Consider the following 57,671-nt stretch of genomic DNA (forward strand, 5'->3'; position numbering starts at 1 on the left):
GCTAAAGCCCTTACATTATACTTTGCTGCGATCAGATATAGGCCTGCTGCTTCCATCTCAGCCCCTAGCACCTTGTATTGGATCAATTTTTCCCGATCGATCTCATCATTATAAAAACGATCCTCTGAGATGATATTACCGACCTTAACTGCGATCTGCTCTTTTTTAGCTGCAGCATATGCATGATCGAGCAAACTAAAATCAGCTGTAGGCGCATAATAAAGACCACTGCCAAAAGTATTTTGAATGATGGCCGAATCAGTCGTTGCCGATTGCGCTAAGATGACATCTCTAACTTTTATTTCGGGTGCCATTCCACCGCATGTGCCGACACGGATCAAGATCTCACACTCGTAGTAATTGATCAACTCTTCGGCATATATCAAAGTTGAGGGGATCCCCATCCCTGTTCCTTGGACCGAGATCTTTACGCCTTTATAAGTTCCTGTATAACCCAATGCATTACGAACTGTATTGTAACAGATCGGATCTTCTAAAAACGTTTCGGCAATATGTTTGGCCCGTAAAGGATCACCTGGTAGCAAAACGATCTTAGCAATATCACCTTTCTTGGCTTCAATATGTTCACTCATCTTAATTCCTCCGTAAATCGGCTAAAAAACTCTTACCGTCCGTTTTATTTGGTAGCGCAAAATTATCTAAGATCGTTGCACCTAGATCAGCATAAGTATCGCGGATCCCTAACGAACTACCCTTAGAAAAACTTGGTGAGTAAGCTAATAAAGGCACATACTCACGGGTATGATCGGTCCCTTTAAATCCAGGATCGTTACCATGATCAGCTGTGATCAGCAATAGATCGTCAGCTTGTAAATTCTCCAGTAGCTCACCCAAACGTTCATCAAATGCTGCCAACGCTTTACCATAGCCTTCACGATCACGGCGATGACCATACATCGCATCAAAATCGACCAAGTTCGTAAAACACAGACCTGTAAAATCTGTTTTAGCAACTTCGATCGTCTTAGTCATCCCGTCATCATTACTTTCAGTGTGGATCCCCGTATCGATCCCTTTACCTGAAAAAATGTCGTTCGTTTTCCCAACTCCGATAACTTCAAAGCCAGCTTGACCCAACATATCCAGGACTGTATCTTTTGGAGGGACTAACGTAAAGTCATGGCGGTCAGACGTTCGTTTAAATTCGTTTTTATCTTTGCCAACATAAGGACGCGCAATAATACGCCCGATGTGATATTCATCGATCGTTATTTCTCTAACATATTTACAGATCCGATATAACTCATCGAGTGGGATGATCGCTGTATTAGCTGCGATCTGTAAGACCGAATCACCTGAGGTATACACGATCAAGGCCCCAGTTTCTAACTGTTCCTCACCGTATTTAGCGATCACTTCAGTCCCCGAGATCGGACGATTGACGATCACTTTACGTCCACTAAATCCTTCGATCGCCTTGATCAAGGGTTCGGGGAATCCGTTAGGGAAAAAGCCCAGTGGTTCAGTAACTGGCAAGCCCATCATTTCCCAGTGACCGTCCATACTATCTTTTCCAGCCGAGATCTCTTGCATCTTACCATAGTAAGCTAGTGGGGTTTCAACTGGTAAAACACCTGTTAATGGCGAATCAGCCCGAATATTGCCCAAACCTAAAGCCGTTAAATTAGGTAATTTTAATTCACCATTCCAATAAGAAGTGATGTGGCCTAGAGTATCAGAGCCTTCATCATCAAATTTAGCCGCATCTTTAGCAGCACCGATCCCTACTGAGTCGATCACTAATGTAAATACACGTTTAAATCGCATTCCATTCACACCCTAACTATTAACGATCTTGATCCCTGCACTTGCACCTAAACGTGAAGCTCCAGCCTCGATCAAGGCTAAAGCTTCTTCTTTGGAATGGATACCGCCAGAAGCTTTAACACCGATGTCTAGTCCAACAGTCTTTCGCATCAATTCAATATCAGCTACTGTTGCGCCACCAGTCGAAAAACCAGTGGATGTTTTAACGTAGTCAGCTCCAGCTTCTTTTGACAATTCACAAGCTTTGATCTTTTCTTCATCGGTCAATAAGCAAGTTTCAATGATCACTTTGACCAATTTATTTTCTGCATGACACGCATCAACTACTGCTTTGATGTCTGCTTTGACCGCATCGTAATGTTTAGCCTTTAGCTCGCCGATATTTAACACCATATCAAGCTCATCGGCTCCATCAGCGATCGCTTCTTTAGCTTCACTGACTTTGATACTGGTCTTATTAGCGCCCAAAGGAAAACCGATCACTGTACAGACTTCAACGTCACTATCAGCTAAACCCTGAGCTACTTTTTTGACCCAATATGGATTGATACAGACTGACGCAAAGCCATATTCTAACGCTTCAGAAATTATCTTTTCTACTTGTTCTTCGGTTGCATTTGGTGCCAAGATCGTGTGATCGATATATTTTGCTAGATCCATAACTAATTCCTCCAAAAATATAAATTTTATATTATGAATACGCTTACAATATAACATTTAACTAATACCCTTGTAAAATAAACAGCTTAATTTTTAGGAAAAATTACTGAATATTTTATTTTTAAAAAAACGAACTAACTAATGAGATAAAACCACCAATGAGTAAGATCGCTAGGACAAACATCATTTCAACCAAACGCTCTAAAAAGCGGAAAAACCAACCAACAGATCAGGACGTTGTTATCTATCGATGGTCTTTTAACCAGTCATAGATAATGCTTGATACTAGATTGACTAGAATAGCCAAAATCAAGTTAAAAAATGCAGGTAGCACTACATCTCACCGCTGTCACATTGACAATTACTATTTTTTCGTTTATTCTTTATGCGTAGATATCACGAAGCTTCACTGTCTCATTGCAAGATGGCTTCTTGCGAACCAGTTTTACCTTCTGCCCTATTTGTCAGAAGGTAATTTTTTTATGTAAAATGTCCTGCTAAGAAGCTAATATTTTCAATATAGTCCAAAAACTGATGACATTAAAAGCTGATTACATATAGTAAGGGATGGTATATTGAAAAAAATTTATATTAAGCTAGGAGTTTCGAGCTTATCTCTCCTACTACTTGCTGGATGCACTAATAATTCTAACAACAAATCAAGTGCAAGTAGTCACAAAGCTAAATCTGAACGATTAGCAAAAGAGGCTTCTAAAGAGAAAGCTATAAGTAAGCGTAAAGCCTCCGAAAGTAAGATGAAAGCCGAGAGCAAATCAAGGTCTAAAGCCGAAAATGAAACTAAAAGGGCTTCACAACAATCTCAAATTGCCTCGCAGCAAGTAACATATTCTAGTTCTCAACAGAACTATTCTCAAGCTTCCAATAGTACTCCTCAGCAAGCTAAATCACAAAGCCAGTTAAATCAAGAAAATGGGTACGATCCTCAAGGCAACCAAGTTATGCCCGGTCAAGACCATGCTCCTGGCACTGATGTATATGGAAATCCTGATCCTTGGGTGCAAGATCAAATTGAATGGGCTAAGCAAAATGGCTATCTTAATCAGGATGGAACGCCAACTGAAAAAGGAAAACAAGCAGATGCAGAAGCTAATGCTAATGCCGATCCTAATGACACTGGTGACCCAAACAATTAATTCAAACAGAACTAAAAAGATATAATGTCTGCTTAGAGTTACAACTACGGTCGATGTTTATGCATATCTGATCGACGAATATGAAGAAAAATGATATAACGATCACCTCAAAATTGGATGATCTTGCGGGGTGATCATCACCCTCCCATTACCCTTTTCTTACTACAACTTACTGTTTTTAACGATTTCTCCCAAATAACAAAAAAGGCAAAACGCTGATATAACAACGTTTTGCCTTTTTTATACGGTAATTAACTTCATTTGATATGATCCGGGTGAGATTCGAACTCACGACCTACGGTTTAGAAGACCGTTGCTCTATCCAACTGAGCTACCAGACCATCGCAACGAAATTAATTATACCGTTTTTTTATAACTAAAGTCAATCATTTTCAGATAAAATTTATAAATCTTTATCTTGTGATCTTATTCATTTTTTAGTGCCTTGACTAAGCGATCTAAGAAGTTTCCTTCATCAGCAACTTCATCACCAGAAGCTTCTGCAAAAGCCTTCAAAGCGATCTTTTGTTGTTTATTTAAGCTCTTTGGTGTTTGAACTTTCACTGTGACACGCTCATCACCATTGCCTGTGCCATGCAATCTCGGTGCACCTTTACCACGTAAACGGAATGTTGTTCCCGTTTGCGTTCCAGCTGGGATCTTCAACTTAACATCCCCGTGGACAGTCTTAACTGGGATCTCAGCCCCTAAAGTAGCTTGCACAAAGGTGATCGGTTGCTCTAAATAGATCTCAGAGCCATCACGCTTGAAAGTATCACTTGGCGCAACATTAAAGACGATAAATAGATCGCCGTATGGTCCACCATTTACCCCAGCTTCACCTTGGCCTTGTAAGCGCATTTGATTGCCATCTTCGACCCCTGCTGGTACTTTGACTTCAACTGCATGTTTCTTGCGGATATGGCCGGAACCATGACATGTAGTACACTTTTCTTTGATCTCTTTTCCGGTACCACCACAGACATCACATTCTTGTTGAGTCATGATACGACCAAGTGGCGTTTGGCGCTCAACTTGGACAAAGCCACGGCCACCACAGTGTGAACAGGTCACAGGTGAAGTTCCTGGTTTAGCACCGGTACCGTTACATGTGTCACAATCTTCTTCACGAGTATATTCAATTTCAGTCGTCTTGCCAAAAATTGCTTCTTCAAAGGTCAAGTTCATCTCATATTGCAGATCACGGCCTTGACGTGGTGCTGTTCGTGAACGGCTAGTACCGCCACCACCAAAGAATGAACTGAAAATATCGTCAAATCCACCGAAGCCACCTTCAAAACCGCCACCAAAGCCTTGACCAGCACCGCCAAAGCCTTGAGCTCCAGTCGAGCCAAACTGATCAAATTGAGCCTTTTTCTGTGGGTCACTTAAAATCTCATAAGCATCGTTTACCTCTTTGAACTTTTCTTCTGCCCCAGCTTCATGGTTCAAGTCAGGGTGATACTTCTTCGATAGTTTACGATAAGCGCGCTTGATCTCATCAGCAGATGCATCTTTGGAAATACCTAAGACATCATAAGGATTCTTTTCCATGTTTCTCCTCCAAATAATTGGTTATTTGCCGTGCAATTACACTTAAATTTAGATTAACATAACTGCTTAAAAATAAAAAGCCAAAGTCCACAAAGGGCCTTTGACTTTTCATTTAGCCATTGTAACGATTATTTATCGTCAGGATCGACTTCTTTAAAGTCGCCATCTACTGTGTTATCATCAGCTGCGTTGTTGTCGCTAGCAGATGCACCATCAGCTTGAGCTTGGCCTTGAGCTTGTTGTGCTTGTTGGTAAAGTTTGACTGACATGTCTTGGATGATCTTTGTCAAATCATCTTTCTTAGCTTTCATGTCTTCAACGTTGTTTTCTTCTTGAGCTTTCTTCAATGCATCACGTGCATCTTCAGCTTTCTTCACTTCGTCATCAGACACTTTGCCCTTGATCTCTTCTAACGTCTTATCTGTTTGGAAGAGCAATTGATCTACTTCGTTACGTAGATCAACTTCTTCTTTACGCTTCTTGTCAGCTTCTTCGTTTTCCTTAGCTTCCTTGACCATACGATCGATCTCTTCATCGGATAGACCAGATGAACTCTTGATCGTGATCTTTTGTTCTTTGTTAGTGCCGAGATCCTTAGCAGACACATTTACGATACCGTTCTTGTCGATATCAAATGTAACTTGGATTTGAGGAACACCACGTGGAGCTGCTGGAATATCCGTCAATTGGAAACGACCTAAAGTCTTGTTGTCAGCTGCCATTGGACGTTCACCTTGTAAAACGTGAATATCAACGGCTGGTTGGTTATCAGCGGCAGTTGAGAAGACTTGTGACTTAGATGTTGGGATCGTTGTATTGCGATCGATCAATTTTGTAAAGACGCCACCCATTGTTTCGATACCAAGTGATAATGGTGTAACATCAAGTAAAACAACGTCTTTAACATCACCTGTGATGACCCCACCTTGGATAGCTGCCCCTAAAGCAACAGCTTCATCAGGGTTGACAGATTCGTTTGGTGTATGGCCAGTTTCAGCTTTAACAGCTTCTTTAACTGCAGGGATACGTGTTGAACCACCAACTAAGATAACTTCATCGATGTCAGCATTTGTTAAACCAGCATCTTGTAAAGCATTACGTACAGGGATCTTAGTTCTTTCGATCAAGTCATGTGTCAATTCATTGAACTTAGCACGTGTTAAAGTTGTTTCTAAGTGCAATGGACCTGCTTCACCTGCTGTGATAAATGGCAAGGAGATCTGTGCAGAAGTTACACCAGAAAGGTCTTTCTTAGCTTTTTCAGCAGCATCTTTGAGACGTTGCATTGCCATCTTATCAGTTGAAAGATCGATACCATGTTCTTTCTTGAATTCTGCAACTAACCAATCGATGATCTTGTTATCAAAGTCATCCCCACCAAGGTTTGTATCACCGTTTGTGGAAAGTACTTGGAAGACACCATCGCCAAGTTCAAGGATGGAAACGTCAAATGTACCACCACCAAGGTCAAAGACTAAAACTTTTTCATCTTTGTCTTGCTTGTCCAAACCGTAAGCTAAAGCAGCTGCGGTTGGTTCGTTGACGATACGTTCAACTTTCAAACCAGCGATCTTACCAGCATCTTTAGTAGCTTGACGTTGTGAGTCATTGAAGTAAGCTGGAACTGTGATAACAGCTTGAGTAACTTCTTCACCTAAGTAGCTTTCAGCATATTCTTTGATGTATTGCAAGATCATTGCTGAAATTTCTTGTGGTGTGTATTCTTTACCTTCAATATCTACTGTATAACCTGCTTCACCCATGTGACGTTTGATCGAGCTGATCGTATTTGGGTTAGTGATTGCTTGACGTTTAGCCACTTCACCGACTTGAGTTTCACCGTTTTTAAATGAAACAACAGATGGAGTTGTCCGGTTACCTTCTGGATTTGTAATAATTTTTGCTTCTTTACCTTCAAGAACAGCAACTGCTGAGTTAGTTGTCCCAAGGTCAATACCAATGATTTTTGACATTAAAAATTCACCCTTTTACAAAATTATTGTGCGACAACGACCATTGCTGGACGTAAGACGCGATCTTTTAACATATAGCCCTCTTGTAAGACTTGGACGATCGTTTCAGGCGTTTGCCCTTCTTCGACCGGTACTGACTTGACCGCTTGATGTTTCGTCGGATCAAATTCTTCACCTAACGAAGCGATCCTCGTCACGTCATTACTTTGCAAGGCCTTATCGAGATCTCTTGCAACGATCTCGATCCCTTGCTTGAGCTGTTTAGAACCAACATCTTCAACTTCTGTTTGCAAGGCACGTGTCAAGTTATCAACAACTGGTAAAATATCACGTGCTAGATCTTGTCCTTCATAACGAAGAAGTTGTTCTTGTTCTTTTTTTAAACGCTTAGTCATATTCGCCATTTCCGCTTCTGAACGGTAGTAGCGATCTTCTAATTCATCATATTTTTTTTGCAGTTCAGCTAACTGATCAGTCAAAGCTGTGACTTCATCGACAGCTTCTTCTTTCTTTGGATCATCCACTGAATCATTCTTTACTTCAGTTTCATCCGGTGCTGTTTGCTCTGCTGCAGCATTTTTGATCTCTTCTTCTGCCACATCAACACCCCTTTTCTTATAAAATTAATTTAAAACTTTTGATAATAATCGTTTATCCTCTTAGTTAGTTCATCACGGAAAACCGTGATCAGACCAATCATCTTTGAATATGGCATATTTGTTGGACCTAGGATCGCGATCGTCCCCTGTCCATGGTTGCCGTCATCAAAAGTAGCAGAGATCAAGCTATAATTTTGTAGCAAAGTGCTTGGTAGTTCATCACCTAACTTGACGGAGATCCCATCTTTAGATGAGTCCACCAAACTGCCGATCCCTTGAGTATGATCAACTAGAGAATATAGCGACTTTATCTGTTCAAGTGAGGCATCTTTGGAAAAATCCAAAAGATTCATCTTCCCCCCTACATAAACCTGTTCCTTAGCTACACGGTTCAAGATATTACCAAAAACATCAATGAAACCAGCCGGTTGATGTAAGTAACGGTTCAAAAGGGGCAAACATTCATTAAGCCTGACGATCACCTGTCTCAGTGGTAGACCAACGACTTTATCATTGATCAGACGGATAACAGCTTCGAGTTCACTGCCACTTATCCCACTTGGCATCGTAAAAGTCTGACTCTCAACGGTACCGTCACTTGTTACCAAAATCACCATTACCTGTTGATTGCCAAGCTCTACAAGTCTAAAACCTTCTAAGCGTAGATCTTTAGCTTCAGGTTTGAGCGAAATGGCAGTATAACTTGTCAAATCGGATAAGATCTTAGCTGAAGTAGCTAGGATCTCATCGATCTTCTGAAATTCATTTCCAAAAGAGTTGCGAATATCATGCAAAGCATCACGATCAAGCTCGCTAGGTTTCATCAAATTATCGACATAATATCGATACCCCTTAAGTGAAGGGATCCGCCCCGAACTTGAATGCTCCTTTGCAATATATCCTTGCTGTTCGAGAACCGCCATCTCATTGCGAATGGTCGCTGAACTCACATGGACCGGTAATTGTTGTTGTAAAGTCTTCGATCCGATCGGCTGACCCGCTTCTGTATAGTTGCGGATCACGGCTTCAAGGATCAATAACTGTCGCTCACTCAACACTACGATCACCTCTTTTAGCACTTAACACTATGGAGTGCTAAGTCAATTATTAATATACACAACTCTTAGCAATCTGTCAAGCAGAGTGCTAATTTTCATTTTGAACATTGAGTAATGCTTCAGAATGCCGTTTATCATCCTCTAATTGTACGACTAATTCAGCGATACTATTAAATTTCACCATCGGACGCAGATAATTTTTCCAATAGACCGTTACTTTTTTGCCATAGACCATCGCCGAAAAATCAAAGAGATTTACTTCTAATGTCTTAGCTAGATCAGCACCAAAAGTTTCATTATGACCGATCGAAGCCATCCCTTGATATCGTTTGCCATCCAATTCTACTTCAACAGCATAGACTCCCACTGCTGGCAATTGTTTAGCAAGACTCGTTTCGATGTTCAAAGTTGGAAAACCTATCTGGCGCCCGCGTTCAAAACCATGCACCACCGTCCCAGTCGTTTGGTAATCATAGCCTAAATAGTGGGCTGCAAGTCCGACTTTGCCACTCGCCAAAGCTTCCCTAATCCCAGTCGAACCAACTTTTTCATCTTCTTTTAGTAACTCGACAGTCTGGATCTCGAATCTATTTTTAGCATATTTAGGTAGATTTTTCATATTAGCGACCGTATGGGGACCATAAGTGTAATCACTGCCGGCTGTGATCCCTACCGCATTTAACCCCACGACATATTTATCGATAAATTCTTGAGGTTTTAAATAAGCAAGTTTTTCGTCAAATTTGACCACATAAGCAATATCTGCGCCAAATTTTTCAAATAGCGCTAATTTTTCGGTGATCGTCGTCAAATATTGGATCGTTTGTGGATCACGTTGCTGGAAAATAGCGCTGGGATGCCGATCAAAAGTCATCACTGCTAGCTTAGCACCCATTTTTTGAGCTTGCTGTTTAGCTGCTTTGATCACAGCTTGATGTCCGCGATGGACCCCATCAAAAAAGCCTAGTGCTAAGACGATCTTTCCCGGATAGATCTCACTTTTAGCATACGGTTCAGCTAATTCAATAACTTTCATCTCTGTTACCCTCTTTAAGTTAGATCAAGCATTTGTTCTGAACGAAAAACACCTTTTTTATCATCATAATAATAAAGCGCCCGTGCTTTATCGCCATACATCAACAAGATCTTCGTTGTCCTATCTTTAAAAATATTTGCTGGTAAAAAGCCCCCATTTTGGACCTTTTGCCACTGTTGTTCAGTCAAAATGACCTTAGGATAGCTTCGAAAAGCATATTCAAGTGGATAAAGGTAGTTTTCCAATTCTTCTGGCGTGGCATTAGCCAGCTGTTCGAGGGTCACACTCTGCTCTAGCTCAAAGCCCCCACTTTGCAAACGTGTCAGATCTGACATTACAGCTGGCACACCTAAGATTTCACCTAGATCTAACGCTAGCGTCCTTACATAAGTTCCTTTACCGCAGCCAACTTCAAAATAAAGCGTTTGTTGTTGTTTAGTTGCATCATAGGTGCTTGGCTTAGTCTGCTTAAAATAAGCGACTGTGATCTTTCTTTTAGGGCGTTCAACACTTTGCCCAGCACGTGCGTATTCGTAAAGTCGTTTACCGTTGACCTTGACTGCAGAATACATCGGTGGGATCTGAACTATCTCCCCCGTCAACTGTGCCATTGCTTGGTCGATCTGCTCCTGACTAAATGGTCGTTCGATAGCTTTTTTAGCAACAATTTCACCATCAAGATCTTCAGTTTCCGTTGAAAAACCTAAGATGATCTCACCTTTATAAACTTTTCCTGACGCCATCAAGTAATTAACTGCCTTGGTCGCTCTACCGATACAGATCGGTAAGACACCATCGACATTAGGATCAAGCGTACCACTATGACCAACTTTACGCGTTTTAAAAATTTTCCGGCATTTAAAAACTGCATCGTGGCTCGTCATACCACGATCTTTATTCAAAGGAAGGATCCCGTCCATCTTTTACCTCTCTTTTCTAAAAAAAGAAGCTAGAAAAATTTTTCCAGCTTCTTTTTATCTACACATAATTTTTAAATCATGATCGATCAATAAGGATTACTTTCTTGCTGGTGTAGCTTACTTAAAAGCTCATCGATATGATCACCGTAACGCACTGATTCATCCCGTTCAAATTTAATTTCAGGCGTTACATAAATACGCAAGCGTTGACCCAATTCACGTCTGATCAAACCTGTTGCTTTATCTAAACCGATCTGTGTTTTTTCAGCGTCAGAAGCCAAATTAGATAATGTACTGTAGTAGATCGTTGCATGTTGCAAGTCACCTGTCACTTCTACGCCCGTGATCGTCACGCCTTGTACTCGAGGATCACGCACACGCTTAGTCAAAATATCATTGACTTCCCTTTGGATCTCTTGTGATAACCGACCCACACGATAATGTTGTGCCATTCAAATTCCTCCTCAAATCAAATATTAGTCTTGTGGAACTTCTTCCATCACGTAAGCTTCGATACGATCGCCTACTTTGATATCATTGTATTTTTCGATCATCAGACCACATTCGTAGCCTTGTTTTACTTGCTTAACGTCATCTTTGAAACGTTTAAGTGAAGCAAGTTGACCTTCATAGATCACGATACCATCGCGGATAACACGGACACCACTATCACGTTGGATATAGCCATCTGTGACATAGCCCCCACCGATCGTACCTAACTTAGATACTTTATAAGTTTCACGAATTTCAACTTCACCGATGACTTTTTCTTCAAAGACTGGTTCTAACATACCCTTCATCGCAGTTTCAACTTCATCGATCGCCTTATAGATAACGTTGTGTAAACGAATATCGACCTTATCACTTTCAGCTTGGATCTTAGCTTGTGGCGTTGGACGTACGTTGAAACCGATGATGATAGCATTTGAAGCTTCGGCCAAAGTAACGTCAGATTCGTTGATCGCACCAACTGCTTGGTGGATGATGTTTACGCGAACACCTTCAACATCGATCTTCTTAAAGCTTTGTGCTAAAGCTTCAGCTGAACCTTGCACGTCGGCTTTGATGATCAGATCAACTTCCTTTAGATCGCCTTCTTTTAAGGTATCAAACAAGTTATCTAAGGTCACATGTGTCGTTTGGTTACGTTCCTTGATCAAGGCACGTTTAGCACGTTCTTCACCAGCTGCCCGTGCTGTTTTTTCGTCATCAAATGTGATGAAACGATCACCAGAATCAGGAACATCGTTTAAACCAGTGATCTCAACTGGAGTCGCTGGAGTTGCTTTCTTGATCGAACGACCACGAGCATCAGTCATCGTCCGCACACGACCAAAGGTATTACCCACAACGATTGGATCACCAACATGTAAGGTACCATGTTGTACAAGTAATGAGGCCACAGAACCCTTACCTTTATCTAAACGAGCTTCAATAACAGAACCTGCACCGTGTTGTTTAGCATTGGCTTTTAATTCGAGCATTTCAGCTTCAAGTAAGATCATATCGAGTAATTCTTCTAAGTTCTTATTGAATTTAGCTGAGATCTCAACGAAGATCGTATCGCCACCCCAACTTTCAGGGATCAATTCATACTCGGATAATTGTTCCATGACATGGTTTGGATTAGCACCTGGCTTATCGATCTTATTGACCGCAACGATGATCGGCACATTAGCAGCCTTAGCGTGGTTGATAGCTTCGATCGTTTGTGGCATTACACCGTCATCAGCTGCAACAACTAAGACAGTGATATCAGTGATGTCTGCCCCACGAGCCCGCATGTTGGTAAAGGCCGCGTGTCCTGGGGTATCCAAGAATGTGATCGTCTTGCCTGAGTGACGCACTTGGTAAGCACCGATATGTTGGGTGATACCACCAGCTTCGCCTGCTGTAACATTGGTATGCCGTAATTTATCCAATAACGTTGTCTTACCGTGGTCAACGTGACCCATGATCGTTACAACTGGTGGGCGTGAAGTTAAATTATCTTGATTATTTTGTTCTTCTTCAAAGAATTTATCGATGTCAGCTACGTCAACTTCAACTTTTTCTTCTGCCTTGATACCGTAATCAGCTGCTAAGATCTCGATCGTATCTTTATCAAGGGATTGGTTTTGGTTGACCATAACACCCATCATAAATAATTTCTTGATGATCTCAGCTGGTTCACGGTGGATCTTTTTAGCAATATCTGCTACGTTCATGCCGACCGTATAGACCAAAACTTCTGGTAATGGCTTGTTTTTACGTGGAGGAACTGCTGGTTTATTGTTCTTTTGATTGAACTTCTTATTTTTGTTTTTCTTGTTCTTTTTATTGAACTTATGATTGTTATTATTCCCGCCAAAGCGATTGTTTGAAAACTTGTTTTTCTTTTGACTGTTGTTGTTTTGGCTATTGCCTTGGGAATTATTACCGCGATGTTTTGTATTATTCGCGTTGTTATTATTGTTGTTGTTTTTTTCCATACGCTTCCCTGAATGCCTTTCATTATTTCTTTGTGCGGATGCTTGGTTTTGATGCTTAGAATGGTTATTATTCCGCGCATTTTGGGAGTTTTTGTTTACAGCAACATTTTGTTTTTTCTCGCTGTTTTCTTTTTTAGGAGTCGCCTGCTGTTGTGAACTAGATTTAACTGGTTTAACAAATGAAGCTTTTACTTTAGCTTCAGCAGCTTGGTCTAAAGATGACATGTGGTTACCAACTTTAAAACCATTTTTCTTTGCAACTTCAATTACTTCTTTGTTGCTAACGTTTAATTCCTTAGCCAGTTCATAAATCCTTTTTTTACTCATGACTTCACTCTCCTTATTTTCAAGAATACACACCTACTCGATCCCTGACCGAATAAGCTTTGTACCCTTCGATCAAGAAAAAAGAAGCTGGCGTATCTTCTTCCCAAAACCAGGATCGGTAACTGCGATCAATGAACGCTTGGCGCCGATCGCAGCACTTAATTCCTGTTTTGTAAATTCTGTTGTTAATGCTACATCATAACTCTTGCACTTATCAGTGAATTTCTTTTGGGTGCTTTGCCCGCAATCGTTTGCCATCAGCACGACTTTAGCTTTTCCGGAACGAATCGCTGCTAAGACCAGGTCTTGGCCTGTAGTCAACTTGCCAGCTTTCCGAGCTAATCCCAATAAGTTTAGAGCTTTTTGTTGTTGTATCTTATTTTCCATTGCCAAATAACTCTGCTCGTGCAACTTGGTGATCGACATATGCTACTAGCTCATCATAAAAAGCAGGTTCGATCTTAACACCAAAAACTTTATCAAAAGTCTTTTGTTCCCGAGCTTTCTTTGCGGTAGCTACATCTAAATGAATATATGCACCCCGGCCAGCTTTTTTACCAGTTGGATCGAGACTTACTTCATTTTCTTTGTTTTTCACGACGCGTACAAGTTCTTTTTTAGGTTTCATTTCACCAGTAACGATATCTTTGCGCATTGGGATCTTGCGTTGTGCCATGTTTGTGCCCCCTATTCTTCAGTTGTTTCAACTGAAACTTCTGCTTTATCAGCTAGCTCAGCATTTGCTTCTAAAGCAGCCATATCGGATTCGGATTTGATATCGATCTTGTATCCAGTCAAATGCGCTGCTAAACGAGCATTTTGCCCCCGTTTACCGATCGCAAGTGAAAGTTGATCATCTGGCACGATCACCGTGCAGACACGTTCATTTTCAGGATCAAAGCGAACTTCAACGATATTAGCTGGGTTCAAAGCGTTTGAGATATACTTAGCTGGATCTTCACTCCATTCAATGATATCCATCTTTTCACCATTCAATTCATTGACGATCGCTTGAACACGTTCACCGCGTGGGCCCACACATGTTCCGATCGGATCAACGCCTTCTTCTGCTGAGTAAACAGCCACTTTAGCACGATCACCGGCTTCACGTGCGATCGATTTGATCTCAACTGTACCGTCAAAAATTTCAGGTACTTCGTTTTCAAATAGACGTTTCAATAGATCTGGGTGAGAACGACTAACGTAAACTTGTGGTCCACGATTCTTGCGCCGTTTCTTCCCATCTTTATTTTCAACTTCTGGTTCATTGTTGTTAGCTGATGGATCCACAACTTTGTAGATGTAGACTTTGATCCGATCATGTGATTTGTAAACTTCACCTGGCACTTGATCTTTTTTAGATAAAACAGCTTCAACATTGCCTAAATTGACATAGATATAACGGCTATCATGGCGTTCAACTTCACCAGAAACGATCTCATTTTCATACTTGCTGTATTGATCATAGATCATTTGGCGTTCTTCTTCACGCACACGTTGCATGATCACTTGCTTAGCTGTTTGAGCTGCGATCCGTCCAAAATCACGTGGTGTCACTTCAAAGCGGATCGTATCACCAACTTCATAAGCCTTGTTGATCTCTAATACATCTTCTAAGCTAACTTCCAAGCGTGAGTCAAAGACATTGTTGACAACTTCTTTGACGGAATAGACTTTGATGTCACCTTTACGCTTGTCAAATTCAACTTCTACGTTTTGGGCTTTATCGTAATTTCGCTTGTAAGCTGAAACTAAAGCCTGTTCCAACGCATCGATCACAACTTCTTTTTTGATTCCTTTTTCTGTTTCAAGCGCATCTAATGCGTTAAGTAATTCCTTACTCATGGTTTGATTCTCCTTGTAAAAATAATCTTTTAAAATTTAATTGCGAGCCGCGCCTTAGCAATTTGCTTGCGTGGGATCGTGATTGTTTTTTTACGGGTCTTATCCATATATTCAAGTGTCAACTCATCTTTGGATAATGCTGTCATTGTTCCTTCATATACTTTCTTACCATCGAGCTGTTGGTAAAGTGAAACATTGATATATGAGTTCAAAGCACGCTCATAATCTTTTTCTTTTTTCAATGGTCGTTCTGCCCCTGGCGAAGAAACTTCCAAATAATAAGCTTGTGGAATTGGATCTGGATCACAATTATCCAACTTTTCACTAAGTTGGTCGCTAACAAGGGCACATTCTTCGATGTTGATGCCCCCTTCTTTATCGATAAAGACACGCAAATACCAACTTTTTCCTTCTTTGACAAATTCGATATCAACTAATTCAAAGTGATGATCATCCAAGATCGGTGTAACTAGCTTCGTTACTGTTTCTACAACACTCACGCATTAGCCCCCTCTAAAATAACTTGCAACTCTATTGTAACGCATTTTTTATTCCAATAAAAAGAGTGAGCATCTCTGCTCACTCTCACGAGTTATCAAAATACAAAAGTAATTATAACATTTAAACCTTGGAATTTCAAGATTACATTATTTTTCCATATTTACTTTGCTAAAACTAGTGATAAAAAGATCTATTTAGAATAGATTTTCAAATAAACTCAATTGATTTTCGTCTGGCAAAGTATCAAGTACGTGGTTTTCTGACAAAAAATCGATGATCGTCGCCGAAACTTTACCACGTTTAGCAAGATCTTCTTTGGACAAGAAATCTTGTTCCTCACGTGCCGCCACGATCTGTTTAGCAACGTTCAGGCCTAACCCTGGTACTGCCGTAAATGGTGCGATCAACGTATTATCTTCGATCAACCAATCGCTGGCATCCGATTTATTGAGATCGACCATTTTGAATTCAAAGCCACGTTCCAACATTTCATTAGCTAATTCAAGCACCGTCAAAAGATTTTTCTCCTTAGCGGTTGCATCATTGCCCTTGTCATTGATCTCTTTCATTGCAGCTTTGACGGATTCTTTACCGTGAGCCATCGAAACTAGATCAAAGTCATCAGCCCGGACTGAGAAATAAGCAGCATAGTATACCAATGGATAATACACCTTGAAATAGGCGATCCGCAAAGCCATCAACACATAAGCAGCAGCGTGGGCTTTCGGGAACATGTATTTGATCTTCAAGCATGCACCGATATACCATTCCGGCACTTCAGATTCACGCATCGCTGCCTGCCACTCATCTGGGACCCCGCGTCCCTTACGTACGTGTTCCATGATCTTAAAGGCCAAGTCAGACTCAACCCCCATATGGATCAAGTCCATCATGATATCGTCACGACATCCAATAACTTCTGGCATCGTAACGGTCCCGTTTTGGATCAATTCTTCCGCGTTACCTAACCACACATCAGTCCCGTGAGAAAGACCAGAGATCTTGACTAGTTCGGCAAACGTTTTGGGGTGCGTTTCTTCTAACATACCGCGAACAAAACGCGTCCCAAATTCTGGGATCCCTAAAGTCCCGGTCTTAGACTGGATCTGCTCTGGAGTAACACCTAAAATATCAGTTCCTGAAAATAGCTTCATCACACCCGGATCATCGGTCGGGATCGTCTTTGGTTCGATCCCTGAAAGATCTTGCAACATTCTGATCATCGTCGGATCATCATGCCCTAAACAGTCGAGTTTTAAGATATTATCATGGATCGAGTGGAAATCAAAGTGAGTTGTTTTCCAAGCTGCAGTCAGATCGTCAGCCGGATACTGGATCGGAGTAAAATCATAGATATCAAGATAGTCCGGTACGACCAAGATCCCAGCCGGGTGTTGCCCGGTCGTTCGCTTAACACCTGTGGCACCCTTGGCCAATCGATCGACTTCAGCGCCTCGTAAATTCTGCTCAGTATCACGTTCGTAAGCTTTGACATACCCATAGGCCGTTTTATCAGCCACTGTACCGATCGTACCAGCCCGAAACACATTGTTCTCACCAAACAAAACTTTCGTGTAATTATGAGCTACTGGTTGATAGTCACCCGAGAAGTTCAGATCGATATCGGGAACTTTATTCCCCTTGAAACCAAGGAACGTTTCAAACGGGATCTCTTGGCCATCTTTGACCAATTCTGTTCCGCATTCTGGACATTCTTTATCCGGTAAGTCATAGCCAGAACCATATTCACCTTTTTCATAAAAATGCGACCACTTACACTTAGGACAGCGATAATGTGGTGGTAAGGGGTTGACCTCAGTGATACCTGTCAGAGTGGCGACCAAACTGGAGCCCACCGAACCACGAGACCCTACTAAATAGCCATCTTTATTGGATTTAGCCACCAGCTTTTGTGAGATCAAATAGATAACTGAGAAACCATTTCCGATAACGGATTTCAATTCTTTATCAACGCGTTTTTGCACGATATCTGGTAACGGATCGCCATACCATTCATGGGCTTTGTTCAATGTCAAATTCTTGATATCATCTTCAGCCCCTGGCATTTTAGGCGTATACAACTTATCCTTGACCGGCGTGATCTCATCACACATATCGACGATCTTATTTGGATCAGTCACGACGACTTTTTCCGCCTTTTCTTCACCTAAAAAGACAAAATCTTCTAACATTTCATCCGTCGTTCGGAAATGGGCATCTGGTAGATCACGTAGCTTATTAAGGGGGTTAGCCCCACCTTGTGAATGGATCAAGATCTTACGGTAGATCGCATCTTCTTTATTCATAAAATGCACATCCCCCGTAGCTGCGATCGGGATCTTGAGCTCTTCAGCTAGTTGCACCATATTAGCAATGATCTCTTCTAAATTTTTATTATTTTTGACCAATTCTTGTTCGATCAAAGGTGCGTATAATGCTTTAGGTTGAACTTCTAAATAATCATAATATTTTGCCTTTTCTTTAGCCTGTTCGTAACCTTTTTGCATCATCGCAGTAAAAACTTCTCCATCAGCACAAGCCGAACCTACGATCAAGCCTTCACGATATTTATCTAAGACTGAACGCGGTACCCGTGGAACACGGTAGAAATACTTGACCATTGACTCTGAAGCAACTTTAAAGAGATTTTTGAGACCCTCTTGTGTTTTAGCCAAGATCACCGCATGGAACGGATGTTGATGTTTATAAATATCATCATCTTTTTGCGTATTAAATTGATCATGGTATTCGATCTGCAACTTCTCTTCAGCATCTTTTAGCATTGCATAATAGATATAGCCTGTTGCTTCCGCATCATAGATCGCCCGGTGATGGTGTTCCAAATTAACATTCAATTTTTTAGCTAAGGTATTCAAACGAAAACCTTTCATTTCTGGATACAATAAGCGCGCCATTGGCAATGTATCTAACCAAGGTTCACTGATCAAAGGTAACCCATGCCGAGCATAACCCGTATTCATAAAGTCAACGTCAAAGGTCGCGTTATGCCCGACAATGATACTGCCCTTACAAAATTCTTGGAACATCTCAAAAACTTCTTTTTCAGACTTTGAGCCCCGGACCATATCATCGGTGATCGAAGTCAATTTGATCGTCGTTTGTGAAAGGGGATGACCTGGATCGATAAATTGTTCAAAACGCTCGATCACTTCGCCATCTTTCATCTTGACTGCCGCCAATTCGATGACCTTATCATAACGAGCCGATAACCCGGTCGTTTCCGTATCGAAAACAACATATGTCGCATCTTTTAATTTCACATGTTGTTCATTATAGGCGATCGGTTGCCCATCATCGACAACATTAGCTTCGACCCCGTATAAGATCTTGACATTATTCTTTAAGCCCGCACTATGCGCCTCAGGGAAAGCTTGGAGCGTACTATGATCAGTGATCGCGATCGCTTTTTGCCCCCAAGCAGCTGCTTGCTTGACATAGTCACTGATGCTGTTTGTCGCATCCATCATACTCATATTGGAATGAACATGCAATTCAGCGCGCTTATGATCTTCGGGTGCGGTATCTTTGCGTCCCTCATGTGCTACTTCAACGATATCATAGGCATTCATCGCTAAATCACGCATATAGGTGTCTTCTTGAACGCTCCCGCGAACTTTGACCCACTTACCGACAGCTAGTGCATCAAACATCGCTTCATCTTCTTCATTACGCGAAAACTTCTTGATCACCATTGATGAAGAATAATCGGTGACCTTGATGATGAGCAATTTGCGCTCAGAACGTAGAGTACGGACCTCTTTATCGAAAATATAACCTTGAACGACCACCGAACGTTCTTCTTCCGTGATCGTTGCCATCTGTCTGATCTCAGCATCATCAGCGATCTTCTTGCCAAGTTGGACTGGTCCGTCGACAGTGACCGTTTCTTTTTCTTTAGCTTTTTGTTGCCGTTTTTCATTTTGCTTTTGGATCGCCTCGACCGCTTGTTGGGCTAATTGCGCATCAGATCTAGCTTTTTGTTCTTTGTATTCATCGATCTTAGCCTGCGATTTTGATTCATCGATCAGCGTATTGATCGTAAATTTAGGAAACCCATATTGTTGATATGTCCGTTCGATCGGTCCTAAAGCCTGTGTCGTCAAAAAGTTTTTGATGATCTCATTTTCAGCTAACAACATGACCCGGTTATCGTCTAAATACGGTACCTTACCTTGACACAATTCTTGGATCAAAGGCGAATTGACCCCACACGTTGACACCACATAGGCCCAATAATCACCTAGATCACGCTCATTTAACGTCGCCTCTTGGACTTTCAAGTTCAAAGTCGTTTGCGCAATCGGTTCAAAAGCGTTAGCAAGGGCGTGGTTAAAACGCAAAAATGTTGTAAAGGGCAACACTTGCTTTAAACTGATCACAAATTCCCAGCGCTTTGAAGCTGTATGGACTTCAACTTTATCGATCGCAGCTCCAGCAAAGAGTTCTTGTTCCTCTGGTAAATGTTGCCACTTGATCTGTTCAAGTAAGCGCAAAAACAATTCCTGTTTATTTGGTTCCAAATTCTGACCCCTCTCTATCAGAAATAAAAGGACTGGTGAAGTCACTTTCGCCAGTCCAATTATCTATATCTAGCCAAAAATGCCTTGATCTTCTTTGAGTAAGATCTTGATCGAATTTAACAATTCATCTGTCTTAACTTCAAGTGTTTCGCCTGTACGACGTAATTTGATCTCAACGATTCCTTCATCGGCTTTTTTACCAACTGTGATCCGCGCAGGTAGACCGATAAGATCAGCATCGGCAAATTTTACCCCTGGACGTTCTTTACGATCATCAACTAAAACTTTGTAGCCAGCATCTTCTAGCATTGTTGTGATCTCAGTTGCTAGTTTAACTTGTTCTTCTTTCTTCACATTGACCGGTACCACATGAATGTCAAATGGTGCGATCGAACGTGGCCAAATGATCCCATTTTCATCGCTATTTTGCTCTACGATCGCAGATAGCAAACGAGATACCCCGATACCATAGCTACCCATGATGATCGGTACTTCACGCCCATTTTCATCTAAAACTGTCGCACCTAAGCTTTCAGAATAACGTGTACCTAATTTGAAAATGTGACCGATCTCGATCCCACGTGTAAACTTAAGGACACCCTCACCATCTGGCGAAAGGTCACCTTCTTTGACAGTCCGAAGATCGACAAAATCATCTACACGGTAATCGCGTTCGATATTAGCGTTCATGTAGTGGTAACCATTTTCGTTAGCCCCTACATTAGCATTGACCATACCTTCAACATCAAGGTCAGCTACGATCTTAACGTCTTTGGCGACACCAACTGGTCCTAAAGAGCCAAAATCTGCACCCAAAAGCTCACGCGCTTGGGCATCTTCAGCCGGGTCTAAGAAGTCACAATCCAAATAATTTTTCAATTTGACTTCATTGAGCTCGTCATTACCACGCATCAAAACGATGACTGGTTCTTCATCGGCCATAAAGACTAAAGTTTTGATCATGCTCTCAGGCTCAACTTCTAAGAAAGCTGAAACTTCGTCGATCGTCTTGGCATCTGGTGTGGCTACTTTTGTCAATTCCTTTGGCGTTTCGTGGGATTTCTTGTTGATCCGCAAGTTCTTTGCCATTTCAAGGTTAGCAGCGTAATCACTTGAGTCGGAATAAACGACTGTATCTTCCCCGATCGGTGCGATCGCCATAAATTCTTTGGAATCCTTACCACCCATTGCACCAGCATCAGCAATGATCCCTCTAAAATCAAGGCCGACACGTTCAAAGATCTGTTGGTAAGCTTTATCCATATCACGGTAAGTTTGATCTAAACTTTCCATATCTGTGTGGAATGAGTAATCATCCAACATCAAAAATTCACGTCCACGCAAAAGTCCAAACCGCGGACGACTTTCATCCCGGTACTTCATTTGGATCTGATACAACGTCAACGGCAATTTTTTGTATGTCTTGATCGCATCTTTGATGATCTTAGTAAATGTCTCTTCGTGTGTTGGTCCTAAGATAAAATCACGTTCATGGCGATCCTTTAATTTAAATAAATTAGCTCCGTATGTCTTGTAACGGCCAGATTCTTCCCAAAGTTCAGCTGGTAAAACTCCTGGCACGAGCATTTCAACGGCATCGATCTTATCCATCTCATCACGGATGATCGTTTCGATATTATTTAAGGCCCGATAAGCCAATGGTAAATAAGCATAGACCCCGGCTGTCACTTGTTTGATATAACCAGCCCGTAACATTAACTGGTGACTGAGTGCTTCAGCATCGCTTGGCACTTCTTTTAATGTTGGAATCAACATTTTTGATTGTTTCATTCTTGCTCAGACCCCTTTTATATTTAATTAGCGGAAGAAATAGCGTTGAATATCATTCCACGTAACTAGAAGCATCAAGATCATCAAAAATCCAAAACCGATCATTGTGATAATGATCTCTTTTTCTGGATCAAGTGGTTTTCTTCTGATCGCTTCGATAATATTTAATAACAACTTGCCCCCATCCAAAGCAGGAATCGGTAACAAGTTGATGATCCCTAAGTTAACTGACAACAGTGCTGTTAGTGTCACAACACTGATCAGGCCGTTTTCTTTAGCCTGTGATGTGAGTGAAAACATTGCTACCGGACCACCTAGATCATTTAGACTAAAGCCGTGTAACATTGACGCTAGGGCATTTCCTAGCTGTTTTATCACATACCAAGTTTGGGTAAACCCATAAGTCAGCTTGGCTTTGATAGAACGATCCATTTTTCCCTTAGCAATTATACCAATCTGGGCGACCTTTTGTCCATTTACGTTTTTTTGGACTGGTGTGACCTTGATGTTTTGCTTTTTGTCAGCTCGCTTGACTGTTAAAACAAGCTCTTTACCGTCAGCTGTTCTGATATGTTGGGCTACATCGTCCCAAGTCGGTGTTTTATCACCATTGATCGCAATGATCGTATCATTTGCTTTTAAACCAGCTTTTTGAGCAACTGAATCAGTTTGAACTTGAGCTATCGTATTAGTGGTTACAGGGACTCCTCCTTGTAAGAAGGCAACTAAGCCAAAAGCTACGATCGCTAACAAGAAATTATTCAATGGCCCCGCAAAATTGGTCAGCATCCGATCGACTAACGAAGCCGACTGAAAACGCACATCACGTGGTGCGATCTGAAGTTCGATCCCATCTTTACCGATGATCAATGCATCGTGATCAACTTTGAAGCGTTTGATCTCGTCTTCAGTGCCGTTTTCATAGCCTTCGATCCAAAGTCCATCGGTCAGATCCCAGTCAGTCAATTCGAGTGGGATCCCTTCGACTAAAGTGATTTTTTTACTAGTATTTATCTTTTGAACGACACTATTTTCATCTGTGATCAGACTGACTGGCATCCCTTTTTTCAGCTCTTCAGTATCGTCTTCCAAACCTGCCATGCTGACATATCCACCTAGTGGCAAGATCCGCCAAGTGTAGGTCGTGCCATTCTTGCGATATGCAAACAGTTTTGGCCCCATCCCGATCGCAAATTCACGTACCAAGATCCCAGCACGCTTGGCAAAATAATAGTGCCCAAATTCATGGACAAATACTAAGATCCCAAAGACGATGATAAATGTAATTATAGTTGTTATCATATTGCTCTACCGTCCTTATCCTAATCGATCCACTTAGATCAAGCCAGCAAAATGCATCAATGGTAAAACAAATAGTAATGAATCAAAGCGGTCTAAGATCCCACCGTGTCCAGGTAAGATCTTGCCTGAATCCTTGACTCCATAATGACGTTTGAAGGCTGACTCGATCAGATCACCAAGTTGGCCTCCAACTGAAAAGACTAAAGTCCACAAAAGCATGGTCGAGAAACTATATGGAAACGCACCTTGCACAAAGTATAGATATGCGCCTACAATAACTACCGCACTGAGTGAACCACCGATCGAACCTTCCCAAGTTTTGTTGGGACTGATATGTGGTGCTAATTTATTCTTACCGATCTTGCGTCCGATCAGATAAGCCCCACTATCTGTGATCCAAACGATCAATAAGGCATAAAGTATCATCCACAGACTCTCTGCGCGAGCTAGCATCATGAATCTAAATCCAAGCCCCGCATAAAGCCCACCTAATAACAGGACCCCAGCATCATCAAATGAAAAACGATTTTTAGAGATCACAGTGTAGACTAGCATAACTAGGGCTAGCAAATAAAAGCTGCCGCCTAAAGTATCTTGCGTCCAAAAACCAGCCCAAAAGACCGGCAGTAATACTGAGAGTATCAAAAGAAATGAAATGATCGCCTCAAATGACACGAGTAATTTCTTTTTCATGATCAAAAATTCTGACATTGCGACGATCCCCATCAACGTTACCAAGATATCAAAAGGTAGTCCCCCTAGATAAAGCAATGGTAAGAAAACGATCAAAGCGATCACCGCTGTTATAACACGCTGTTTCATTAATCAATTATCCTCCTTCTTATTCAGCCCACCAAAGCGTCGATCGCGTTGCTGAAACTTATAAATCGATAATTCTAGATCTTCAGCCGAAAAGTCCGGCCATAAAACATCTGTAAATACTAACTCACTGTAAGCGATCTGCCACAATAAAAAGTTAGAGATCCGTTCTTCACCACTCGTGCGGATCAGTAATTCTGGATCAGCATAAGGGAGATCAGCTGTCATCAAGGCCTCTGAAAAAACTTTTTCATCGATCTGGGATGGTTCCAATTCACCTTGTTTGACTTGCGTTGCTAAAGCTTGAACTGCAGACGTGATCTCAGCACGACTCCCGTAATTCAAAGCAAAATTCAAGACCATGCCAGTATTATCTTTAGTCTGCTCGATCGCATCAAAGACTGCTTTTTGCGTCGAGTCAGGTAATTTATCCGTATATCCCATCACATTGACGCGGACATTATTTGCAATCAATTCCGGAACGAATGTATTGAAAAACTTTACCGGAAGATCCATCAAAAAGCCCACTTCATCTTGTGGCCTTTTCCAATTTTCCGTTGAAAAAGCATATAACGTCAATACCTTGACGCCCAGATCACTAGCGACTTTAGTGATCGTTTTAACAGTCTCCATTCCCTGCTTGTGGCCCGCGACTCGGGGCAATCCACGCTTTTTTGCCCATCTACCATTACCATCCATAATGATCGCAATATGAGCCGGTATTTTTTGGGGATCTAGCTCGTTTTGTGCTGCCTGCTTATTTTTAAATAAGTTAGAAAACATATCTTCACCTCTGTTAAAAGAATAACGGGACAAATTCGTCGATCCAGTAAGCGCCTGTTTCGACGAGCCCTTGCCCCGTTATCATCAGCAAAACAAAGCTTTCACCTAACCGGCAAGCACTTCTTTTTCTTTTTCTGCTGTAATATTTTCAATATTTTTGATCGAATTATCCGTTACTTTTTGGGCAACATCTTCCAAGTCACGCAATTCGTCTTCGGTCAAATCGCCATTCTTTTGAGCTTTCTTCAAAGCATCCATCATTTCACGACGAACATTTCTAACAGCAACCTTGCCCTTTTCAGAAGTTGCTTTAACTTGTTTAGCTAATTCCTTACGACGTTCTTCCGTCAATTGTGGGATCACTAAGCGAATAGCTGATCCGTCATTCATAGGAGCGATGCCTAGGTCAGATACTAAAAGTGCATGTTCGATGTCTTTCAAAGAAGACTTATCGTATGGTGTGATGAGAAGCACGCGTGCTTCTGGAACACTGATCTGAGCCATTTGATTAAGTGGTGTTGGCACTCCGTAATATTCAACGTTGACCCGGTTGAGCAAGCTAGCATTAGCTACACCCGCACGGATCGTACCTAATTCACGTTGTAAAGCTTCTTCGGCTTTAGTCATTTTTTCTTGATATTGTAAAATAGTTGGATTTGTAATTTTCATAAATTTATTTACTTCCCTTCAACTGTTGTTCCGATCGTTTCACCTTGAACAACTTTCTTGATATTGCCACGTTCATTCATGTTAAAGACTACAAGTGGGATATTGTTATCCATGGATAGTGATGAAGCCGTTGTATCCATAACTTGTAACCCTTTATTGATGATCTCCATATGTGTTAGCTTATCGTATTTAACTGCATTTGCATCTTTACGCGGATCTGCTGAATAAACGCCGTCAACACCATTTTTAGCCATCAAGATCACATCAGCATTGATCTCTGACGCCCGCAAGGCTGAAGTCGTATCAGTGGAGAAATATGGCGAGCCTGTGCCGGCTGCAAAGATCACGATACGTCCCTTTTCCAAATGACGCATAGCCTTACGACGAATATATGGTTCAGCTACTTGGCGCATTTCAATTGCAGTTTGAACTCTAGTTGGTACTCCGATCGATTCTAAATTGTCTTGTAGTGCCAAAGCATTCATCACCGTTCCAAGCATTCCGATATAATCTGCTTGAGCGCGCTCCATTCCCATTTGTGCACCAGATTCTCCCCGCCACATATTGCCACCACCGACAACGATCGCGATTTGAACCCCCAAGTCATGCACTTCTTTGATCTCTTCGGCAACTTTACGGATCTCTGGCGGATTGATCCCTTGACCAGCATCTCCGGCCAATGCTTCCCCGCTCAGTTTCATCACAACTCGTTTGTATTTAATGTCAGACATTAGTTGATCCTCCTAAAACAATTTTGCTGAAATTCGTTCACGATTTAACGAAAGCCGTTTGAATAAATTTTATCATTCTATCGGGGGTTTTGCCAACTATTAATTTGTTTTTACATTTCAACAAGCTTTGCTAGGAAACCGTTAGCATTTACTTGTTGGACACAAAGTATTTTTGCTATAATGTGAATAGTTGTTAAATTTGGAGTGATGCACATGGAAAAGCCTAGAACTTCTCATGGATCTGGCCTCCCCAAACGTATTCGGGTCCTATTTGCGATCATTTTCGTACTAGTTGGTATTTTAGGTTATCGCACTTATAAATATTTCGGACAACTAGAGATCCAAACTAACTATGCTGTCCTTAAAAACGGCCCTGGTGTTGAATATGATCAAATCAGTCAACTCAAGCAAAACCAACGTGTAACTGTCTTGAAAAGCAAATATCATTGGATGTATGTTGAAACTGACGATGAAAAAAAAGGCTGGATCGCTGATTGGATGATCAACAGTAGCTACAAATTACCTATTACCGATCTTTCAAATGCGACGATCGTGATCGATCCTGGTCACGGTGGTTATGATTCTGGGGCGACCTCGAACACTGAGAAAAAAGAAGAAAAACAATATACTTTAGCTTATGCCAAACTTTTGGCTAAAAAATTACGTAAACAAAATACAAAAGTCTATCTTACACGTAGCGATGACACTTTTGTCAGTCTAAGCAAACGTCCCGCACTAGCAGATCAAGTCCATGCAGATGCTTTTATCAGTTTCCACTTTGACTCGTCGCCAGTCAAAAACACCGCTTCGGGATTTACGACTTATTATTATCATAAGAACTCCGCCAAGTTAGCACAAACGATAAATAAGGAGTTTGGTGCGATCGGCTTAGAAAATCGCGGGGTCGAGATCGGTGACTTTTTGGTCATTCGTGACATCAAAGAACCGGCGATCCTATTAGAAATGGGATATATCAACTCCGATCGTGACTTTGATCAGATAAGCTCTAAGTCTTACCGTGCGACCGTCGTAAATGACGTTTATCAAGGCTTAGAAAAATATTTTGCAGCTCAAAAAGATACAAGTAAATAAAGTTAGGTCTTCTAAAAAAGATAGCATTTGGCTATATTTTTAGAAGACCTATTTTATTATTGGAATTCTTGGCAAAACTTAAGCAAAGAGAAATCAGCCTAAGTTTTCCACAAAATAAAAAACGTCCTGATCCTTGCTATACAAGAGATCAGGACGTTTTTAGCATCACCGATTATTCAGCAACTGGGTAAACACTAACTTGCTTCTTATCGCGGCCTTTACGTTCAAATTTAACGACACCAGCAACCTTAGCAAATAATGTGTTATCGCCACCCATACCAACGTTAACACCTGGGTAAATACGTGTACCACGTTGACGGTATAAGATAGCACCACCGTTAACTGTTTGACCGTCAGCACTCTTAGCACCTAAACGCTTAGAACGTGAGTCACGACCGTTAGAAGTGGAACCACCACCCTTTTTATGAGCGAAGTATTGTAAGTTCATTAACATAGTTCGTGCACCTCCTTATTGCTTAATTTATATTCGTTTTTATATATTTTGGATAACTCTGTTCAACATCTTTCAAACCTAATTCAAGGCTCGATAAGATCAATTGAACTGCGGGATCATTTTGTCCCTCATCTGATAAAGCCACTTGTAAAAGACCGCCATTTTTCTGATCTTCAACTAGTTCAAATTTTTGTTTCAGCAACTTTTCCAACGTATTGATCGTATTGATCGCTAACACTGAAACAGCTGCACAAACAATATCCTCACCAGCTTCAGCAAAACCTGCATGACCAGTAATGTCGAAACCTTCTATCACTTTACCATTTCTAATAATATTTGCATGGATCATCTAACGTCCACCTCGCAAAAATTATGCGTTGATTGCGTCGATAACAACCTTTGTGTATGGTTGACGGTGACCTTGCTTTGTGTGTTGATGCTTCTTAGGCTTGTACTTGAAAGTAACAACTTTCTTAGCACGACCTTGCTTTTCAACAGTACCTTCAACAGTAGCACCTTCAACAAAAGGTGTACCGATCACTGTGTTTTCGCCGCCTACTAAAACAACTTTATCAAAAGTTACTTTTTCACCAGCTTCAGCAGCCAACTTTTCAACGTAGATAGCTTGACCAGCTTCTACTTTAAGTTGCTTACCACCTGTTTCAATAATTGCGTACATTAATGTGCACCTCCTTGTATTTTACTTAGACTCGCCGTAATGTAGTGGCTCAGAGAGCACTTGAACTTAAAACGTGCGGTTGCAGTTGTGGCATGCACAAATACAACGCTAATATAATATCAAATTATAAAGTTGACGTCAATAGAAATACTGTAAAAATATTTTTCAATTGCACATATTCTCAACCGGAAAATACTAAAGTTTTACAAAACAACATAGCTCTAAAACCTTATCGCCGTAACTATTCATAAATTCGATGTTTTGGAGTCATACAAAACAACATAGCTCTAAAACTCGTAGCTAATGCGACTATCATGCTATATGGTTTTAGAGTCATACAAAACAACATAGCTCTAAAACTGATGCACTGCGTCAGGTTTTGTGACTGGCGTTTTAGAGTCATACAAAACAACATAGCTCTAAAACAACACGCCTATCAAACCGCAAACAGCTAAGTTTTAGAGTCATACAAAACAACATAGCTCTAAAACTGTCTTTTCTCTTCTTGTGCCACCGCTATTGTTTTAGAGTCATACAAAACAACATAGCTCTAAAACTCAAGCGTTTCACCAAAGTTTTTAGTTGCAGGTTTTAGAGTCATACAAAACAACATAGCTCTAAAACTATATCATTGCGAAAGGTGGGCGTGGATCGGTTTTAGAGTCATACAAAACAACATAGCTCTAAAACTTTGTCAACGTACCAATTCACTTGCTTTTGGTTTTAGAGTCATACAAAACAACATAGCTCTAAAACGAAAACATGGTGCTGGTTGATAAAGCTGAAGTTTTAGAGTCATACAAAACAACATAGCTCTAAAACTGCTTTGTTGGCAAAACTGCGTTCATATTGGTTTTAGAGTCATACAAAACAACATAGCTCTAAAACTCAAGCACTTCATAGAGTACACGATCTTCAGTTTTAGAGTCATACAAAACAACATAGCTCTAAAACAGACGAAGAACGCGCGCCAAAAACTGAGCAGTTTTAGAGTCATACAAAACAACATAGCTCTAAAACCTCAAATGCAAAAAATGGCACAGTGGTTTCGTAATCGCGCTACTAATTCTAGCAAAATTTTCGCTTTCTATGACTCCGAAGAGCTATTCAAATACTCTAAATAATAATCACTATCTAAAATATACTGCGGTAAGTCATACAACTTACTTGGCTCAAGGAATATGACATTCAAATTGCACAGTTCAATGTACTCAAGTAAGCTTCTTATTTGTTTTTCTGTCAAATAAGCACCAACATTTAAGAAAACTAATAATTTTTTCTTACTTAAGTATTTGAAAATTTGCACTATCTCATAACATTTTTCGTAAACCGATGACATCGTCGTTTCGATTTTTACACCCATCGCCTTTATCAATTCTAGCAGTGTGATCTCATCATACTCAAGATCTAACTCATTTTCTAAACATTCACTCGAAATAATATTTGCTATCTCCACTGCTAATAACTCAAGTCTGGCTTTAACTTCCTCTTTTTCACCAAATTGTCTTTCCAGATCCGCATAAACTAATTTCAAAATAGCTGGAGTATTGACATTATACCCTAGAATATCTGAAACTAGCATTAATTGGCTCTCTTTAAGTGGTGAAAAATCATCCAAAGCTAACTTCAACGGGCTCGATTCATTATAGCTATACAATAACCTCGCAAGATCACTGAAGGTTTCTGTATCTTCGATCGCTAAGATCAAAGTTTTATCAAATTCGATCATGCCATCTAATAATGGAAAATTAATTTTCATAGCTCTTCCCCCAGAAAAACTACCCTTTTATCTGTATTAGCAATTGACGGGTCACTTGTTCCACTAAGATATATCATCCTTGAAAATTGCTTTTCTGTGACCGTCAGAACGGTTACCTTACCCGATGGCGGTTTATTTTTAGTTAATCGATCCAGTATCGACCTCTTAGCGGAGCCATTAAGCAACAACTTACTGTAAACAGAATATTGGTGCATCAGAAAGCCTTCCGATAATAAAAATTTGCGAAAGCGCCGGTAGTTTTTCCGGTCTTCTGCAGTTTCAGTCGGTAGATCAAACATCAACAACATACGCATATACCTATAACCCATATTTAAATATAGGAACCTCCTCGCTTTTTTTATTCAAAGCTTGGATCACTTTACGGGTATACTCTTCAACAATATTGGTCAAAAACATTTCTTTACCATTGAAATAATATGTCTCTGAAAAAATTTGCAGTAAGCAGTATTTGATCGATTTGAAATCCAGCTCTTTATTTTGAAAAACAATATCATCGATTATCGGTCTAAAAGGCTCCATAATATCACTCGCCAAGTTGAATTGATTGAACTGATTGACGTGCTTTAGACCTAACTGCGTCAAACATCCATTTTTAACGATCTCACGTGCTACCATACTTAAGAGCAGTGTATACCCATAATCTAAACCGGCGTTGATCGGATTTTTGATATCACGTGTAAAGCCCGTACCAAATAAAGTATTGAAGTAAACTTTAGCCGCATGTCCTTCACGATTTGTTTTATCAAAAATAGTCAGATCTGCACAATAATCCAATAATTTTTGCGAATTTTTTTCAAAATCATGTTTATGCAAACATACACTTTGATTGATCAATTTCTGAGAAATTATCTCAGTCCACAACACTTTCTTATTTTCAGCATCCCACATCATTTGTTTGTCGATCTGCAAACTTGAATCATGCTTACCATAAAATGGTAACAACTGTGCCGTGGGCATTCGTTTATCATCACAAAAGATCACTAGAACATTTTCATCGATCAAACGCTTAGTCAACATTGTACTCAATAAAATATCCGTTGTTTCAAGGATCAAAATATCGATCTCTGACAGATGGATCATCTCGGTTTCAAACGGGGTACGATAAACGAGATGATTATTTTGATACGACAACTTCGAGTGCTTGTTGACAATAACTGTACGCCAGCCCATTATAATTTACCTAGATCGATCCTTGTTTCATATAACCCCGTTTTTGACTGATAGATCAATGTTCCATTGAGCAAACTTCCTGCCGAATTATATCGTTTCCGTGGAATATTTTCGCCAAAGAATTTGAAATCGCTCGCAGCACCATCAGCTGTATATCTCAAGAGCTCAACAAAGTTCTTACCCAATTCCATTGGGGTAGCATCTTGATTTTCTTCGTATAAGCGTCTGATCTTTTCTGAATTTTTAGGTGCAACAACATACTTATCCGCAAACTCCATGATCTTATCAAATAATTCTTTAAATTCAGCTTTATGATCCTCTAATTTTTGCTCTCCATCTTTTGCATTGACCCAATAGAGCAACTCTACTAGATGCTGTGGCAAGATCAATTCATTTGCTTTTTGAAATTCCTTGAAACTTGCTAGATAACGACGACGACCTTCTGGATCTTCAAGCAGACTATACTTAGGCAAAATAAAACTATTTGTGACGTTTGTATACCCACGACTAGCTAAATATGCAGTTGGATCAGCCTCATATTTCTTACTATCTATGATCGGAATATTTACTAAAGTTTTCACTTTCTTTGTTTTGCCTTTTTTGACTTCATCTGCAGTGATCAAAACCGCATAACTTTCTACCGCTTTGGCATAGCCACCATATTTAACTGGATCGAGCCCTTCTTTTCGTGGCAGTAGCTTACCTGAATCACTCTTAGGTACCAACATTTCATCAGAAAAGCCACCGGTTTGGCGTTCAGCTTTGCGAACTTTATTAACTTGTGCCCGATATAAATAACGCTTGATCGTTGGGAGATCACGTGCTTTATCCCAGAAAGGATATACTTCATTCTCTTTTAAGAAATATAAAACGTTAGCATATAATGTATTTTTAGCTGTAGCTTTGCCTAAACCTTTAAACTTAGTTTTGCGGTACTTACCATAGACAAATTCTGGCTCCAATTCAGGATATTTTGCCATGATCAAATTAGCTACAACAGCATTAAGATAAGCATCGTGAGCATGATGTAAATTATTGAGCGCTCTTACTTTGCGCAGTTTGAATTCGCTCCTAAATTGCGAAGCTAACTGAGCTTTTAGAGTAACGATCGCAATTTTTTCATCAAGTTCAACACCATTTCCATCATAATTTAGTCGTTGGTCTAAGAGCTGTGCCACATATTTAGTGATCTGCCGTGTTTCGACCAATTGGCGTTCGATAAAACGTTCTTTTAGTTTTTCATTCAATCCGCCATGAAGATTACGCCGTAGATTGTCATATTTTTTGTTGGTCATAGCTCCAGCATCTAACAATTTTTTCCAGAAACTTCCCATCTTTTGGATCACGGCTTCACTTGGCAGACCATTAGTCTTACGGACATTTTCTTTTTTGATCGTTAAGACCTTATTTTCGATCGAATCATCTTTCAAAAAGCTCTGCGGAATAATATGGTCAACATCATAAAACTGCAAATGGTCATAGTCTAGAGGCGCTCCGGTATACATATCACGTCCATTTTGTAAGCAATACAAGTACTTTCTTTCATCACTCAATTCAGCATTACTTGGCAATTTTTTAGGTAATTCATTAGCATCTTTTAAATTTTTCACGATCTGTTGCACTCGATCTTCACGTTTCCGTGTCCCATGCGTTTTCTGGGTTTCACGTGCCATTTCGACTACAATACTTTTAGGCTTGTATCCCATGACTTTGATGATCTCATCAACGATCTCTAAACTCTGTAAGATCCCCTTCTTAATAGCTGGACTTCCAGGCAATTCCTGTACAGTTTTAGCCAAAGTTTCCTCTTTTTCGATCACTTGGGCATTTTTGATCGTTTCCTTGAATGAATAGGTATCATCATTGATCAATTGCATGAAATTTTGACTGTAATCTTCAGTCATCAAACAATCTAAGATCGTCTTATGTGTCTTTTTGTCATAGATACCATCCAACAGCTTAGCTGAAAGGCGCCCCCACCCCGTATATTTTTTCCGACTCAATTTACGTAATATATCTTCGCCTAAAAAGTCACGATAGTTTTCTAAGCGACGTTTGATCAATTTGCGTCCTTCAAAGATAGTTAGAGTCTTGATGATATCTTCCCACTTTTCACTATTTACTTCATCATTTAAAAGTTCTGGCGCAACACCCATATCAACTAAATCTTTATAGGTTCCGTAAGAAGCGTTGAATTTTCCGTTGTCCAACCCTTTCAAAGCTTGGATCCTGATGGCTGGCATAACAACTTTCAGATGCTTAATAACCATTTTTTCACTTACTTTTCGGTCTAATTTAAAAAGTTCAAAGATCGAGCGCTTGGTTTGGGCATCAAAATACTTAGCCTCACCATTTTCAGTCACATATCTGACACCAGCTAACTCATTAAAGATAGTGTATCTCTCATATAATAAACTATGCTTAGGCAAAACTGGCTCAGTCGGTAGATATAGATCGTTGATCGTCATGCGTTTAATGAAATCTTCAGCTGAAGTCTCCTTGTCGATCATTTCATCAAAGTTATATGGTGTTATTTTTCCTTCACCAGCTCGGGTCAACCATGCAAATTTACTGTTTCCGCGCGCTAAAGGCCCAACATAATACGGGATTCGGAAGTTTAAGATCTTTTCAAACTTATCTTTATTTTCACGTAAGAAAGGATAGTATTTACCTTGATTTTCAACTATTGCCACTAGTTCTTTTAAATGGACTTGATGCGGGATCGCACCATTATCAAATGTTCTTTGTTTTCGCAAATAATTATTAGCATCGATCTTTTGTAAGATCTCTTCTGTCTCAGGGATCCCCTTCAAAGTCTTCTTAGTATACTTATAGAAATCTTCTTCACTTACTTTGCCATCAATATATCCCGCATAACCACTGATCTTAGGTTCACTGAAAAAGTCATGACATTTCTCAGGAAGATATTTTTTAAAGACTCGTTTCAATTCAATTAGGTCTTTTTGATGTTCTTCATAGCGTTCGATCATCGCTTGTGAGAAAACAGTCTTTGTTTGCGTATCTTTTACATCTAAAATACTTGCCAAAATAGCTGCATCATACACTTTCTTAGCAGCAACAAAGATATCTAAATATTGATCACCAGCTTCAGCTAATAAGTCATTTAAATCATCTTCGTATGTGTCCTTTCCAAACGATAATTTATGTTCTTCATCGGTCCCTAGCACTTTCTTGAAGCTACCCATATTGCCGACCATCATCTTGAATAATTGATGAGCTAGTTGATTTTTCTTAGCCCCACTAAGTTTCAACAGTTCTTCAGATTTTTTTGTTTTTGAGAATGTATTATCTTTGAAGATATCAGCAACATCTAGCTTACCCAAATTTTCATCACTATTCTCATTTAGAGTTTCACTGAACTCCGCAAATACTTTGTTGATATCAGTAGTTCTTAGATCAATTTCACCTTCCAGTAAGAAATTTCCCCGATACTTGATAATATGTGCTAAAGCCAAATAAACCAATCTTAGATCAGCTGGTCGATCATTATTAGCTAGTTCACTGCGTAAGTGATAGATCGTCTTATGTGTATCATGATACAGTAATTCTTCTTCACGCTTTCCAAAGATAGGATATACATCATACTTCTTATCTTCAGCCACCAGCGAACTTTCTTCTAGTCGATAAAAGAAATTAGGATCGACTTTAGCCAATGCTGGTGCAAAGATCTCTTGTAAATAGCGCAAACGATTTTTCCGCCGGGTATAGCGTCGGCGAGCCCCGCGCTTCAAACGAGTATCAGCTGCCGTCTGTCCTTCATTGAACAGTAAAACTCCCAGCATGTTTTTCTTGATCGTTTTTTTAGATGTATCCCCAAAAACTTTCATCTTTTTGGTAGGAACTTTATAATCATCAGTAACTACAGCATGTCCCACTGAGTTTGTCCCAATATCCAACCCAATACTATAATCTTTTTTCAGCATATTACTTCCCATCCCTTCATTTTTATGCTATTATTACTAGTGGAGTTATACAAAACAACATTAGCAAAGTTAAAATAAGGTTTAATCCGTAATCAACAAGTTTTATCTTGGGCGCGCCGTTTCGGCGCTTTTTTTGTTTTGTAAAACTTCTTATTTACTTCTCCCCTATTTTACTATTTTTAGTAAATAAAACCTAATAATATCACTTCATTTAAACAGATTTTTTTAGCAACCTTTTTTATCTTAAATATCAAGCTGATCATCTCAACAATTTTACATATTTTTAGTCTTGATAAGTGTATTACTAGCCAAAATTATTAAGCCCACCGTACTTTTTACGGTCACACAAAAAACACCTTGATCCTTTTGGTAGAATCGAGGCGCTAAACAACATAACTCTAAAATAAATAAAGCAGATAAAGACATTTAATCTGCAAAATAATCTTTCAACTGTTTTTCTACTTTCCTTATCTTCCTAACAAAATTCTCGTAGCTATCGACCTGTTGTGGAACATAAAATTTATAGGTAAATAAATTCCCACCTAGCCCTTCTAGTGTTTCTAGTTGTTGCCACGTTTGGTCATAACTTGTTGTCGGTTGCAAAAAGCCCGCCTGCATCGTAGAACTTTGACTTTTATTTATAATATGCAAATAAGTGATGAGCTGATTATAATCATTCACTGTATCAAGCTCAAACTTATATTTTGTATCGATCGGAATATTTTCCACGATAAAATCTGGATATCGATGATGATTTCTAGAGTCTCTAAATAGGTATAATGTCTCTAGCTCCCTCTCCATACCATAGTGTTTCCATTTTGTTATCGTTGCAATATATTCCTCCCATAGCCAAGCAATATCTACAATGATTCCATAAAATTTTTTATTATTATCTCCCACTCCATTTTCCTTTAAGATCTGGATACATAATTTCTGTAGTGAGATATATTCACTAAAATAATTATGTCGAATCTCATTTCTAATATTTTTTTGTAAAACAGACATAGTTTGCACTTTAGAGTAGCTTGGGGTCGCCTGCCGTATCAGCGAAACATTCTTACGTGTTTCAACTTTTGAATTTATCAAATTCGGTAAGCGTTCACTAACTTTTTCTAATGCATGTCGTACCAGCTGCATTAAATCATTATCATAACTGAGTTCACTTACTTGATACGCAATTTGACCTGAAAAGGGAATATTCCTTTTGAGCTGTTTTGAAATGTTGATCCGGCCTCGAAAATCAGCATTATTGTAGTTTCGCTTTACGTATTCTTTATACGGTCCTTTTTGCATCGCAATATTCATATAATATGGAAATAGTAGTAATAGTAAATTGTAGTAAGGTTTTTTTTCGGAACTTCCTTGAAAACTATCGATGATACTATAATTTAAGACTTTTTCCAACATGTAGGTCAAAAAATAATCATCGTCAGCATACTCACTAAATCTAGATTTGATCACAACATTTTGTTTCCCATCACTCAAAAAACCGACTAGATTTCCTGTTGTCGTTTTACCATTGATCGCTGAAAAGATCGTTGTATCACTTTTAGCTATACTTGGTGGAAACACTAGAAAATCTTCATTCTCCAATTCACGCAAGGAACGTCCTACTAATTTTGAAGCTAGCTCATTTCCTAACAAATCAATATCAAATTCACGATTATCATATAATACTATCATTCATCTACTCCAGCAAAATATGCTCTACCTAGAAAAGCTAATTTTTCACTTGCTTTATGATCCCCTCTAAAATAGTCATTTAATAATGGACATAATTTGGTTTCCCATAAATGTTCTAATGTTTCTTCACCAATATCAAGTTTCAAAAAATAACTAGCACCGATCTGATAGTCTTTGGTGAGCCCAACTTCTGGAGCAATGATCGCAGCATTCAGGTGTGAAAGTATTTCCTTGATAGTATCATTTGCTAGCATATTTTCAGCTGAAATTTGCGCTGTGATCTCTAAAAAAGTAAAACGACGCCTCATCGCAAAATCAAACGTATCAACTGAACGGTCAATATCGTTCATTGTTCCAATAATATATACATTCTCTGGTACATAGAACTTTTCTGTTGGATCAGCATGTAAATTAGCATATTGCGTATAAACTCCATCTTTATGACCACGATACTCAGGATCGATAGAGAAAAATAACTCACCAAAAACTCTAGCTATCTCACTACGATTGATCTCATCAATAATAAATACATAAGTACTATCTAAGTCATTTAAGGCTTGTTCAACAAAACGTTTAAAACTTCCAGATTTTAATTCGAAGCTCACAACTCCCCCAATGGTACTCGCTGGACGCAATCCTTCGACAAAATCGGTGTAATCATAACTCGGATGGAATTGTACGAAGCCTAGCTGCCGTCGCTGTGTTTCAGTTAGATTATTTATATTATTCACTTTTCCATTAGAAATCAGTTCAGCTGCGATATTTTTAGCTAAATACGTTTTTCCCGTTCCAGGAGCTCCATGTAAAATAATATTTTTGCTTGCTAATAATTGTTCACAATAATCACTTATTTTTCTATTATTATTTTCCTTGAGTACATATTCATGATAATCCCACAAAATAACACTTAGATGATAACCATCCAATTATGGAAAGCGCTCCATCATCATCACCGTCAATCCATGATTTTGGTGATAGACCCAGCCTTCCTTTTTGGGGGTATATAATTTTTTCCAGATTTTATCATTATCTAAATTCATATTAATTCCTACATACGTATTTTCAGCTGAATAGGTACATAATAATTTAGTAATGATAGCTGGTCGTGTAAAAAATGAATTTTTACTACTAAATTCTTCACTATCAAAATCTTTTTTTATACCTGCTTCAAGGATCGCAATTAAATCTGCTTTTAGCTTTGTAAATTCTGCTTCAAGTTCAGAAACTGGAATCGGTTGATTACGTTTATTACAATAAACTTGCTTCTCTTTATTCCAATAGATACCAAACTTATTTGCGCTGCCACCCCTGATCCCTAAGTGTAGATCACGATATTTTCCAGCTTCGATCTCATAGCACAGTGACTTGTTAGCCGGACCTCTACCGATAACATATTCGTCTAATTCCATTGTTTTGATCCGGTCAAGTGGCCATTCTTTCAAAAATTCTTTTGCCAACTGCATATTTTGTTTCTTCCATGCCTCTGCTCGTTTTAACAGTGCTGATTTATTTTCAAAATACCAATCCGAAAAGTGTTTTATATCGATTTTTACCATCCTGTCACCCCATCGTTTTTATATAGCATACAATAAGCTTAGTAGCCGATGCACCTAAAACGCATATAAATTTAGACAAAAAAGTTCCATTAGAAAATTTTTCTAATTTCTTAAAAAGCATCTCAATAGTTAGATAGTGACTCTAACAATTAAGATGCTTCATATTAATCTAGTACTGAAAATTTTAGACAGTTATATTTTGGCTTAACGTAGTGTATAATTATAATTGAATTATGTATTACGTTAATGAAAAAACATGGAATCATACAAAACTGAAATCTTGCTAGGATAAGTAGCGCGATTACGAAACCAAAACGACATTTTTTTGCATTTGAGTTTTAGAGCTATGTTGTTTTGTATGACTCCAAAACAAACGTCGGGATCGCTTGGTCAAATACATCGTTTTAGAGCTATGTTGTTTTGTATGACTCCAAAACGATGACAGAGACCAAAGCAAACTTGTACAAGTTTTAGAGCTATGTTGTTTTGTATGACTCCAAAACAAGCGAAGAGATTGGCGAAGAGCGTCAATAGTTTTTTTGCATGACTCCATAAATGAGTTAGTGCACTAGAACATACTGAATTATTTTAGAACTATTATTTAACGGCTTGATTCTTTTAGCAGAATCAAGTTGTTTTTTGTGTAATCACAAAAATAATATGATGGTGTTTTGAAAAATCTTATGTTGTATCCTACAAATAAAAACTAGCATGTTGACCTCTGTAATACTTGATAGACAGCAAAAAAGCGCCTAATCAATAGGCGCTACGTACTTACCTGTTAGCACACTTCCATTTTTCCAATCCTTTAAATACCAGGACAACACTTGCAATCACTAACAAACTAACTAAAATATTAACGACTAAGTTCACTTCAGCAGAAGGCATCAACTTAGCAATAAACAAACTATAAAAATACTGCGTGATAAAAATAGCAACTACAATGGCAATACTCATTTTATCTTTCATGTTCAGGAGCCTCCTTGTGATCACAAAGACAGTAACCGTTTACAATTCAATTATACACTATACCTTAGTGACTTTGATATAACTTTCCGTCAAACGATAATTTCCACTCAGGATCATAAAAGCAGGCTTGACTCGGATACATTATCTTTTGTAGCCCAAACGCTTGCAACAACGCCTCCCCCTTAGCGATCACTTGCTGATACTTCTCCAAACTGATATCGCCTCGCTGCAACTGTAATTCCAAAAATCCTGTGTGGATATACATGTGACATTTATGACAGATCGAGACATACCCGGTCAATGTTTGGGTCAAATTAATGAAATCATATTCATATTGCTCGTGGAGTTCAAGCCAGTCTCCAGCAGTATGACTGACATATCGTTGGCAGATCATGCAGTGATGATCGGCTAACAAGCGGTACTGTCTTTTCAACTTATCCCACTCGAACTGTCCCATGATCGTTCGTGGATTCACATAATGCACTGCCGGTGGAACTGGGGGTTGTGTCAATACCTTGATCATATTGATATCTAATTGCTCATCCATCTTTATCCTTCTTAGAAATGTTGCCGTACATTCCTTCTCTAACTTCAAAATATCTTTAAGTCTTAGCTTTCCGACTGTCACTTAAGATATGCTCCTGTGTATGCGTCCCCTCTATCAATTCATCTTGTAAAGTAACTTTTTCAAACGGTAATAAATTGGAATCATTTAGCAAAAGTTCCACATCTTTAAGAGTCAATTTAATTCCCTCGTCTCAAATGATCAGGGCATTACTAAACCATAGATATCAGCAATTCGTTCTTTACCAACATACATCATTGCATCGATCTTTTGAATAAATTCTTTTTTATCATAATACTTTTCTTCTGGCATTGTATTATCCCCGCTTCCAAGATGTTGACCTTATTTTGGACTTCTCTATCTAAGTTTTCAAGTAAGATGAATTGACTTTAACCAAATAATCTCAGACACTAAATATAACTTTATTTATGCACATAAAAACACCATGCCATCGCGATAACATGGTGTCTGATCAGTATATTAATTGTCGATCTCAGGTGCTTGGTCTAACTCTGCACTTACCATCCAGATCTTCTTTTCAATATCAGTCTTGAAGCCGATAAAAATATCTTGCGTGCTGTGATCTTGTTCTTGATCACTAACTTCGATACCCTTTTGATATAATGCTTCGAGATAACGGTAGCCTTCTAGTAATTTACGTAAATGTTCTTGGATCGTCTTGTCATAGCTGCCAGGTTCATCTTCGATCTTCGTGTGGTCAGCCATTTCACGTAGGGTTGAATATGGGGCGCCATCAAGGATGATCAGGCGTTCTGAGATCACATCGAGTTGGTCATTGATCTCATCCATAAATTCATCCATCAATGGGTGTAACTTCAAAAAGTTGGTTCCACGCATGTGCCAATGTGTTTGGTGAATGATCATTGACATTTGGCTCAAATCTGCAACAAGTTGGTTCAAAACTTTCTTTGTTTCTCCATACTTCATGTAAAATTCCTCCCAAGATAAATTAGAATGTTCCTACATTATTTACTATAACATTAATTTATCAGAAATTCTAAGAATTGAACTGAACCCTTCTAGACCTTATGATAACTGCAATTTTTATCACTTCCCTGTGCAGCTAAAAATTAAGTATGGTACTTGGTCGAAAGTCTCTCTAGAGTATTGTATCCCTTGGTACCATTTTCTCTATGATTTTTATACGCATCATATTCCTATCTTCTCTGCTACAATATTGAAATAGTAGCAACCATCTGGATTATCTATAGTCCCGTGTTCGTTGAACGTCAAAAAGTGATCTAAAAGTACTTTCTCTCTAAAGCGAGTATATGCAAATTCTGAGAAAGAAGTATTAGTAGGATCTATGCTGTTCCCCCATATTTCTTCCATCACTCTACAGTCTATCTTATACTTATACCCTAAATATTTATGTTTACCCACTCTAACTCCTCACTCATCCTAGTCAATTTTCCTACAAATATTTTATTACACCCCGTATATAGGTTTCCACTTTAAAGTTCATTTTCACTAAAATTCGAAAAATAGCATCAAGAAATCACTAAAAAACAAAAGATTTTGACTATATGATTTCCTTCAGTCTCTGCCAAACCACGCAAAAATGTTACACCTTATGATAACTGCGATTTTTATTACTTCCCTGTGCCACTAAAAGACCCAAGCTTACAAATTTAGCTAAATGCTTGCGAGCTGTTGCTACTGATTTTTGGATCGATTTAGCGGTTACCGTAGTGTTTATACTTTCATGCTCCGTCAAATACTTGGTCACCAACACATATGTTTTAGCTTCACTATCCGTTAGCCCTTTAGGAATATCAATTTTTTGTTCTAAATCACTATTTACATTTAGATAACTTTTCAACGTTTTTAAAATGATCGCTAACATAAATTCAATAAATCTATTTGAGTTAGTTTCCTGATCGACTTGTTCTAAGACTTTATAATAGTCACGCTGATTTTCATAGATCATCGTCTCAATCGGGATCCAAGCAAAGATTGGATCCCAATTAGCCAAGATCACTGTTTGCCACAAACTCCCCATTCGTCCATTCCCATCTGCAAAAGGATGGATCGTTTCGATCTCATAGTGAAAAACACAACTTTTGATAAGCTCAGGCGTATTGTCATTTTTCCCCAAGTAAATAGGTCATCCATCAGTGTTTGAAGATATTGCGGTCTAGCTCCCATATGCACGACATTGCCCATCTCATCAAATATCCCAACATCTCGACTGCGATACTTTCCAGCTTCGTTTACGATCCCAGCTGTCAAAAGGCGATGGGCTTTTAAAAAATCTTTTTGCCGATATGGATCTAAGGTCAAAATTTCTTCGTAAGCATCATACGCATTTTTGACCTCGCGTATCTCTTTAGGATCACCTAAGACACGTTTACCATCAATAATATCTGTAACTTGTTTTTCAGTAAGTGAATTATTTTCGATCGCAAGTGACGCATGGATCGACTTGATCCGATTTTCTTTTTGCAACTTCAAATCACTTTTAACGCGAAATTCTATGATCCCCAGTATCCTTGGGATCTCGATCGCTTGATGAAACATCGTATTTGTCAATGTAAATGGTGGTTTCACTGTAATTCCCCCAAAGTTTTTCTTCAATTATAATTTATCGCTCAGCTTACAAGCGATAAAAGCCCTATGCCAGGCATCCCCTGATCATAGAGCTTCTTGTGAAATATTTTATTTTGTCAGTGCCACATCGACCCAGAGATCGTTATCTTTATTTGGATCTAAGGACATATTCTTAACATGCTTGGTGACTGAGATCGTATCATGAGTGAAGGCGATCGGGACGACGAAAGCTTCTTTATCCATGTAAGCTTGCCACTTGTGGAATTGCTTCAAACGATATTTCTCGTCAAATGCCTTATCTGATTTTAGCGAATTGATCAATTCCGTGTTTTCCTTAGTCACAAAATGCCCATTGTTATAAGCTGAAGTGACTGTGTATGAATTAGCGATATCGGTCGGTTCTGGTGTAACGCCCCAAGCTCCAAACCATAAGTCATAATCTGTTGAGCCACTAGATAGCTTTTCGACCATCGTGTTGAACTCTTGGAAACGTCCATTTAATAACTTAACGTGCACGCATAGTTCTTTCCACTGTTGGATGTAGTTTTTGATGGTCTCTTCTTGGCTCTTACTTGAATCGTCAGCCATTAAAGTCAAGGTCAACTTTTTGCCATTAGGTTTTGTCCGATAGCCATCCTTTTGTAATTTATAACCCGCATCATCTAATAATTTCTTAGCTTTTTTCATATCTAGCTTATAGCCTTTGACTTCTTTAGCATTCCATTTACCAAATACATCGGGGACAACTGTATTCGCCCGATATGATAATCCTGAACTGAATTTTTTAGTGACTTGTTCAACATTCATTGCGTAGGCCATCGCTTGTCTTAAAGCACGATCACTACTTGGAGTATGCTTATCCATGACATTATTACCATCTTTATCGAGCTTACCGACTCTAAAGCCCATGTAAGAGTAGTAGTAAGTTTTCTTTCCCAATTGAACGAGATCTTTATCCTTTTTGAGTGCGTTATAGATCTGCGGTGACTGTGCTAGCATAACATCAAATTTACCAGCTTTGATCGCTGCTACGGCTTTACTATTATCGATCGTCTCAACTATGATCTTAGCGATATGTGGTTTCTTGTAGTAATAAGTATTTGGCACCCATTCGATCGATTCACCTTGGACCAGTTTCTTGATTTTAAATGGTCCGTAAAATAATGGCTTTTTCCGTAGCTTATCACTTGCTACTAGATCTTTCATTGCGACATTTTTTAGGTAATGGTAAGGTTCAGCCGATTCTAAAATATAGCCCGAACCGGTAGTCGTCATTGTCGGTTTCATCTTTTTAAAATGAATAACTAAGGTCTTATCATCTTTTTCTTCCAAGCCTGAGATCTTGTCAGCAGTCCCGTTGTGGTATTCTCGCATACCCTCGATGTTTTCTAACTCTTCACTATAATGTGACGAACCCACCGCTTTATTAGCTACGATCTCATAGGCAAAACTTAGATCGCGTGCGACTACTGGATGTCCATCCGACCATTTGGCGCGCTTTGAGATCTTGACTGTAGCGGTCTTATTCTTACGGTCAAAACTGATATCAGCTAACCCACCACGCTTGAATTCATTATTGGGGTCGATCTTAAATAAGCTGACCATCCCAAACTGCGCAAGTTCTAAGGTCGGTCCATCATCGGCGATCTCCGGCGAAAAGATCCCCTTGAACGCTCCATTATTGATATAGCCTACACGCAATGTCCCGCCTTTTTTAGCCTTTTTTGGATTCTTATACTCCATCTTCAAACTGTCAGCTTGCACTTGCCATAAAGGTTCACTGATCCAAAAAATCATCATTCCCAACAATAAAATCGCTACTTTACCTAACTTTGCTTTATTCATGGTAATTCCTCCCCAAAAGCCACATACTACGACAACATCATTCCATAATTTAAAGTCACCTCTCTTCTTTTTCCGAAATTATAATCCTATCTCATATCAATTTCAACAGAAATTAATCATTTCAATAACTTTTATATTATGATTTTTAAAGATAAATTGTTTGATAATTTATCAAAAGTCTGTGGCATGTCCCAATATAGCTAATAAGAGAGCCCACCACGACACAAAATACGCATCATGGTGAGCCCTCTCACCCACTCTTAAAAAGCTTATTTAGTTTTTAGGCACAAATTTAAATTTTGTCCACGGTTTGACAAAATCTAACAGCATCAATTCTTCTGGCGGGATATTGCCAACTAAATTCTTGCGCGGATCACTGTGCGGTTCTAAAACGATCTGGAGCTCATTTTTATACTTGCTAAAGTTATCATTGCCGATCACCACATCGCCTCTTTGAAATTCTTTGGTATTATCGTGAGCTGGATTAGCCTGCTCAGCGTATTTTACGCACACCATCGTCGACTGGATCGCACTGGCTGTGATATCGCCCCGCCGGAAGTGCTTCGGGTAGGTTACGATCTTTTTTTCAAGCTCAGTTGCTTGCAGTACAAACTCGATCCCTAAACTCAATTTATAGCGATCGACTGCAGCCAACTGTTTTAATTCTTCATCCGAAGCATAAGCATTGCCGATGATCGGTGGTGTGACCCAAGGTGGCATTACCGTAGCCACAGGGACCCAGCCAAAGCTCGTTGCAAAATAAGCTGTTGTAACACAGACCATTGGAGTTACGATAATAAGATAGCCGCCTTAGCCTTTTGGATCTGCAAAGGTTTAGTCCTAAATATCACAGGCTTTACTTCGAGCAAACCTGTAGCAAGATTTGCTTTTAGCGTACTAAAATAGCTCTAACATTTCTTCTGATCTACCACAATGGATATAGATCTAGTCCAAAAAATTCTTTACCGTAATAGCCGATCGCTTCAGCTAAAAACATCCCACAAAAAACCATCAATATAGGTGTACCGACCAAAATAGCGATCACCCAGTAATATTTGCGTGCAACTAAGCAAAAAAGGGCGACAAACTCGATCCCAAAAGCTTCTAACACCGTACTAACGGGTAAAACCATGAAAAAATACTAGTGCTACAATGATCGCGACTTTTGGAAATACAGTATTTTCTTCCCATATTTCAAGTATGTCCCTCTTCCCCTTTCACGACACATCGCTACACTATAATTATACAATGCAATGCTAAAGGAGTGCGAAATAATGTGACCAGTGCCGGATAGATAACAAAAAGAGCACCATGATTCCTTTCATCGTGGTGCTCTTTTCATTATTTAGACACAGATCTATTATTCAAACATCCGCTTAGCTGCGCGTAACAAGACCCGTGGATCCTTGTCATAACGCGGTGTCTTGACTAACTGGCTTTCTGGGATACCAGCGAAGTGATAGGCTGCGATCTCACCGGAACGAACAGCACTTTGTTCGGTAAAGACCATCTGATATGGTTGTTCTACAAATTCACCCGTAAAGGCTAAGTTCGTCGAGTGAGTTGGAATAACTTCTGGCCGATCGCTCTTAGCACGGTTATTGAACAAAGCAGAAGCATATGGCATGTAAACAGGAATACAATTGATCACACTATCCATGATCGCTGCTTCTTTTTCTTTGATATTGACAGGACCGGGATCGACCTTAGAAAGTTGCCCGATCAGTTCTTGTAGCATCTCTTTACCGGTCATCTTGATGTATTGCTTATCGACAAATTCACCCCGCCGTCTTGGGTAAAGGAAGTAACCCCATAAGACGGTCTCATTTGGCTTTTGCGTCGTAAAGTGCGGTTGATGGTGAACGACGATCGACATGTTGACATCTTCGTGGCCTAGTGGCGTGATCGGCTCGGTTGATAGAAATGAATTGAGCGCATTGCCCGGTAATTGGGTCGTGATCCGAGTGATCTCATTTAACAACAGGTGATCTTTGGTCGTCAAAGTAAAGCTGACCCATTCTGAAGCATTCCGATCAGCAAAGAATTTATCGGGATTACCCAAATTATAGAAATGTTGGGTCGCTTGCTTCCACAGTGATGAAGCAGCCCCATAGTCCATATTTTCCGGGGCAGGTGTATTGAAGTCACCCAAGCTAGCCGAGTCTGTGATCGAACCATTCGTAAAGAAGACAGCGGTATCGGAATCGATCGTGACATGTTTTTTCTCATTTGTCGCCGTATCTAAGATCTCCAAGCCAGTGACCGTGATCTCATCTTGCATCGAAGTCTCTTTGAAATCAAAAGCTTCGACCCGACTATTCATCACAAACTTGCAACCTTGACCTTCGAGGTATTTGATCAAAGGCAACATGATGCTTTCAAATTGATTATAACGTGTCCGATTGACCCCAACTAAGTGTTCGATCTGAGTAAATTCATAGATCATTTGATGCATGTAACGCCGTAATTCTTGCGCTGATGATTCGACACGAAAGGCAAAGGTCGTCTCCCACATGTACCAGAAATTTGTTTGGAACATATGTGGATCATCTTTAAAGTATTCAGCGATCGAAACATTGTCCAATTCTTCTTCCTTATCATCAGGCAACATGATCAAACGAGTCAACAACATGCGGTCTAAATTATTCAGTCCTAGTTTGTGACCATCAATGATCCCTTTGCCCCCTTGCATCAACCGTGCTTTATCAAAGGTCCGGTGTTTGCTATCAAAATCACGCGTATCTTCAGCCGCTGTCATGCCAGGCTCTGTTACTGAAGGGATCCGATCCAACAAGTCCATCAGATCAACATAAGTCCGATAATTCAACATTCGACCCCCCCGTGCAACATAGCCCTTGGTGTTTTCCATTGGATGGTTCTTGTTCCAATACTGTTCAGCGGCTACTGAGGCGGCAGCACCATCATTTGCTCCATGTAGATCAAGGGCATAAAAAGTGATGTCTTCGCCGCGCCAGTGACCCTCTTGGATCAGATAAACAGCGGCAGCCATATTAGCAATACCAGCACCGATCATTACTGCTTTATTCTTTAACATAACATATCACCCCATCTATCAAATTTCATCTCCATTATAGTTCTCTTGCAGTAAAAATACAGATAAAGACACTCAAAAAAGCGACAAAAGTCTTATTTTGTCGCAAATGATCACTCAGTTCAAAAACTGCTTTAATTTTTACCAAATTCTATTAAAATATCACCTAAAAGTTGCGTTCCATCCCCAAAATCCTGAAGGCGAATATGCTCATTAGGGCTGTGCACTTGGCTTCCAGCATAAGACACCCCTAAGATCACGATCGGTAAATTCAGTTCATTGCCAAAGATCTCAGCGGGACCGCCACCGGCTGAATTAGGCAGATACTTAGTTTGTTTTCCGTAGTGCTTTTTGGCCTTAGCAAGGACTAATTTGATGAAAGGATCACTCATCGGGGAACGATAACCATTTTCACCGAGACGATATCTGACTTTCAGATCAGCAAAGCCATTTTTATCTAAATGTTCTTGGATCAACTGGGCGATCTTTCTAGGGTCTTGCGAAGGCGTCAACCGACAATCTAATTTTGCCGAAGCCATATGTGGGATCACGGTTTTGACACCTTTACCTTGGTAGCCAGCAGTCAAACCATTGATCGTCATCGTCGGCTCATTGACTAACGCTACTTTATGCTCGGCTTTGACGGTCCGTCTCAAACCAGCCCGACTGATTGCCACATCTAAATCAAAATCATAGGCGAAGACCGCTTCTTCTTCGGCCTTACTCAACGGTTCGACATCATCATAAAAGCCTTCGACTAAAACTTTACCGGTATCATCACGCAAAGTAGCTAAACCACGAACTAAACGCCAAGCAGCATTTTCAGCATATGAAGCTAACGATGAATGCAGATCGATATCAGCTGTTGTCGTTTCGACATCAAAGACCGTAATCCCCCGCATACCACCGACGATCTGATAATTGTCGACGTAGTTTTTGCCACCGCCTTCCCAAATACACGCATCTGCGGCTAGTTTAGCTTTGTTTTCTTTAACGATCTGTTCGACATGTAAACTGCCGATCTCTTCTTCACCTTCAACAAAAAATTTCACGTTGACAGGCAAACCACCATTTGCCTGAAAATATTTAACTAAAACTAAGCGTGAGATCAGCTCGCCTTTATTATCGGAAGCTCCTCTGGCATAAAGTTTTTCCTCCCTGATCGTCGGTTCAAAAGGATCACTTTCCCATTTCTCCAAGGGTTCTGGTGGCTGAACATCATAGTGCTGATAAAACAAGATCGTTTTAGTCGGATCATTACCAGTAAATTCAGCAAAGATAGCTGGCGCATGTTCCGGACTCCCTAATTTTTCCACCCGAGCTGCCCCTAACTCATTAAAAACTTTCACCAGATACTCTGCCGTCTCGGGGATCTCTTTTTGCTGGGCTGAGATCGAACGCAAACGCAACAGCTCAAAATAGTCCGGTAAATGTTTTAACGCAAATTTACGTAAATTTTCTTTCATATTGCTCACTTCCTTTAGAAAATCACTTCATTTTTTTCTAAAGTATATTTAATATATTTTTCGTTGTCAATCAAAAAAGGCACTTCTGACAAGCGCCCCACTAGCTTAATTTTTCCTAACTCGCAGACGTTTCAAAATAACATCTAGGATCATGTATACACCAAACATCACAACGATCATTATAACTATGTTTATCCCGATCTCAAGCCAAGTATCATTAGGTAAATACCAAATCAAAAACAAATCACAAATAATATAACCGATCACGTTATACAAGATCTCCTTGTCAGCTTTCATAGTTCCCCCCTTATTGTGATAGCGCATCCATATCTAATCTTATTATAACATAATTATTGACCTCAACGTTGTAACCATTGACATCACAACCCCAGCAAAGTATAGTTGACTATATTGAAGTCATATTTAAAGAGGTGATATTCATGCAGATCTCAAGCCGTTTTACGATCGCTATGCACATTTTAACTTATATCGCTACTGCTCCAGCAGAAGAAAAAGTGACCAGTGAGATCTTAGCTGATAGTATCCAAGTCAATCCTGTGATCATCCGCAATATCTTGTCGCAGTTAAAAAAAGCAGACTTGATCACTGTCAAACGTGGGCAAGGTGGCGCAACGATCATTAAGCCGTTTGACCAACTGAGTTTATTTGATGTCTATCGAGCTGTCGATAGCGTTAAAGATGGAGTTCTTTTTAGTTTTCATGAGAATCCTAACCCAAACTGTCCTGTCGGGCGTAACATCCATAACATTTTGGATGATAAATTGCTTCGCGTCCAACAAGCGATGGAAAATGAACTAAAAGCGATCACATTAGCTGAAGTTTTACAAGATGCCGATAAGTATCTCGCTAACAAATAGATAATGAGAAGACCGCTATCTATGTAATAGAAATGTGTTCGGCAATACGGCGCTGACCGTATTGTCGAACACGCTTTATTTATAAGCATCTTTTTGCAATTGATAAAGCTCACGGTAAGTCTGATCAGACTGTAACAACTGGGCGTGCGGTGCAAAACCAGCAATAGTACCATTTTTCAAAAACAAGACCCGATCGGCTAAATGCACGGCTGACATTCGGTGCGTCACAAATAAGATCGTCTGCCCCGTGTCGGCTGCTAGAAATTCTTGATACATTTGTTGTTCACTGCGCGCATCTAAGGCTGAGGTCGGTTCATCCAAAAAACATAAGCTACTGTCTTTGTATAAACACCTAGCTAAAGCGATCTTTTGCCATTGGCCCCTAGAAAGTTCAGTTCCATGATCGAACTCTTTGCTTAAATTTTGTTGCAGATCTGCTTCTAATATAGTTAGCCCAACACGCGCTAAACAGGCTTTTATCTTAGAAATCGGACCTTTTTTTAACGCCGAAACATTAGTGGCCACACTCAACTTAAAACGACTAAAATCCTGAAAAGCTGCACTGAGATATTTGCGATAGCTTGCACACCGATACATAGATAACGGCGTCTCATCCAATAGGATCTGACCTTTACTTGAATCATAGTAACGCAACAAGAGTTTCACTAAAGTTGATTTTCCGGAACCATTTTCACCGACGATTGCGATTTTTTCGCCTGCATTGAACTCCAAATTCAGGTCATGTAATACTTCCACCTTCGAAAAAGGATACATAAACGAAACGTGCTCCAACTTGAGTTTTTTAAAATCACCTTTAAATTCTAAAGTCCCATCGGTTTGCTTTTCCTTGAATTCTAAAAAGCGCTGATATTTTTTGACCCAGAGCAACGAAGCATATAACAAACTCGAGTCTTCGACCAAGCGCGTCATCCCTTCAACTAGATAAGCGATCACCGAGATATACATCAATAAGGCACCGATCCCCAGGAGTTTTTTGCTGAACTTGTCCGATAAACCACCAAAAGCCACCAGCGCTGACTGCCACTGTCATACTTAAAAAGACTAAAGCTAAAAACATCTGCTTTCGCCGGATCTGGTCAACATTTTTTTGTGATAAGTTAAATAATTTCAGATAACGTGTGATCACCGCTGAAAACATATCGAATAAACGAACTTCCTTGGCATCGTCTCGCGCCAACAATAACGAACTCAAGTAATTTAATTTACGGGCATACTTGCTTCGTGTCACCATCGTTTCAAAGGCTTCCTGTTGGATCCGATACGAAACGAGCGTCTGTGGCACCAAAACGCCCAATAAAAGTAATGCGAGCCACATATTATATTTTCCTAACAACCAAAACATCCCACTTATAGTCACCACTTCACGCAAGATCGCAACTCCAAAAACGATCAAATTCACCGGACGCCAACTTGCACCCTCGTTTAATACTTCTAGATCATCAAAAAAGTCACTATCATCAAACAGCTCTAAGGAATTTAGCTGTTGCGACTTGCGCATCAAGGAGAGTTTGATAAACCCGGTCAACTTGTCTGTCAGCATCCCTTGAAAATTAGTCCCTACGACCGGCAAAACCTGCGTCAAGACCGTTGCTAGCGTCCATAAGCAAAAGAAATATCCATATGACTGTTGCGCACTCAACTGATCGACCAAGCGTTGGCCAGCCTGTACTCCTAAAACTGGCGCTAAAGCCTCTAACGGCGTCAAGGCTACCACGACTACCGAGATCAACAAAGTGGCCTTAAAGAAGATCTTATACATCTGAAATAATCATAAACTCGGGTCATAAGTTTTCACCTCGTATTTTTTATAGTTAGAATAATAATATCTTGCTTTGAGAAAACTGGCCCAAATCATCTCATTTGGTCTAAAATCCAACAGATTTGGTACATAAATTCCTTTAAGGCGTAAATTTAGTTTTAAATATTTCAAAAATAAGATCAAATCTTTGATACTTTTTCCTAAGAGGCATAAGATATAGACGGAGGTCTTTAAAATGAAATTAAATCACGGACTAATGCTTGGTCTCGCCTGCTTGAGCTTGGGGTTGGCGGGGACCGTTACCTATCAAGCAACAACTGATACCATCCAAGCTAACACAGTATCCACTAAAAACTTTAAACAGGTCAAACTCGGCATGAACAAGCGCCAAGTGATCGATACGCTGGGCAAACCGGCTCATGACAAATATGAAGCTAATGTTTGGACTTATCCGGTAAAAGATAAGCAAGTCTTGACCTTGATCTTTAAAAAAGACACTTTAGAAAATGTCAGCGATCATACCTTGATCAGCTCTAAAAATAGTGTTGCTAAAAAGGCGTCAGCTAAAACAAAACGCCAAAATATCAACACCGCTTTTAGTGATTATTTCAAACAAGCCCATGAATACGCTAAAGCTGGGCAAACAGAATTTTCTTGGAGCACGATGATCCAAAAAGTTATTTTTGATGGTGATGATGAGATCAAAGTCAGCACGGTGGATGGTTTTAACGACACACCCGCTACTGAAAAAAATATGATCGCTAAAAAGATCGCTGAACTCAGCAAGTCATTTCTACATCGTTACAACAAAAAAGACTTTGACCTAGAATTCTACGAAAATAAACACGAAGTCGGTAGCAATAAAAATGATTCTTTGACTAAATTCGAATGGAAAAACAATAACTAGTAAAAAGCCTGACCTTGATCATTTGATCAAAGCCAGGCTTTTTCTAGTTATGCTTAGTCTTCTTTACGGCTGTAAGTTTCAATGTCATGCAAGATAAGGTTTCTGAATTCATCTTGAGTCATTGTTTCAGTCTTTTCACTACCGTATTTACGAACAGTTACAGTGCCGTCAGCTACTTCTTGGTCACCAACAACTAAAGTATATGGTGTCTTCATCACTTGTGCTTGACGGATCTTGTAACCCATCTTTTCATTTCGGTCATCGATGCTTACACGGATCTGGTGTGCACCCAATTTTGAGATCAATTGACGCGCATAATCCAAGTGAAGTTCATTCTTAACTGGAATGATCTCAACTTGCTTTGGAGCTAACCAAGTTGGGAAAGCACCTTTGTACATTTCTGTCAAGTAAGCTGTGAAACGTTCCATCGTTGATACGATACCACGGTGGATCATAACTGGACGGTGTTCTTCACCATCAGCCCCTGTGTACTTGAGGTCGAAACGTTCTGGTAACAAGAAGTCCAATTGGATCGTGGAAAGTGTTTCTTCCCCACCAAGAGCTGTCTTAGTTTGAACGTCTAATTTAGGACCGTAGAAAGCAGCTTCGCCTTCAGCTTCAAAGTAATCTAAGCCAAGATCATCCATAGCTGCTTTGAGCATGCGTTGGGATTTTTCCCACATTTCATCATCATCGTAGTACTTATGTGTGTTTTCAGGATCACGGTAGCTCAAACGGAAACGGTAGTCCTTGATGTCAAAGTCATTGTAAACATCGACCATCAATTGAAGTGTCCGCTTGAATTCTTCTTCGATCTGATCTGGCGCTACGAAAGTATGACCATCATTCAATGTCATTTCACGTACCCGAGAAAGACCTGTCAAAGCACCGGATTTTTCGTAACGGTGCATCATCCCAAGTTCAGCGATACGCAATGGAAGATCACGGTATGAACGGATATGGTGGTTGTAAACTTGAATGTGGGATGGGCAGTTCATCGGACGCAATTCAAGTAATTCACCATCACCCATATCCATTGGTGGGAACATGTCTTCGCGATAGTGATCCCAGTGACCTGATTGTTTGTAAAGATCAACGTTAGCTAAAATTGGTGTGTAAACATGTTCGTAGCCACGAGCAACTTCTTTGTCGATGATATAGCGTTCGATCGTCCGACGGATCGTTGCCCCATTTGGCATCCAGTATGGGAGACCAGCCCCAACTTTAGGATCAACAAAGAAGAGGTCTAAATTGTTACCGATCACACGGTGGTCACGTTCACGTGCTTCTTGACGACGTTGTAATTCAGCCTCAAGGTCTTTTTGCTTGTAAAAGGCTGTTCCGTAGATACGTTGTAACATTGGGTTGCTTGAAGCACCTTTCCAGTAAGCACCAGCCACTGAAAGCAATTGGAACACTTTGATCGCACCAGTTGAAGCTAATTGTGGTCCAAATGAGAAATCATTGAAATCACCTAACTTGTGAGCTACGACTTTACCTGCGTTATCGGCAGCGATCTCTTTGACTAATTCAGTTTGGTATTGATCACCGGCAACTAATTGCAAAGCTTCTTCTTCCGTATATTCAACACGTTCGATCGGTAAGTTTTGCTTGATGATCTCTTGCATCTTTTGTTCGATCTTTTCAAAATCAGCTTCGGCCACTTGACCAGCTGCATTGTCTGTATCAAAGAAGAAGCCATGTTCTAAAGCTTCACCTTGACCAAACTTCATTTCTGGATAAAGGCTATGCAAAGCACTAGCTAAAACATTAGCTGCTGTTTGCCATAACACGTTCATCCCTTCATCAGAATCTTTAGTGATGATCTCGATCGTACCATCTTCATTTAAAGGTTCGTTGTAATCCACTAATTTACCGTTAAATTTACCTGCAACAGACTTCTTAGCTAAGCTGATACTGATAGACTTTGCGATATCTTGTGTTGTTGTTCCAGCTGCAAATTGTTTTACAGCACCATCTGGAAACTTAACATTGATCTCTGACATTATATGTTCCTCCTTGATTTTTACCAAGACATAAAAGACGCCCCTAGTGCTACATTTAACACTAGGGGCGTCTTTAACGCGGTTCCACCCAATTTCAAGGTCAGTTGACCCTCTCTTGATCGTCGATAACGGAAACGAGCCGTCCTACCTTTGCAGTAGGCTATCGTGATAAAAGTGGTAAGCTCCTCTTTAAGAGACTTGCAGTCAAAGGCCTCTTTCCCTGAATTGATTTGCCGTTTGTCTTTTACTTAATGTAATTCCTATTTAAGCACGAAACTTCTTTAATTTCAAGTCATTATTCCGGATTTCGGCGATTTTTTCCTACAACATGATACTCATCAGCCAAAAATTTGATCCGTTCCATGATGCGTTTGGCCTTCAAAGGCTCTGCTTCGCCCCGGTTGTTGACAGTCAAATATTGTTGCTCTAGTTGTTCTAACGAAAGATTCGAGCTAAAAAATGTCGGTAATTCTTCTTGCATCCGATATTGCAAAATAACACCTAAAACATCATCTCTAATCCAGCTACTCAAAGAATCAGCTCCGATATCATCAATCATCAAAACTTGAGCTTTTTTCAAATTATCGATATATTCATTTGTCTGATTTTTACCAATCGAGCCCTTGATCTCAACCGCAAATGATGGAAAATGCACCAGTGTCGTCTGGTAACCTCGCTTAGCTAGATCATTAGCGATCGCCGCCAAAAGATAGGTCTTACCGACTCCAAAACTGCCTTCGAGGTATAATCCCTTATGAAAATCTTTTGGTGCTTTGGTATAACTAGTGATAAAAGATAGCGCCGCTTTTAAAGCTTCCATCCGCTCATCACTACGCTCGTAATCTTTTAATTGCGCCCGACGAACACTACGCGGTAAATTGATCGTCTTGACACGAGCTTCTAGGGCTTTTTGTTCACGTTTAGCTTTTAATTCTGCGGTCGGCACATACACGACTTCGATCCGATGATTGCTGATCGCAAGTATCGGTAGGTATCCGGGTGCAAAGGTCTGTTTTCCTTGAGCTAGCTGTTTTTTTAGCGTTACGAATTCATATAACTTGCTGGCACTTTTCATCACATCAGCTTCCGTCAGGACTTGACTGTTTTCCGCTAAAAAAGTCCGCACTTCATCATCTTGTAAGATCTCAGCGATCAGTTCTTGATAACGCTGGTTCCAATTGTTTTTTTGCATCCGCTCCGTCAAGTTTTTCCCTAGATCTTCCATCCTAGCCACCTGCCTTTCTATTCACTTTGTTCCAATTGAGCTAACAATTCATCGATCTCAGCATTCAAGGCCTGTTTATCCTCTTTAGCCGGTTTAGATACAGCTTTATTTTCTTTTGTCTTAGCCCAGTCCGGCAAAGTCTCTTTTTGCACGACTTGTTGCTTACGCCCATAATATTGCTTTTGTTTCTGCTTTTCTCGTGCTTTTTGGTTAGCCTCGCGCATATAAAGCATGGCTTCTTCTGGGGTCTGGATCTTCTTTTCAGCCAACTTAGCTGCAGCTTTGGTAAAGCGATTAGCGACTTTATCTTCCAGCATCGTATTATTTTGCGCGATCAAATAATAGTGCAGGAGCACATTGATCACCGCATTAGGTAAAACTTGCTTTTCAACTAGATTTTTGACCGTATAACGCTCTAAATTCGTCACAAAACTGTGCTTTTGCCGTTTGAGTTCTTCGATGAATTCCAAAGGTAGATATTGTTTTGAAACGGCGATCAGCGCTAGATCAGTTTGCGTCAATTCCGCACTCACCGCCGGATCAACTGGTTCAGTCACTTTCGACTCTTTAGGTGTTATCTCTTTGAATTGCCGATCAAATTGCTGTGTGGCTAATTTTTTGACGAGCTCAAGATCGACTTTATCATCTTTGACATTTAGTGCTTGTTCGAGCAATTTGACGAGTTCTAGTTCATCTAGACCATACAACAAAGAGATCGACTTTAAGGTCTCAAGTGAACGGCTGATCTCAGTTGCGGGTACAAAAGATCGGGCTAAAAGCTCTTTTAAATATTCTACATCCAGATCGACTTCGACTGAATCGACGAGATTTTTAGTCGGTTTAGGTATCGCTTTTATCTGTGAATTTTTGAGTAATGCATCTTTTTTCACCGTAAAAACATCTAGTAGCGACTTGGTGATCTCTTTGGCATTAGCATACGTGAGATCTGGTTTGACAAATTCTTGTTTTAACTCATCATATTGGGTCTGTCCCAATGAATCGGCTAAAAGCATGCTCAAGAGATCATCTTTAAAGAAAGCCTCAGCACTCAAAGGAGCTTGTAACTCATAGATAAACACTTGACCAAGTTCATCTTTTTGCACGAATGTCTTCAATAACCCGAGGGCCTCTAATCTGATCCGCGCTTCGTAAAAGTCGCGCAAACCTAAACTCAAAATATCCAATAACTCTTTATGCATCCGGCGGGCTAACAGGTCTGGTGTTTGAGCCACTTTAGTCGCTAATAGTGAATAAACACCATAAGCATTGACCCCCATCAACGGTTGGTAGAGCTTTAAAATGACTTTGAACTCTGTCGAACCGATATGGGCTTTAGTATTGACGACGTAACCATCCTTAGGCGACATCTGCCTTAATCCTTCACTCATCGCCTAACATCCCCCAACTACTTATTTTTTTCGTTGTCACGTGCCATCAAGTCTTGCAATTCCTTCGCAAAAGATGCCATATCTTTAAATTCACGATAGACGCTCGCAAATCTGATATAGGCGATATCATCGACATTTG

The 57,671-nt window shown here is 39.9% G+C and carries 53 protein-coding genes, 1 tRNA gene, 1 pseudogene, 1 CRISPR repeat array and 1 other annotated feature (2 of these 57 running past the window's edge); of the genes and pseudogenes, 4 read left to right on the forward strand and 51 right to left on the reverse strand.

The window, feature by feature from the left end; translation table 11 throughout:
* The 3 genes in view from deoD to deoC are tightly spaced (at most 12 nt apart) and all read right to left on the reverse strand, a layout consistent with a single transcriptional unit that may run on beyond the window.
* Nucleotides 1-593: the 5' portion of a purine-nucleoside phosphorylase gene (deoD, locus tag ABT996_RS00840; protein WP_035448183.1), read on the reverse strand. 124 nt of this gene lie to the left of the window's left edge; 593 of the gene's 717 nt are visible here — the first part of the coding sequence; it begins with the start codon at nt 591-593; the stop codon falls past the left edge of the window.
* 1 nt (nt 594) lies between these two features.
* Entirely contained in the window at nt 595-1,788 is a 1,194-nt protein-coding gene (locus tag ABT996_RS00845) for a phosphopentomutase (protein WP_035448181.1), read from the reverse strand.
* 12 nt (nt 1,789-1,800) lie between these two features.
* Entirely contained in the window at nt 1,801-2,448 is a 648-nt protein-coding gene (gene deoC, locus ABT996_RS00850; protein ID WP_035448179.1) for a deoxyribose-phosphate aldolase, read from the reverse strand.
* 575 nt (nt 2,449-3,023) lie between these two features.
* Between deoC and ABT996_RS00855 the strand changes: the two genes are divergently transcribed.
* On the forward strand, nt 3,024-3,602 hold the full coding sequence (locus ABT996_RS00855) for a hypothetical protein (protein WP_225361398.1): 579 nt from the start codon (nt 3,024-3,026) through the stop codon (nt 3,600-3,602).
* A 267-nt stretch (nt 3,603-3,869) separates the two neighbouring features.
* On the opposite strand, the gene ABT996_RS00860 is transcribed toward ABT996_RS00855, so the two are convergent.
* The 20 genes from ABT996_RS00860 to pyrH all read right to left on the reverse strand — a co-directional run bounded on the left by ABT996_RS00860 (nt 3,870) and on the right by pyrH (nt 26,522).
* Nucleotides 3,870-3,943: transfer RNA gene (locus ABT996_RS00860), tRNA-Arg, on the reverse strand.
* An 85-nt stretch (nt 3,944-4,028) separates the two neighbouring features.
* Nucleotides 4,029-5,156, reverse strand: a complete 1,128-nt coding sequence (gene dnaJ / locus ABT996_RS00865; RefSeq protein ID WP_010689147.1) for a molecular chaperone DnaJ — start codon at nt 5,154-5,156, stop codon at nt 4,029-4,031.
* 128 nt (nt 5,157-5,284) lie between these two features.
* Nucleotides 5,285-7,129, reverse strand: coding sequence for a molecular chaperone DnaK (gene dnaK / locus ABT996_RS00870; RefSeq protein ID WP_035448178.1), 1,845 nt, complete (start codon nt 7,127-7,129; stop codon nt 5,285-5,287).
* A 23-nt stretch (nt 7,130-7,152) separates the two neighbouring features.
* Nucleotides 7,153-7,728, reverse strand: a complete 576-nt coding sequence (gene grpE / locus ABT996_RS00875; protein ID WP_035448176.1) for a nucleotide exchange factor GrpE — start codon at nt 7,726-7,728, stop codon at nt 7,153-7,155.
* A 29-nt stretch (nt 7,729-7,757) separates the two neighbouring features.
* A complete protein-coding gene (gene hrcA / locus ABT996_RS00880) occupies nt 7,758-8,786 on the reverse strand; it encodes a heat-inducible transcriptional repressor HrcA (RefSeq protein WP_035448174.1) in 1,029 nt (342 codons plus the stop codon).
* Between the two features lie 88 nt (nt 8,787-8,874).
* Nucleotides 8,875-9,822 (reverse strand): riboflavin biosynthesis protein RibF, encoded by a 948-nt coding sequence (ribF, locus tag ABT996_RS00885; protein ID WP_035448173.1) that lies wholly within the window; start codon nt 9,820-9,822, stop codon nt 8,875-8,877.
* Between the two features lie 14 nt (nt 9,823-9,836).
* Nucleotides 9,837-10,742, reverse strand: coding sequence for a tRNA pseudouridine(55) synthase TruB (truB, locus tag ABT996_RS00890; RefSeq protein WP_035448171.1), 906 nt, complete (start codon nt 10,740-10,742; stop codon nt 9,837-9,839).
* Nucleotides 10,743-10,828: 86 nt separating this feature from the next.
* The gene (rbfA, locus tag ABT996_RS00895) at nt 10,829-11,194 is read right to left on the reverse strand and encodes a 30S ribosome-binding factor RbfA (RefSeq protein WP_004047989.1); all 366 of its coding nucleotides are present in this window, start codon (nt 11,192-11,194) and stop codon (nt 10,829-10,831) included.
* Nucleotides 11,195-11,218: 24 nt separating this feature from the next.
* On the reverse strand, nt 11,219-13,540 hold the full coding sequence (gene infB, locus ABT996_RS00900; RefSeq protein WP_035448169.1) for a translation initiation factor IF-2: 2,322 nt from the start codon (nt 13,538-13,540) through the stop codon (nt 11,219-11,221).
* A 72-nt stretch (nt 13,541-13,612) separates the two neighbouring features.
* Nucleotides 13,613-13,927 carry a L7Ae/L30e/S12e/Gadd45 family ribosomal protein gene (locus tag ABT996_RS00905; protein ID WP_035448167.1) on the reverse strand — a complete coding sequence of 105 codons (315 nt, stop codon included), beginning with the start codon at nt 13,925-13,927 and terminating at the stop codon, nt 13,613-13,615.
* Nucleotides 13,917-14,216, reverse strand: a complete 300-nt coding sequence (rnpM, locus tag ABT996_RS00910) for an RNase P modulator RnpM (RefSeq protein WP_010689155.1) — start codon at nt 14,214-14,216, stop codon at nt 13,917-13,919. The genes ABT996_RS00905 and rnpM overlap by 11 nt, the downstream gene beginning before the upstream one ends.
* Nucleotides 14,217-14,227: 11 nt before the next feature.
* Nucleotides 14,228-15,385, reverse strand: coding sequence for a transcription termination factor NusA (nusA, locus tag ABT996_RS00915; protein ID WP_035448165.1), 1,158 nt, complete (start codon nt 15,383-15,385; stop codon nt 14,228-14,230).
* Nucleotides 15,386-15,414: 29 nt separating this feature from the next.
* Entirely contained in the window at nt 15,415-15,885 is a 471-nt protein-coding gene (gene rimP, locus ABT996_RS00920; RefSeq protein ID WP_004047998.1) for a ribosome maturation factor RimP, read from the reverse strand.
* A gap of 195 nt (nt 15,886-16,080) precedes the next feature.
* On the reverse strand, nt 16,081-20,427 hold the full coding sequence (locus ABT996_RS00925) for a PolC-type DNA polymerase III (RefSeq protein WP_035448163.1): 4,347 nt from the start codon (nt 20,425-20,427) through the stop codon (nt 16,081-16,083).
* A gap of 69 nt (nt 20,428-20,496) precedes the next feature.
* A complete protein-coding gene (locus tag ABT996_RS00930; RefSeq protein WP_035448161.1) occupies nt 20,497-22,218 on the reverse strand; it encodes a proline--tRNA ligase in 1,722 nt (573 codons plus the stop codon).
* A gap of 27 nt (nt 22,219-22,245) precedes the next feature.
* Nucleotides 22,246-23,520 (reverse strand): RIP metalloprotease RseP, encoded by a 1,275-nt coding sequence (rseP, locus tag ABT996_RS00935; RefSeq protein ID WP_010689159.1) that lies wholly within the window; start codon nt 23,518-23,520, stop codon nt 22,246-22,248.
* 33 nt (nt 23,521-23,553) lie between these two features.
* Complete coding sequence (locus ABT996_RS00940) at nt 23,554-24,342, reverse strand: phosphatidate cytidylyltransferase (protein ID WP_010689160.1); 789 nt, start codon at nt 24,340-24,342, stop codon at nt 23,554-23,556.
* A gap of 3 nt (nt 24,343-24,345) precedes the next feature.
* Nucleotides 24,346-25,122, reverse strand: coding sequence for an undecaprenyl pyrophosphate synthase (gene uppS / locus ABT996_RS00945; RefSeq protein WP_035448159.1), 777 nt, complete (start codon nt 25,120-25,122; stop codon nt 24,346-24,348).
* A 105-nt stretch (nt 25,123-25,227) separates the two neighbouring features.
* Nucleotides 25,228-25,791, reverse strand: a complete 564-nt coding sequence (frr, locus tag ABT996_RS00950; RefSeq protein WP_035448157.1) for a ribosome recycling factor — start codon at nt 25,789-25,791, stop codon at nt 25,228-25,230.
* Nucleotides 25,792-25,799: 8 nt separating this feature from the next.
* Nucleotides 25,800-26,522, reverse strand: coding sequence for a UMP kinase (gene pyrH, locus ABT996_RS00955; RefSeq protein WP_010689163.1), 723 nt, complete (start codon nt 26,520-26,522; stop codon nt 25,800-25,802).
* A 213-nt stretch (nt 26,523-26,735) separates the two neighbouring features.
* Here pyrH and ABT996_RS00960 point away from each other — a divergent pair, with 213 nt between their 5' ends.
* The gene (locus tag ABT996_RS00960; RefSeq protein WP_035448156.1) at nt 26,736-27,614 is read left to right on the forward strand and encodes an N-acetylmuramoyl-L-alanine amidase; all 879 of its coding nucleotides are present in this window, start codon (nt 26,736-26,738) and stop codon (nt 27,612-27,614) included.
* 172 nt (nt 27,615-27,786) lie between these two features.
* On the opposite strand, the gene rpmA is transcribed toward ABT996_RS00960, so the two are convergent.
* The 22 genes and pseudogenes from rpmA to ABT996_RS01070 form a co-directional block, all read right to left on the reverse strand.
* Nucleotides 27,787-28,068: a 50S ribosomal protein L27 gene (gene rpmA / locus ABT996_RS00965; RefSeq protein ID WP_004048016.1), complete on the reverse strand. Its 282-nt coding sequence runs from the start codon at nt 28,066-28,068 to the stop codon at nt 27,787-27,789.
* A 22-nt stretch (nt 28,069-28,090) separates the two neighbouring features.
* Nucleotides 28,091-28,417: a ribosomal-processing cysteine protease Prp gene (locus ABT996_RS00970; protein WP_035448154.1), complete on the reverse strand. Its 327-nt coding sequence runs from the start codon at nt 28,415-28,417 to the stop codon at nt 28,091-28,093.
* A 21-nt stretch (nt 28,418-28,438) separates the two neighbouring features.
* The gene (rplU, locus tag ABT996_RS00975; protein WP_004048019.1) at nt 28,439-28,747 is read right to left on the reverse strand and encodes a 50S ribosomal protein L21; all 309 of its coding nucleotides are present in this window, start codon (nt 28,745-28,747) and stop codon (nt 28,439-28,441) included.
* A 17-nt stretch (nt 28,748-28,764) separates the two neighbouring features.
* Nucleotides 28,765-28,838, reverse strand: a sequence feature (ribosomal protein L21 leader region).
* 101 nt (nt 28,839-28,939) lie between these two features.
* Nucleotides 28,940-29,767: a CRISPR direct-repeat array (repeat unit 36 nt; unit sequence GTTTTAGAGTCATACAAAACAACATAGCTCTAAAAC).
* A 67-nt stretch (nt 29,768-29,834) separates the two neighbouring features.
* Nucleotides 29,835-30,506 (reverse strand): type II-A CRISPR-associated protein Csn2, encoded by a 672-nt coding sequence (gene csn2, locus ABT996_RS00980; RefSeq protein WP_035448152.1) that lies wholly within the window; start codon nt 30,504-30,506, stop codon nt 29,835-29,837.
* Nucleotides 30,503-30,835 carry a CRISPR-associated endonuclease Cas2 gene (gene cas2 / locus ABT996_RS00985; RefSeq protein ID WP_010689167.1) on the reverse strand — a complete coding sequence of 111 codons (333 nt, stop codon included), beginning with the start codon at nt 30,833-30,835 and terminating at the stop codon, nt 30,503-30,505. Before cas2 ends, csn2 begins: the two co-directional genes overlap by 4 nt.
* Complete coding sequence (gene cas1 / locus ABT996_RS00990) at nt 30,825-31,700, reverse strand: type II CRISPR-associated endonuclease Cas1 (protein ID WP_029507329.1); 876 nt, start codon at nt 31,698-31,700, stop codon at nt 30,825-30,827. The genes cas2 and cas1 overlap by 11 nt, the downstream gene beginning before the upstream one ends.
* On the reverse strand, nt 31,697-35,641 hold the full coding sequence (gene cas9, locus ABT996_RS00995; protein WP_413614548.1) for a type II CRISPR RNA-guided endonuclease Cas9: 3,945 nt from the start codon (nt 35,639-35,641) through the stop codon (nt 31,697-31,699). Before cas9 ends, cas1 begins: the two co-directional genes overlap by 4 nt.
* Nucleotides 35,642-36,067: 426 nt before the next feature.
* On the reverse strand, nt 36,068-37,324 hold the full coding sequence (locus ABT996_RS01000) for a 5-methylcytosine restriction system specificity protein McrC (protein ID WP_035448150.1): 1,257 nt from the start codon (nt 37,322-37,324) through the stop codon (nt 36,068-36,070).
* Nucleotides 37,321-38,250 (reverse strand): McrB family protein, encoded by a 930-nt coding sequence (locus tag ABT996_RS01005; protein ID WP_052006361.1) that lies wholly within the window; start codon nt 38,248-38,250, stop codon nt 37,321-37,323. The genes ABT996_RS01000 and ABT996_RS01005 overlap by 4 nt, the downstream gene beginning before the upstream one ends.
* The gene (locus ABT996_RS01010; protein ID WP_035448148.1) at nt 38,251-38,880 is read right to left on the reverse strand and encodes a hypothetical protein; all 630 of its coding nucleotides are present in this window, start codon (nt 38,878-38,880) and stop codon (nt 38,251-38,253) included. It lies immediately after the preceding gene.
* A gap of 774 nt (nt 38,881-39,654) precedes the next feature.
* Nucleotides 39,655-39,849 (reverse strand): hypothetical protein, encoded by a 195-nt coding sequence (locus ABT996_RS01015; RefSeq protein WP_035448146.1) that lies wholly within the window; start codon nt 39,847-39,849, stop codon nt 39,655-39,657.
* 64 nt (nt 39,850-39,913) lie between these two features.
* A complete protein-coding gene (locus tag ABT996_RS01020; RefSeq protein ID WP_035448144.1) occupies nt 39,914-40,396 on the reverse strand; it encodes a hypothetical protein in 483 nt (160 codons plus the stop codon).
* Between the two features lie 55 nt (nt 40,397-40,451).
* Nucleotides 40,452-40,592 (reverse strand): hypothetical protein, encoded by a 141-nt coding sequence (locus ABT996_RS01025; protein WP_010689173.1) that lies wholly within the window; start codon nt 40,590-40,592, stop codon nt 40,452-40,454.
* A gap of 302 nt (nt 40,593-40,894) precedes the next feature.
* The gene (locus ABT996_RS01030; protein WP_035448142.1) at nt 40,895-41,362 is read right to left on the reverse strand and encodes a Dps family protein; all 468 of its coding nucleotides are present in this window, start codon (nt 41,360-41,362) and stop codon (nt 40,895-40,897) included.
* A 637-nt stretch (nt 41,363-41,999) separates the two neighbouring features.
* Nucleotides 42,000-42,503: a Fic family protein gene (locus ABT996_RS01035; RefSeq protein WP_035448366.1), complete on the reverse strand. Its 504-nt coding sequence runs from the start codon at nt 42,501-42,503 to the stop codon at nt 42,000-42,002.
* Nucleotides 42,413-42,985, reverse strand: coding sequence for a Fic family protein (locus ABT996_RS01040; protein WP_035448140.1), 573 nt, complete (start codon nt 42,983-42,985; stop codon nt 42,413-42,415). The genes ABT996_RS01035 and ABT996_RS01040 overlap by 91 nt, the downstream gene beginning before the upstream one ends.
* A gap of 108 nt (nt 42,986-43,093) precedes the next feature.
* On the reverse strand, nt 43,094-44,830 hold the full coding sequence (locus tag ABT996_RS01045; protein ID WP_035448138.1) for an ABC transporter substrate-binding protein: 1,737 nt from the start codon (nt 44,828-44,830) through the stop codon (nt 43,094-43,096).
* 273 nt (nt 44,831-45,103) lie between these two features.
* Nucleotides 45,104-45,526, reverse strand: a pseudogene (locus ABT996_RS01050) (phospho-sugar glycosidase domain-containing protein); the annotation flags it as partial.
* A 229-nt stretch (nt 45,527-45,755) separates the two neighbouring features.
* Entirely contained in the window at nt 45,756-45,962 is a 207-nt protein-coding gene (locus ABT996_RS01055; protein ID WP_035448137.1) for a hypothetical protein, read from the reverse strand.
* A gap of 228 nt (nt 45,963-46,190) precedes the next feature.
* The gene (locus ABT996_RS01060; protein WP_035448136.1) at nt 46,191-47,885 is read right to left on the reverse strand and encodes an oleate hydratase; all 1,695 of its coding nucleotides are present in this window, start codon (nt 47,883-47,885) and stop codon (nt 46,191-46,193) included.
* 131 nt (nt 47,886-48,016) lie between these two features.
* Nucleotides 48,017-49,348 (reverse strand): M20/M25/M40 family metallo-hydrolase, encoded by a 1,332-nt coding sequence (locus tag ABT996_RS01065; RefSeq protein ID WP_035448135.1) that lies wholly within the window; start codon nt 49,346-49,348, stop codon nt 48,017-48,019.
* Between the two features lie 105 nt (nt 49,349-49,453).
* Complete coding sequence (locus ABT996_RS01070; protein ID WP_035448133.1) at nt 49,454-49,645, reverse strand: DUF6007 family protein; 192 nt, start codon at nt 49,643-49,645, stop codon at nt 49,454-49,456.
* A gap of 143 nt (nt 49,646-49,788) precedes the next feature.
* Here ABT996_RS01070 and ABT996_RS01075 point away from each other — a divergent pair, with 143 nt between their 5' ends.
* Nucleotides 49,789-50,226 (forward strand): Rrf2 family transcriptional regulator, encoded by a 438-nt coding sequence (locus tag ABT996_RS01075; protein ID WP_035448130.1) that lies wholly within the window; start codon nt 49,789-49,791, stop codon nt 50,224-50,226.
* 75 nt (nt 50,227-50,301) lie between these two features.
* On the opposite strand, the gene ABT996_RS09485 is transcribed toward ABT996_RS01075, so the two are convergent.
* Both ABT996_RS09485 and ABT996_RS09490 read right to left on the reverse strand, forming a co-directional pair.
* Nucleotides 50,302-51,255 carry an ATP-binding cassette domain-containing protein gene (locus ABT996_RS09485; protein WP_404819294.1) on the reverse strand — a complete coding sequence of 318 codons (954 nt, stop codon included), beginning with the start codon at nt 51,253-51,255 and terminating at the stop codon, nt 50,302-50,304.
* Nucleotides 51,161-52,006, reverse strand: coding sequence for a hypothetical protein (locus ABT996_RS09490; RefSeq protein ID WP_404819295.1), 846 nt, complete (start codon nt 52,004-52,006; stop codon nt 51,161-51,163). Before ABT996_RS09490 ends, ABT996_RS09485 begins: the two co-directional genes overlap by 95 nt.
* Nucleotides 52,007-52,241: 235 nt before the next feature.
* Here ABT996_RS09490 and ABT996_RS01085 point away from each other — a divergent pair, with 235 nt between their 5' ends.
* Nucleotides 52,242-52,913, forward strand: coding sequence for an outer membrane protein assembly factor BamE (locus ABT996_RS01085; RefSeq protein ID WP_035448128.1), 672 nt, complete (start codon nt 52,242-52,244; stop codon nt 52,911-52,913).
* Between the two features lie 53 nt (nt 52,914-52,966).
* On the opposite strand, the gene thrS is transcribed toward ABT996_RS01085, so the two are convergent.
* From thrS to nrdR, 4 genes are all read right to left on the reverse strand, one after another.
* On the reverse strand, nt 52,967-54,919 hold the full coding sequence (thrS, locus tag ABT996_RS01090) for a threonine--tRNA ligase (RefSeq protein WP_035448127.1): 1,953 nt from the start codon (nt 54,917-54,919) through the stop codon (nt 52,967-52,969).
* Between the two features lie 295 nt (nt 54,920-55,214).
* Nucleotides 55,215-56,144, reverse strand: coding sequence for a primosomal protein DnaI (dnaI, locus tag ABT996_RS01095; RefSeq protein ID WP_035448125.1), 930 nt, complete (start codon nt 56,142-56,144; stop codon nt 55,215-55,217).
* A gap of 17 nt (nt 56,145-56,161) precedes the next feature.
* Nucleotides 56,162-57,532 (reverse strand): replication initiation and membrane attachment family protein, encoded by a 1,371-nt coding sequence (locus tag ABT996_RS01100; RefSeq protein WP_035448122.1) that lies wholly within the window; start codon nt 57,530-57,532, stop codon nt 56,162-56,164.
* Between the two features lie 17 nt (nt 57,533-57,549).
* Nucleotides 57,550-57,671, reverse strand: the final stretch of a protein-coding gene (gene nrdR, locus ABT996_RS01105; RefSeq protein ID WP_004048072.1) for a transcriptional regulator NrdR. It continues 349 nt past the right edge of the window; 122 of the gene's 471 nt are visible here — the last part of the coding sequence; its start codon lies beyond the right edge, outside the window; its stop codon occupies nt 57,550-57,552.

Source organism: Ligilactobacillus sp. RTP31139st1_D10_RTP31139_211217 (assembly GCF_040226755.1).
Classification (GTDB): domain Bacteria; phylum Bacillota; class Bacilli; order Lactobacillales; family Lactobacillaceae; genus Ligilactobacillus; species Ligilactobacillus animalis.

What these genes read in the sequence shown, in the direction of transcription:
- ABT996_RS00845 (WP_035448181.1), bottom strand. Translation starts at nt 1,788, where the DNA reads ATGCGATTTAAACGTGTATTTACATTAGTGATCGACTCAGTAGGGATC.
- deoC (WP_035448179.1), bottom strand. Translation starts at nt 2,448, where the DNA reads ATGGATCTAGCAAAATATATCGATCACACGATCTTGGCACCAAATGCA.
- dnaJ (WP_010689147.1), bottom strand. Translation starts at nt 5,156, where the DNA reads ATGGAAAAGAATCCTTATGATGTCTTAGGTATTTCCAAAGATGCATCT.
- dnaK (WP_035448178.1), bottom strand. Translation starts at nt 7,129, where the DNA reads ATGTCAAAAATCATTGGTATTGACCTTGGGACAACTAACTCAGCAGTT.
- ribF (WP_035448173.1), bottom strand. Translation starts at nt 9,822, where the DNA reads ATGAAAGTTATTGAATTAGCTGAACCGTATGCTAAAAGTGAGATCTAT.
- truB (WP_035448171.1), bottom strand. Translation starts at nt 10,742, where the DNA reads ATGGACGGGATCCTTCCTTTGAATAAAGATCGTGGTATGACGAGCCAC.
- rbfA (WP_004047989.1), bottom strand. Translation starts at nt 11,194, where the DNA reads ATGGCACAACATTATCGTGTGGGTCGGTTATCACAAGAGATCCAAAGG.
- infB (WP_035448169.1), bottom strand. Translation starts at nt 13,540, where the DNA reads ATGAGTAAAAAAAGGATTTATGAACTGGCTAAGGAATTAAACGTTAGC.
- ABT996_RS00905 (WP_035448167.1), bottom strand. Translation starts at nt 13,927, where the DNA reads ATGGAAAATAAGATACAACAACAAAAAGCTCTAAACTTATTGGGATTA.
- rnpM (WP_010689155.1), bottom strand. Translation starts at nt 14,216, where the DNA reads ATGGCACAACGCAAGATCCCAATGCGCAAAGATATCGTTACTGGTGAA.
- nusA (WP_035448165.1), bottom strand. Translation starts at nt 15,385, where the DNA reads ATGAGTAAGGAATTACTTAACGCATTAGATGCGCTTGAAACAGAAAAA.
- ABT996_RS00930 (WP_035448161.1), bottom strand. Translation starts at nt 22,218, where the DNA reads ATGAAACAATCAAAAATGTTGATTCCAACATTAAAAGAAGTGCCAAGC.
- rseP (WP_010689159.1), bottom strand. Translation starts at nt 23,520, where the DNA reads ATGATAACAACTATAATTACATTTATCATCGTCTTTGGGATCTTAGTA.
- ABT996_RS00940 (WP_010689160.1), bottom strand. Translation starts at nt 24,342, where the DNA reads ATGAAACAGCGTGTTATAACAGCGGTGATCGCTTTGATCGTTTTCTTA.
- uppS (WP_035448159.1), bottom strand. Translation starts at nt 25,122, where the DNA reads ATGTTTTCTAACTTATTTAAAAATAAGCAGGCAGCACAAAACGAGCTA.
- frr (WP_035448157.1), bottom strand. Translation starts at nt 25,791, where the DNA reads ATGAAAATTACAAATCCAACTATTTTACAATATCAAGAAAAAATGACT.
- pyrH (WP_010689163.1), bottom strand. Translation starts at nt 26,522, where the DNA reads ATGTCTGACATTAAATACAAACGAGTTGTGATGAAACTGAGCGGGGAA.
- ABT996_RS00960 (WP_035448156.1), top strand. Translation starts at nt 26,736, where the DNA reads ATGGAAAAGCCTAGAACTTCTCATGGATCTGGCCTCCCCAAACGTATT.
- rpmA (WP_004048016.1), bottom strand. Translation starts at nt 28,068, where the DNA reads ATGTTAATGAACTTACAATACTTCGCTCATAAAAAGGGTGGTGGTTCC.
- ABT996_RS00970 (WP_035448154.1), bottom strand. Translation starts at nt 28,417, where the DNA reads ATGATCCATGCAAATATTATTAGAAATGGTAAAGTGATAGAAGGTTTC.
- rplU (WP_004048019.1), bottom strand. Translation starts at nt 28,747, where the DNA reads ATGTACGCAATTATTGAAACAGGTGGTAAGCAACTTAAAGTAGAAGCT.
- csn2 (WP_035448152.1), bottom strand. Translation starts at nt 30,506, where the DNA reads ATGAAAATTAATTTTCCATTATTAGATGGCATGATCGAATTTGATAAA.
- cas2 (WP_010689167.1), bottom strand. Translation starts at nt 30,835, where the DNA reads ATGGGTTATAGGTATATGCGTATGTTGTTGATGTTTGATCTACCGACT.
- cas9 (WP_413614548.1), bottom strand. Translation starts at nt 35,641, where the DNA reads ATGCTGAAAAAAGATTATAGTATTGGGTTGGATATTGGGACAAACTCA.
- ABT996_RS01000 (WP_035448150.1), bottom strand. Translation starts at nt 37,324, where the DNA reads ATGATAGTATTATATGATAATCGTGAATTTGATATTGATTTGTTAGGA.
- ABT996_RS01010 (WP_035448148.1), bottom strand. Translation starts at nt 38,880, where the DNA reads ATGGTAAAAATCGATATAAAACACTTTTCGGATTGGTATTTTGAAAAT.
- ABT996_RS01015 (WP_035448146.1), bottom strand. Translation starts at nt 39,849, where the DNA reads ATGAAAGATAAAATGAGTATTGCCATTGTAGTTGCTATTTTTATCACG.
- ABT996_RS01020 (WP_035448144.1), bottom strand. Translation starts at nt 40,396, where the DNA reads ATGGATGAGCAATTAGATATCAATATGATCAAGGTATTGACACAACCC.
- ABT996_RS01030 (WP_035448142.1), bottom strand. Translation starts at nt 41,362, where the DNA reads ATGAAGTATGGAGAAACAAAGAAAGTTTTGAACCAACTTGTTGCAGAT.
- ABT996_RS01045 (WP_035448138.1), bottom strand. Translation starts at nt 44,830, where the DNA reads ATGAATAAAGCAAAGTTAGGTAAAGTAGCGATTTTATTGTTGGGAATG.
- ABT996_RS01055 (WP_035448137.1), bottom strand. Translation starts at nt 45,962, where the DNA reads ATGGTTTTACCCGTTAGTACGGTGTTAGAAGCTTTTGGGATCGAGTTT.
- ABT996_RS01060 (WP_035448136.1), bottom strand. Translation starts at nt 47,885, where the DNA reads ATGTTAAAGAATAAAGCAGTAATGATCGGTGCTGGTATTGCTAATATG.
- ABT996_RS01065 (WP_035448135.1), bottom strand. Translation starts at nt 49,348, where the DNA reads ATGAAAGAAAATTTACGTAAATTTGCGTTAAAACATTTACCGGACTAT.
- ABT996_RS01070 (WP_035448133.1), bottom strand. Translation starts at nt 49,645, where the DNA reads ATGAAAGCTGACAAGGAGATCTTGTATAACGTGATCGGTTATATTATT.
- ABT996_RS01075 (WP_035448130.1), top strand. Translation starts at nt 49,789, where the DNA reads ATGCAGATCTCAAGCCGTTTTACGATCGCTATGCACATTTTAACTTAT.
- ABT996_RS09490 (WP_404819295.1), bottom strand. Translation starts at nt 52,006, where the DNA reads ATGTATAAGATCTTCTTTAAGGCCACTTTGTTGATCTCGGTAGTCGTG.
- ABT996_RS01085 (WP_035448128.1), top strand. Translation starts at nt 52,242, where the DNA reads ATGAAATTAAATCACGGACTAATGCTTGGTCTCGCCTGCTTGAGCTTG.
- thrS (WP_035448127.1), bottom strand. Translation starts at nt 54,919, where the DNA reads ATGTCAGAGATCAATGTTAAGTTTCCAGATGGTGCTGTAAAACAATTT.
- dnaI (WP_035448125.1), bottom strand. Translation starts at nt 56,144, where the DNA reads ATGGAAGATCTAGGGAAAAACTTGACGGAGCGGATGCAAAAAAACAAT.
- ABT996_RS01100 (WP_035448122.1), bottom strand. Translation starts at nt 57,532, where the DNA reads ATGAGTGAAGGATTAAGGCAGATGTCGCCTAAGGATGGTTACGTCGTC.